Below are 56,622 nucleotides of genomic sequence, written 5' to 3'. Positions count from 1 at the left end.
GCCAGGCCGGGGGCAGTGCCGTCTCGCCGTGCAGGGCTCCCAGCAGGGAGCCGCAGATCGCGGCCGTCGCCGGGGAGGGGCCGCCGTGGTTCGCCGCCAGGCGCAGGCCGTGGCGTACGTCCTCGCCCACCAGCGCGCAGTACACCCCGATGGCGAGGGCCTCCTCGGCCACCTCGCCGCCGCCCAGGGACTCGACGCGCTCCGGGTTCGGCATGCCCTGTCGTACGGCACCCAGCGCGTGCTGGAGCGCCTCGGTGACCGGTTGGTGGCCCGGGCGGGGCGCGAGTTGCGCCAGGGCGCGCTGGACGGCGGCGTCCAGGGTCTCGGCGCGGGCCAGGGCGTGCACGATGACCGCGTACGCGCCCGCGCTGAGGTAGCCGGTGGGGTGGCCGTGCGTCTGCGTGGCGCATTCCACGGCCAGTTGGAAGACGAGGCTCGGGTCCCAGCCGACGAGCAGGCCGAAGGGGGCCGAGCGGGCGAGGGCCGACGCGTCGCGTGCGGTGGGGTTCTTGGGGGTTTCGAGGGTGCCCATCGTGTCGTCGCCCAGGCCCGTCAGGCAGTGGCGCGAGGGGTCGCGGCGTACGTACAGCCACTCCTCCTGCGCCAGCCAGCCGTTGTCCTTGCGGCGCTCGTCGGGGCCCCAGTCGCTCTGCGTCGCCGCCCAGCGGAGGTGGGCGCGGTGGACGTCGGTGGGCGGGTGCCAGGCGCCGGTGTCGCGGCGGACCTGGGCGCGTATGAGGCCGTCAACGGTGAAGAGGGTCTGCTGGGTGACGGAGGTGACCGCCCCGCGTCTCCCGTACGCGGGCGCCAGGTCGCTGACACCCTCGGGGCCGTGAGCCTCGCGTATCGCGTCCAGGGGGAGCCCGGCGACGGGAGCGCCGAGCGCATCGCCGAGCGCACCACCGATCAGGCACCCCCGGACGCGGCTGCGGAAGTCCTGCTGCTCGGCCCTGCCCCAGAGGGGCGTGGCGGTGGCGACGGCTGATGCGCTCATGGCGAAGCACTTTAATCGACCGGCTGCGATCGCTTAAGAGCGCGATCGTCATGTGAACCTTCGCACTTCAGGCCGGTTTTGACCGCAGTTCACCGGTGGTTCGTGCAGGGCGCGAAACATCCGCCCCATGAAGCGAATCAAGACCCCCGCGTATCTGCTGGCCGCCGCACTCGCCGTCGCGGCCGGCGCCCCCGCCGCCTCGGCCCACTCCCCGCACCGTTCCATCCCCTTCACCGCCGCCCAGGTCACGGCGGGCAAGGACGGTGCGTACACCGTCGAGTGGAAGGCCCCCGGCGTGCGCGGCGTCGCGATCCGCGCCAACGGGCACGTGGTGGCGCGAGGCGGCGCCTCGGGGTCGGTCACCGTACGGGGGCTGCCCGCCGCCGACCGCCAGTGGTTCGACCTGGTGCCGGAGCGGGGCGGGTCCCTGCACCTCGCCGACCGGCTCGTCAGGCTCGACGGCGCGGTCAACTTCCGTGACGCGGGCGGCTATCGGACCGCCGACGGCCACTGGGTCAAGATGGGCGAGATCTACCGCTCGGACGCGCTCGACAAGCTGACCGCGGGCGATCTGGCGAAGCTGCGCCGCCTCCACATCCGTACGGTCTTCGACCTCCGCATGGTGAGCGAGCGCACCGCCGCCCCCGACAGGCTGCCGGCCGGCGCGAAGGGCGTGGTCGCGGACGTGCTGGCCGGGTCGCCGACGTACACGACGATGCCGTCGACCGAGGCGGACGCGGTGAAGATGATGACGGACGGCGAGAAGTTCATGGTGAGCGGGGGTTCGGCGCAGGCCGCGTACAGCGAGGTCTTCGACGGGATCGCGAAGGCCTCGTCCTCGCGCGCGGTGGTCTTCCACTGCACGGCAGGCAAGGACCGTACGGGGTGGAACAACGCCGCGCTGCTCACCGCGCTCGGGGTGCCGCGCGCGACGGTCATGTCCGACTACCTGGCGTCGAACGACTACCGGGCGGCGGCCAACGCGGCCGCCCTCGCGTCGATGCCGCCCGCGCAGGCCGCGGTGTACAAGCCGCTGCTCGATGTGCGGGCCGGGTACCTCAACTCGGGCTTCGACGAGGTCGCCCAGAAGTACGGGACCTTCGGTACGTACCTGAAGAGCGGGATCGGGGTCGACGGGCGCGAACTGGCCCGGCTGAAGCGCGAGTTGCTCGTTGGCTGAACACGTCACGCTCGGAGGATCGCGTCCCTGGCCTCCGTGACCCGGCGCAGCGGTTCGTCGAACTGAGCCGGGTCCATGCCCGAGTACGTACGCAGCTCGGTCAGCGCGTCGGCGAAGTCCGACAGGTCCTCCCAATCGGGGGCGTCGTCGCCCGTGGCCGCCATCGCCTCCGCGAGCGCGGCGTTCCCCTCCTCGAACCGGCCCAGCCCGAAGTGCGCCATCGCAAGGCCCGGTTCGACCGGGTCGGCCGCGGATTCGGGCGGCGGATTCCTCAGGCAGTCCTCCAGCGCATGCCAGTGCTCGGCCGCCTGCTCGGGCTCCTCGCTGCGCATGGACGTCATCGCCTGCTGGAACCGGCCCCACACCGGGTCGACTTCGGTCATCTGTCGGGCGAACTCGGCCGCCAGGTCGAACCTGCCCGTCATCCGGTGCGCCGTGGCCGCCACCTGCAGCCACCCCGACGCGAGTTCCCCCGTCGGGGCCGCCTCGGAGTACACCGTCAGCGCCTCCTCCGGCCGGTCGAGAATGAGCAGGAGCTCCGCGCGGCGGCGCTGGGCGAAATCTGGGCTGTGCCCCAGTTCGACGCAGCGTGTCAGATCGGCGAAAGCAACGTCGGTCCGGCCCCTGGCGACCGCAAGGCGTGCACGCTTCAGGAGGGCCCAGTGGTACAGCGGGTCAATCTCCATCGCCCGGTCCAGGTCCGCGAACGCCTCCGCGTACCGGCCTCGGCGAGCCTGCTCGTTCCCGCGGTGCGCCCAGGCCATTTTGTCGGACGGGTCGTGTGCGATCGCCAGGTCGAAGTCGGCCATCGCCTCCGCGTGGCGGTCGTGATCCACATGGTCGATGCCCCTCTGCGCCAGCGACCGCCCCGACTCGTCGACGGCGACCGCGCGGTCCAGGTCGGCCGTCGCGCCCGCCTCATCGCCGGTCGCACGCCGCACCTGGGCACGATTGACCAGCGCCCACGTGTAGTCGGGCTTCAGCCCGATCGCCCGGTCCAGGTCCTCCAGCGCCTCCGGCAGCCTGTCCAGGTTCTTACGCACCACCCCGCGGCTCGCCAGCACGGAGGTGTAGTCGGGCTGGAGTGCGAGCGCACGGCCCAGCTCCGCATCGGCCTCCTCGTACCGCTCCATCAGGCGGAGGGCGTCGCCGCGCTCCGAGGCGATCCATGCCGAGTCCGGCGCGAGTTCGAAGGCGCGGTCCAGATCTACTGCGGCCCCGTCGTAGTCGTGGCATTCGATCCGCGTACTCGCGCGCTGCACCATGATCCAGAGATACTCCGGCCACTGCTCCACGGCACGGTCCAGGTCCGCGAGCCCCTCCTGGATCCGTCCCGCAGCAGCGGCCGCCATCCCCCGCATGGCGAGGACCCAGCCCTCCTCCGGGTCGGCGGCGAACGCCCGGTCCAGGTCCGCCACGGCCTCCTCGTTGCGGCCGCAGATCCAGTGAAGTTCGCCGCGCTGAGCCAGGAACCCTGAGTAGTCCTCCAGCTCCAGGGAGCGGTCGAGGTCGGCCAGCGCCCCCTCGAAGTCCTTCGTCATCTTGCGGCTGACGCCCCGTCCGCCGAAGGCCCGCGCGCTGTCGGGGGTCAGGGCGAGCGCCGCCTCGTAATCGCGCAGAGCTCGGGCGTACGCCCCGTCTTCGCGGAAGTCCCGGGCGCGGACGAGCAGGGCGGTGGTGCGCCCCTCGGTATCGAACTCCGCCCCGTTCAGGAGGGCCGTCACGATCGCCGTCGCCCCTGTCGCTTCCTCGGCCAGGGCCTGCGTGCAGAGCGCGCCCCACTCCGCCACCTCGGCCGCCCCGGAGTCCTCACCGGCATCGGCGATCATGCGGACCCAGTGCGGGACCTGGTCGCCGCCCGTGTCACAGACGTCCACCAGCTCCCGCAGCACGACGGGCAGTGCGGTGCGCGGGCTCGCGCAGAGCTGGTGGTACGCCTCCTCGAGGCGCAGTTCGCTCCAGGTGCGGCTGGTCCGCCGCGTCTCCTCGTCCAGCCCCGCCCCGGCCTCCTCGCACCACCTGCCGAACGCCCCGGCCAGCCGGGTGTGCGCCTCCCTCCAGCGGCGCGGCGACTGCGCGCGCTGCAGGCGCAGCATCGCCGTGCGGACCACGTCGTGGTACTGGGCGCGGCCCGACCGGTCGCGGACGAACGGCAACTCCCGGAGCCAGTCGAAGAGTTCGCCGCCTTCGGCCTCGACCGCCACCCGGAAGACGTCGTCGTTCAGCTCGCGCGGCAGCGCGCCCGCCAGGGCCGCCGCCCTGCGCACCGGGTCGCTCTCCCACTTCAGGAACCGCTCGACCGCCGTGCCGCTGGGGTCGCCGACCGCTTCGGGGTCCGTGGGCTGGTTCTCGGCCAGGGCGCTGACCAGGACCGGGAGGCGGCCGGAGAGGCGCAGGACGACCTCCACCACCCGTTCGTCCGTGATGCCCTTGCCGGTCAGGAGCCGGCGGGCCTCCTCCTCGGTGAACCGCTCAAGCGGCATGTCCTCGACCACATCGAGGTAGTCCGCCCAGACGCGCGCGTCGAGGGCACCCTGCCCGGCGAGCGTGACGACGACGTTGGCGGGGAGCGAGCCGTAGCGGTCGCTGGTCATCAGATCACGGAGCCACCGGTCGAGGAGCGGGCCCGTGCGTTCGTACGTGTCGAAGAAGAGCGCGATCCAGGGGACGGACGACGCCGCATCGGCCAGCTCGTGGACCAACACCGGGGTCAGCACCTGGAGCGGGTCCATGACCAGCTGCACGTCGTCCTGGTTGCGGAGGCGGGCGCTGAGCGCTGACCTCAACCTGTCGGCGCCCTGGGCCAGTTGGGTGGGCTGCACGGTCCCGGCGAAGCCCCCGACGAAGGGCACCGAGCCCAGGGCGAAGAGCCCCGCCTGCGCGGCGATCATCGACCCGGTCGAGGGTGCCTGCACTCCCGGATCGGGGACGACGGTCGCCGACTCGGCCTCGTGGCGGCGCTGCCGGTAGGTGGAGAGGTGCCGGTCCAGCGCCTTGAACTCATGTCCCTGCTGGGCGAATTGAGCACTGATCGCCGCCATCGCCTCGGGCACGCTGTTGACCGCCTCGTCCACGTACGCGACGAGCGCCCCGTGCTCGCGCGCCGACTCCTCGAGCCGGCGCACGAGCGACGTCTTGCCGACGCCCGCCGTACCGTGGACGTGGAAGAGGAAGCGGTGGCGTTCGTCCTCCGGGGGGAGGGTGAAGTTGTCGCGGTACGCGGCGAGTTCGTCGCGCCGTCCGACGAAGCCCGCATGCCTGCGGCGCCGGATCAGATCCTGCATGGACGGCCGTCCGGGACCCATCGCGCCCCACCTCTCCCCCGTCGAACACCTGCCTCCAGTCTGCCAGCCCCTACTCCCCCAGCAGGGGCAGAAGTTCGGGCAGGTGTCCGTCCGACGCGGTGGCCGCGCGGACCCGCTCCTCGGGGACCTCGCCGTAGAGCGTCGTGCGCGGGCGGGACGGGCGGCCAGCGAGCTCCGCGATGGCCTTCAGGTCCTGGATGGAGCGGTACGAGCCGTAACTGGAGCCCGCCATACGGGAGATGGTCTCCTCCATGAGCGTGCCGCCCAGGTCGTTGGCGCCCGAGCGCAGCATCTCGGCCGCGCCCTCCGTGCCGAGCTTCACCCAGCTGGTCTGGATGTTGGTGATGTGGGGGTGGAGGAGGAGGCGAGCCATGGCGACGACCGCGCGGTTGTCGCGGTCCGTGGGGCCGGGGCGGGCGATGCCGGCCAGGTAGACGGGCGCGTTGGTGTGGATGAAGGGCAGGGTCACGAACTCCGTGAAGCCTCCCGTCTCCTGCTGGATCCGGGAGAGGGTGCGGAAGTGGCCGAGCCAGTGGCGGGGCTGGTCCACGTGGCCGTACATCATCGTCGACGACGAGCGGATGCCCAGCTCGTGCGCCGCCTTCACGACATTGATCCAGTCGGCGGTGGGCAGCTTGCCCTTGGTGAGGATCCAGCGGACCTCGTCGTCGAGGATCTCCGCCGCCGTGCCGGGGATCGAGCCCAGTCCCGCCGCCTTGGCCTCGGTCAGCCACTCGCGGATCGACATGCCGGTGCGGGTCGCGCCGTTGACGACCTCCATCGGCGAGAACGCGTGGACGTGCATGCCGGGGACGCGCTCCCGGACGGCGCGCGCGATGTCGAAGTACGCGGTGCCGGGGAGGTCCGGGTGGATGCCGCCCTGCATGCAGACCTCGACCGCGCCGACGTCCCAGGCCTGTTCGGCGCGGTCGGCGACCTGGGAGAGGGAGAGGGTGTAGGCGTCGGCGTCCGTACGGCGCTGGGCGAAGGCGCAGAAGCGGCAGCCGGTGTAGCAGACGTTGGTGAAGTTGATGTTGCGGGTGACGATGTAGGTGACGTCGTCGCCGACCACGTCACGCCTCAACTGGTCGGCGATACGGCAGAGTTCGTCGAGGGCGGGGCCGTCCGCGTGGAGCAGCGCGAGGGCCTGGGCGTCCGTGAGTTTCGTCGGGTCGGACGCCGCCTGCGACAGCGCCTCCTTCACGTCCGCGTCGATACGGGACGGCACCATGCCCGGGGCCGCCTGCTCGCGCAGGGCCTCCCAGTCGCCGTACACCTCGTCGAAGTCCTCGCGGCGGTCGGAGGTGCGGCCCGTGGTGTCGATGGTCTGGTGCAGGTCGGTGCGGCCGCTGCTGGTGAAGCCCTCGTCCGGTTCCTGCCAGGGCAGGCCGCTCACCTCGGCCGACTCGTTCGCCAGTCCCGTCGCCGCGTCCGCCAGCGCGCGCACGTGCGGGAGCAGGCGCGGGTCCAGCCACGGCTCGCCCCGCTGCACGAACTCCGGGTAGATGCACAGGCGTTCACGGAGGGAGAAGCCCGCCGTGCCCGACTTCTCGGCGAGCTCGTCGATCTGCGGCCAGGGGCGTTCGGGGTTGACGTGGTCGATCGTCAGCGGCGAGACCCCGCCCCAGTCGTCGATGCCCGCGCCGATCAGGCGCCCGTACTCTCCCGCGACCAGGTTCGGCGGGGCCTGCAGACAGGCGGACGGGCCCATGATGTGGCGGGCGACGGCGACCGTGGCGAGGAGGTCGTCGAGTTCCGCGTCGGGCATGCCGCGCATCGCCGTGTCCGGCTTGGCGCGGAAGTTCTGGATGATCAGTTCCTGGATGCCGTGGTACGAGCGCGAGACGCGGCGCAGCGCGAAGAGGGAGTCCGCCCGCTCCTCGTACGTCTCGCCGATCCCGATCAGCAGCCCGCTCGTGAAGGGGACGGACGAGCGGCCCGCGTCCTCCAACACCCGCAGCCGCACCGCCGGTTCCTTGTCCGGGGAGCCGTAGTGCGGGCCGCCCGGCTCGGACCAGAGCCGGGTCGCGGTCGTCTCCAGCATCATCCCCATCGACGGGGCGACGGGCTTGAGCCGCTGGAAGTCCGTCCACGAGAGCACGCCCGGGTTGAGGTGCGGCAGCAGCCCCGTCTCCTCCAGGATGCGGATCGACATGGCCCGCACGTAGGCGATCGTGTCGTCGTACCCCTCCGCCTCCAGCCACTCGCGCGCCTCGGGCCACCGGTCCTCGGGCTTGTCGCCGAGGGTGATCAGGGCCTCCTTGCAGCCGAGTTCGGCCCCGCGCCGGGCGATGTCGAGGACCTCGTCCGGCGACATGAACATCCCATGGCCGGCCTTGCGCAGCTTGCCGGGGACGGTGACGAAGGTGCAGTAGTGGCACTTGTCGCGGCAGAGTCGGGTGAGCGGGATGAAGACGCTCTTGGAGTACGTGATGACTCCCGGGCGCCCCGCCGCCTCGAGCCCGGCGTCGCGCACCCGCGCGGCCGATGCGGTCAGGTCGTCCAGGTCCGCGCCCCGCGCCTGGAGCAGCACGGCGGCCTCGGTGACATCGAGGGCCACACCGTCCCGGGCACGCCTGAGCGCGCGCCGCATGGCGTTGGCCGTAGGGCCTGTCGGTCCGTCTACCTGCGTACTGGTCGTCATTTGTCGAGCATACGAGCGAAGCCGTCGAGGGTCTTCAGCACCTCGTCCTCGTCTGCGGGCGGCAGCTGCAGCACCACTTCCTCGATGCCGAGCGAGGCGTAGTGCTCGAGTTTGCCGGGGCTGGGCAGGACGCCGAAGGGGACGACCTGGAGGGCGGCGGGGTCGCGGCCCGCGTCCTCCCAGACCTGGCGCAGGACGGGGAGGTTCTCGGTGAGGCCGCGGCCGCCGATGGGCATCCAGCCGTCGGCGTACTCGGCGATGTGCGCGAAGAGCTTGGGTCCCGCCGCGCCGCCGATGAGGGTGCGGGGGCCGCCCGGCCGGAAGGGCTTCGGGAAGGCGAGGCTGGCGCGGACCGAGGCGAACTCCCCCTTGTACGCGGTCGGTTCGGGCGCCCAGAGCGCCCGCATCAGCCCCAGCCGGTCCCGGCCGAGCTCGCGCCTCGTACGCCATTCGACTCCGTGGTCCGCGGCCTCCTCGACGTTCCAGCCGAAGCCGAGGCCGAGGGTGAAGCGGCCGCCGGAGAGATGGTCGAGGGTGGCGATCTGCTTGGCGAGGGCGATCGGGTCGTGCTGGGTGAGCAGGGTGATGCCGGTGCCGAGGGTCAGGTGCTCGGTGACCGCGGCGGCCTGGGCGAGGGCGACGAAGGGGTCGAGGGTGCGGGCGAGCTCCGGGTGGATCGTTCCGTCCGGGGTGCCGGGGTAGGGCGTGGTGCGTTCGACGGGTATGTGGGTGTGTTCGGGGAGGTAGAGCCCGTCGAAGCCGCGCTCTTCGAGGGCGCGGGCGAGACGTACGGGCGTGACGATCTGGTCGGTGAGGAAAATCGTGGTCCCGATGCGCATGTCCCGTGCCCCTCTGGTGGGTGTCTGGTGGCGGGCAGAGGGTACGCCGTAGGTTGCCAAATGCCGAGAGACATCAAGCGCACCATCAACGGGAGACCCCTGCATGCACACCCTGCTGAACGCGGCCGTCGTGACCAGAACGCGCCACCACTACCATTCGCACACCTCCGGCAGCGGATCGGGCGGGATGGCCGGCTGGGAGATCTTCCTGCTGATCGCGGTGATCGTGGCTGTCGTCATCTACTTCGTGGTCAAGAAGTCCAACTCGTAGTCCGCACCACACAACGGGAGGAAATCAGCATGTACACCCGCAAGGCCATAACGACGCTCGTCCTCACAGGGAGCCTCGTGCTCGGCGCGCCCGCCGCGTCGTACGCCGTGGCGCGCACCGGTGTGACGCAGTCGGCCCAGGTCAAGGCCCCTTCGCAGCAGCAGACGCTGCACCGGTCCGCCGTCACCACCGCGACCGCGTCCGAGGCGGTCTCCAAGCTGAAGCTCAAGAAGAAAAAGAAGAAGAAGAGCAGCTCGGGCATCGGCTGGATCGTGATCCTGCTGATCGTCGTGATCATCGCCGCGGTGATCGTCTACGCCATCAGCCGGTCCCGTAGGCGGGATTGATGCACACAGGCATCTCCTGACGACTCCCTTCCCTTTACGCCCGGTTCACGGCTCACTAGAACGATGCGACCCATGACTGGAGCGAGCGGATCGATCGGACGACGCGGACTGCTGGTGACGGGTGCGGCCTCTGCGCTTACGTTGGGAAGCGTGAGCTTCGCGAGCGCGGCCGGCACCACGGACGGCGAGGAGACCAGAACCGTGCGGGGAACGCTCCCGCCCGGTTCGCCCGATTTCGTCTATCTGCCGGTGGAGGTTCCCCACGGGGTGCGGGAGCTGGCGGTCTCGTACACGTACGAGAAGGCGGTGGTCCCGGCCGGGACCCAGAACAACGCGCTCGACATCGGGATCTTCGACGAGCGCGGTACGGAACTGGGCGGCCGGGGCTTCAGGGGGTGGTCGGGCGGCGCGCGCACGGAGTTCTTCCTCCGTGGCGACGAGGCGACCCCCGGTTATCTCGCGGGCCCGGTGCGCGCCGGGACGTGGCACATCGCGCTGGGCCCGTACACGACCGCCCCCGAGGGGCTGCCGTACGCGGTCACCATCACGCTGCGGTACGGACCGACTCCCGCGACGCCCGCCCCCGTGTATCCGCCGGAGCGGGCGAAGGGGCGCGGCCGGGCCTGGTACCGGGGCGACTGCCACATCCACTCCGTGCACTCCGACGGCAAGCGGACGCCCGCGCAGATCGCGGCGCTGGCCCGGGCGGCGGGGCTCGATTTCATCAACACCAGTGACCACAACACGAGTTCGGCGCACAGCGCGTGGTCCGGGCTGTGGGGCGATGACCTGCTGATCCTCACCGGCGAGGAGATCACCACGCGCAACGGCCACGTCGTCGCGCTCGGCACCGACGCGGGGACGTTCGTCGACTGGCGCTACCGGGCGCGCGACAACCGCTTCGGGCACTTCGCGCGCGAGGTCCGGCGGGCGGGCGGCCTGGTGGTGCCCGCGCACCCGCACGCCACCTGCATCGGCTGCAACTGGAAGTTCGGTTTCGGCGAGGCGGACGCGGTGGAGGTCTGGAACGGCCCGTACACCGTCGACGACGAGGTCTCGCTCGCCGACTGGGACAACACCCTTGTGTCCGGCCGGGGTTGGACCCCTGCGATGGGCAACAGCGACGCCCACAAGGACCCCGACCCGATCGGCACACCGCAGACGGTGGTGCTGGCGGACGACCTCTCCCGGGAGGCGATCCAGGAGGGGATCCGCGCCGGGCGCTCGTACATCGCGGAGTCGGCGAAGGTGTCGCTGACGTTCGGGGCGGCGGGCGGGCGCGGGCTGCACGCGGGGATCGGCGAGCGGCTCGCGGTGGACAAGGACGCGCCGGTGACCGTACGACTTGAGGTGACCGGGGCGCCGGGCTGCACGCTGCACTTCGTGACGGACCAGGGGACGCTGTTCACGTCGGCGCCGCTGGGTGCGGACGGGGCCGGGACGGCGGAGTGGTCGACGACGGCCGCGTACGCGGCGTACGTACGGGCGGAGGTCAGGCACGCACCGGTGGTGCCGGGGCTGCCGGGGCCCTTCGCCGCGCTGACGAACCCCGTGTTCCTGGGGCGCTGAGGGAGCCGAAGGGGGCCGGTGTCCCGCACCGGCCCCCGCGCTCACGTCACCCCGGCCAGACGATCGACTGCATCTCGCTGTACGCGTGCAGCGCGTACGACCCCACGTCGCGCCCCACCCCGCTCTGCTTGAACCCGCCGAACGGTGCCTCCATGTTCCGCCCGATCGTGTTCACGCCGACCCCGCCCGCGCGCAGCCGCCGCGCGACCCTGAACGCCTTCGCGACGTCCCCCGACCACACGTAGTCGAGGAGCCCGTAGTCGCTGTCGTTGGCGAGCGCGATGCCTTCCTCCTCGTCGTCGAAGGGGACGACCACGACGACGGGACCGAAGATCTCCTCCCGTACGACCCGCATGTCGTTGGTGCAGTCGGCGAGCAGTGTCGGCGCCACGTAGAACCCCCGCTCGAAGTCGGGCCGTTCACCCCCGGCGACGACGGTCGCGCCCTCCTTCTTGCCCAGCTCCACGTACGACTCGACGCGGTCGCGGTGGGCTGCGGAGATGACGGGCCCGACGATGGTGCCCTTCTCCCCCGGGTCCCCCACCTTCATGAACCCGATGTACCCCTTCAGCTTCTCGACGAGCTGGTCGTAGATCCCGCGCTGGGCGATCACCCGGGTGGGAGCGGTGCAGATCTGCCCGCTGTAGAAGGCGTACGTCGTCCCGATCCCGGCCACCGCCGAGTCCAGATCCGCGTCGTCGAAGACGACGGCCGCACCCTTCCCGCCGAGCTCCATCAGCTGCCGCTTCATGGAGCGCCCGCAGACCTCGCCGATGCGCTGCCCGACGCCCGTACTGCCGGTGAAGCTGACCATGTCGACGTCCGGCGAGTCGACGGCCGCCTCCCCCACGGCGGGCGCGGACCCGGTCACGACATTCACGACACCCCGCGGCACCCCCGCCTCCTCCAGCGCCTCCGCCATGCGGAAGACGGAGAGCGGGTCCTGCGGGGCGGGCTTCACGACGACGGTGTTGCCCATCGCGAGCGCGGGCGCGACCTTCCCCGCCGGGTTGGCCCACGGGTTGTTGTACGAGGTGATGCACGTGACGACGCCCACCGGCTGCCGTACGGTCAGCGCCCCGAAGACCCCGGCCTTCCCCATCGGCCCGGCCTCGTTGATCTGCGGCGGGAGCGCGGCCTCGACCGGCTCCAGGGCGCCGCGCGCGTACCGCTTGAAGCGCGCGACCCCGACCGCGACCTGCATGCCGCGCGCGGTCCCTGCGGTCGCGCCGCTCTCCGCCTGAGCGAGTTCCGCGTACGGGACGAAGTTGGCCTGCATGATGCCCGCGGCCCGGTCCAGGATCGCCGCCCGCTCCTCGGGCCGCGTACGGGACCAGGTGCCGAAGGCGTCCTGCGCCGCTGCGGCGGCCGCGTACACCTGGTCGCGGCTGGCCTCGGGGGCGTACCCAACGGTCTCCTCGGACGCCGGATTGATCACTTCGTAGTGACCGCCGTCGGGCTCGACCCACTCCCCGCCGATGAACAGCCGTTGTTCTGCGCTCACTTGGTGGACACCGTCCTTGTGTCTTGGCCCGATCGCAGGACCTTCCCCGGGATCGCCCCGGTGATCTCGTCGTCGCGGATGGTCTCCACGCCGTTGATCCGTACGGACACGATCCCGACCGCCCGCGAGTCCAGCCGGGGCGAGTCGCCGGGCAGGTCGTGGACCAGGGTGGCGGGGCCCGCGTCGATGCGCTCGGGGTCGAAGAGGACGAGGTCCGCGTGGAACCCCTCCTCCACCCGGCCGCGCTCGCGCAGCCCGAAGAGCTGCGCCGGGTCGTCGGTCAGCATCTTCACGGCCGCTTCCAGACCGACCAGCTTGCGGCCGCGCAGACAGTCGCCGATGAAGCGCGTCGTGTACGGCGCCCCGCACATCCGGTCCAGGTGCGCGCCCGCGTCGGAACCACCCAGCATGACGTCCTCGTGCTGCCAGGTCTGCTGGCGCAGGGCCCAGGAGTCGGGGTCGTTGTCGGTCGGCATCGGCCAGAGCACCGTGCGGAGTTCGTCGTTGGAGCAGATCTCGACGAGGGTCTGGAAGGAGTCCTGGCCGCGCTCGGCGGCGATGTCCTTCACTACGCGACCGCTCAGCCCGGCGTTCGCCTCGGAGTACGTGTCCCCGATGACGTACCGACCGAAGTTGGCGAGCCGCCGGAAGACTCCCGCTTCCTTGGAGTCGGCGCGCCGCAGCATCTCGGCGCGGACGTCGGGGTCGCTCAGCTTCACGATGCGCTCGGGGACGGGCAGCCCGAGGATGTCGCCCCAGCCGGGTATCAGATTCAGCGCGCAGAAGGTGCCGAGCGACATGTTCATCGGGGTCAGGATCGGCATGGTCAGCGCGACGATCCGGCCGCCCGACTTGCGGGCCCGCTCGCTCGCTTCGAGCTGGCGAGGTACGCGTTCGGGGACGGAGGCGTCGATGGTGAGGACGTTCCAGTTGAGGGGCCGCCCGGCGGCCGCGCTCATCTCCACGAAGAGATCGATCTCCTCGTCGGCGAACTGGTCGAGGCATCCGGCGACGATCGCCTCGATCTGCGTTCCCTCGTGCTCGCCGATGGCCTTCGAGAGCGCGAGCAGCTCGGCGGGCTTGGCGTGGCGCGAGGCGACGGGCTGCCCGTCGCCGTCGGAGTGGGTGGAGGACTGGGTGGTGGAGAGCCCCCAGGCGCCGGCCTCCATGGCGTCGTGGAAGAGCCGGAGCATGGCGTCGAGCTGCTCCTCGGTGGGCTGCCCGCCCACGGCGTCGGCTCCCATGACGTGCCGCCGCAGCGCACAATGCCCCACCATGAAACCGGCGTTGACGGCGATGCGCCCTTCGAGGGCGTCGAGATACTCGCCGAAGGTGGACCAGTTCCAGGGCGCCCCTTCCTCCAGGGCGACCAGCGACATCCCCTCGACCCTGGACAGCATCCGGCGCGTGTAGTCGGCGTCGTCGGGGTGGTCCGGGTTGAGCGGGGCGAGCGTGAAGCCGCAGTTGCCGCCGGCGACCGTGGTCACGCCGTGGTTCATGGAGGGGGTGGCGTACGGGTCCCAGAAGAGCTGGGCGTCGTAGTGCGTGTGCGGGTCGACGAATCCGGGGGTCAGGATCAGCCCCGTCGCGTCCTCGTCGGTCGTCGCCTCCTCGGTGACGGTGCCGGGCTCGGCGATGACGGCGATGCGGCCGTCGCGGATGCCGATGTCGGCTGCGTACGAGGGTGCGCCGGTCCCGTCCACGACGGTCGCGTTGCGGATGAGGTGGTCGAGCATGGGGTCAATCCCCTTTCGTGCGGGGCACATTCACTGACATTGGCGTCGCGATGGAGGTTCGGGTCGCGGCGGTGGACCGCTTGTCCGGCCGGGGGTCCGGGGGTTGTCCCCCGGGAAAACACAGCATGGGTCCGGCCGGGGTGCACGGGGCAGGCCGCTGCCACACGCACACCCCGGCCGGAACCGGACGACGGCATCCGGGAAGAACCGTCATCCGCTCTATTTGTGGTCGCCCGCTGCCTGCCGGAAGCGCGTCGTGCGGTGCACCGGGTCGGAGTCGATCTTCGGGATGACGTGTTCGCCGACGAGTTTGATGGTCTGCAGTACGTCGTCGGACTTCACCCCGATCGGTATGCCGAAGCTGAGCTGGTCGGCGCCGGCCTGCTCCCAGCGCTTGCACTGCTGCAGCACCTCGTCGGGGTCGCCGCAGATCAACAGCTCTTCCTGGATGAGGAGTTCGACGATCTCCTCGTTGAAGTCGGGGAGCATCTCGGGCCAGACCGGCATGCCCTCGGGCTTGGGGAAGGTGTCGTGGTAGTAGAAGAGCAGCGACTGGAGGCGGTTGAGCCCGGCGCCCATGGCGATCCGGACGGCCTCGTCGTGGGTCGGGGCACAGATGGCGGTGGACGTCACCATGACGTTGTCGTTGATGAAGTCGCCGACCGGCTCGGCCTCCTGGATGGCGGTCTTGTACTGCTCCAGGACCCACTCCATGTCGGAGACCTTCTGGACGCTGAAGCCCAGCACCCCGAGGCCCTTCCTGGCGGCCATCGCGTACGAGGCCGGGGAGCCGGCGGCGTACCACATGCCCGGGTGGGACTTCCCGTACGGCTTGGGGAAGACCTTGCGGGGAGGCAGCGACCAGTGCTTGCCCTGGAACCCCTGGTACTCCTCCTGGAGCCACATCTTGGGGAACTCGGCGATGGTCTCTTCCCAGATCTCCTTGGTGTGGTTCATGTCGGTGATGCCCGGCATGAACCCGAGGATCTCGTGGCTCCCGGCCCCGCGCCCGCTCCCGAACTCGAAGCGGCCTTCCGAGAGGTGGTCGAGCATGGCCACCTTCTCGGCGACCTTCACGGGGTGGTTGACGGGGGCGAGGGGGTTGAAGATGCCGGAGCCGAGGTGGATGCGGTCGGTGGCGTGGGCGAGGTATCCGAGGAAGACGTCGTTGGCGGAGAGGTGCGAGTACTGCTCCAGGAAGTGGTGCTCGGAGGCCCAGGCGTACTTGAACCCCACTTTGTCGGCCTGGATGACGTACCCGGCCTCCTCCATCAGCGCGTGGTGCTCCGCCTCGGGGTCGACGGCGCGCCGGTCGTCCGGCACGTATCCCTGCACAAAGATCCCGAATTCCAAGGAGGTTCACCGTCCTCATAGTTTCTGACAGTGCGTCAGATATCTGATGACTCCGACTCTGGCACCGGGGTCGGGGACCGTCAATACCTGACGGCCCATCAGATACGGTCTGCGGATTCAGAAGAGACTGACGCCCGCGAGCCATCCCCCGTCGATGACGAAGGGCTGTCCGGTGATGTAGGAGGAGTCATCGCTGGACAGGAAAAGGGCCAGCTTGGCGACCTCTTCGGGCTTGCCCACGCGCTCCAGCGGGACGAGCTTCCTGTAGAGATCGTTGAGGGCGGCGGACATCTCGGCGGGGTCGGCGTTGGGGTCGAGCTGGGCGGGGTTGCTCATGGGGGTGTCGATGGCGCCGGGGCACATGGCGTTGACCCGTATCTTCTTGCGCGCGAGCTCCATTGCGGCGACGCGGGTGAGGCCGAGGATGGCGGCCTTGGTGGCGGCGTACGCACCGACGACCGCCATGCCGGTGAGGGCGGTGTACGAGGAGGTGTTGACGATGGTGCCGCCGCCGGCTTCCGCGATGGCGGGAGAGGTGTGCTTGATGCCGAGGAAGGCGCCGACCTGATTGACCTGGACGACGGTCTGGAACTCCTCCAGGGGTGTGTCGACAAGCTCGTTGAACCGAAGAATCCCCGCATTGTTGACGAGGCCGTCGATCTTCCCGAAGGCGCCGAGCCCGGCCTCGACGGCGGCGGTCCAGTCGCTCTCCTGGCTCACGTCGAGGTGCACGTACTTGGCGACACCTTCCCCCAACTCCTTTGCAAGAGCCTCGCCTTGGTCATCAAGAACATCCCCGAGCAGCACCTTGGCGCCCTCGGCGACGAAGAGCCGCGCTTCCTGCTCGCCCTGCCCGCGTGCGGCGCCGGTGATGACGATGACGCGTCCGTCAAGCTTGCCCATGTCCGGATGGTCCCTTCGGTTCAGTTGAGGTGGGGTGCGACATCGGCGGCGAACGCCGCCATCTGGTCGGTGAGTTCACTGCGGCTCCGCGACCGGAACCGGACCTGGATCTGGTGGACGCCCATCTCTCCGTACGCACGGAGGGAGGCGGCGAGGGCGTCGGGCTTGCCGGTGAGGGTGCGGCGCCCGGTGGCCCAGTCGGGCTCGCCGACGTAGAGGGGTTCGGTGATGGCGCCGACGACGATGGGCTCCGACACGCCGGCGGCCTCGCGCAGCTCCTTCAACTTGGCGATCTTGGCGGGCAGTTCATCGCGAGGATCCCCCTGCGGCAACCACCCGTCCCCGCGCTCGGCGGCGCGCCGGACGGCGGCGGGCGAGGACCCGCCGACCCAGATGGGAACGCGCTCCTGGGCGGGCCGGGGCATCTGCCCGAGCCCGCTGAACTGGAAGAGCTCCCCGTGGTGCTCGGGGTACTCCTCGGGCCCGAGGGCGGCCTTGAGCGCGTCGATGGTCTCGTTGAGAACGGCCCCGCGCCGAACGAAGTCGGCCCCGACGGCGTCGAACTCCTCCTGCACGTGCCCAGCCCCGACGCCGAGGATGAGCCGCCCCCCGGAGAGGTGGTCGAGGGTCGCGTACTGCTTGGCGGTGATGAGCGGATGCCGGAGCCCGACGACGGCGACATGGCTCATGAGCTTGACGCGGGTGGTGACCCCTGCGAGGAAGGAGAGGGTGGCGACGGGGTCGTACCAGATGGTCGACATGCCGTCGGCGAGCCGCCGGGGTATGGCGACGTGGTCGCACCCGGCGATGTAGTCGAACCCGGACCGGTCGGCGGTACGGGCGATCTCGGCGAGGTCGTCGGGGGTGGCCGAGGCCTCCCAGGACTCGGCGTAGATGGCGCTCTGGGACTGGATGGGGAGCTGCATCCCGTACGCGAGTCGCCCTTCGGGCAGAACGTGGACCATGCGGACCCCCAGCGGTCGGTCGCGATCTGACGGATCGTCATTTGGCTGCCGCCCATCGTGGTTGCTGACGGTCCATCAGACAAGAGGCGGGTGGGGGCGGATCGCAGACCTGGCCGCTCAGCGCAGTACGGCCGACAGCAGGTCCGTGCCCAGGGTCGTCATCGCGGGCTGGTCCAGCGTGTACTGGACGTAGCGGCCTCGTCGGCAGGACGTCAGCAGGCCCGCTCGGCGCAGGACCGCCAGGTGGCGGGAGACCTCCGGCGGCGTCAGGCCCCACGCCTGGGCCAGTTCGCCCGTGGTGTGCGGGCCTCGGGCCAGGGTGCGGAGCAGGCGTAGACGCACAGGGTGCGAGAGTGCCTCCAGGCGCAGCGTGACCGTCTCCAGCGGCACCGGGCCTGCCGGGGCCGCCTCCGCCACGGGGTACTGCACCACCGGTTGCCAGCCGCGTGCGTGGACCACCACCAGGTGCGGGCGGCCGAAGACGCTGGGGATGAACGTGACCCCGGTGCCCTGGGCCGTGGTCGCGTTGTCCTGCAGCTTGTCCACCGCGATGCTGTCGCCGTCCGGCGTCAGGGTGACCGCACCGGAGACCGAGGCGAGTGCCGCCGCCGTGCCCTGGTGCTTGCGCAGGTCGTTCTTCAGGCGCAGGTCCGTGGCGAGTTGCACGGCGGCGTCCGTCCAGGCGGCGTCGAAGAACGCCTCGGCGCACTGGGCGAGGGTGTCGCGCACCCGTGCCCGTACGGCGGCCGGATCCGCCAACAGCCTTTCCGCGAAGGCCTCCTGCAGGGGGCCGCGGGCCTGCGCCAGGTCCAGGGCGCGCTCGCGCGCCGTCGCGTCGGCGAGCGGCGAGGGTGCGCCGAAGTGGACCCTGTTGCTGCCGCACGTCGTGACCAGCGCCGACGTCACATACGTTTCGTCGTCGATCCGGTCCACGTCGTCCAGCTCCTCGACGAGCGTGGGCCGCGGACGGGCGGGCACCAGGAAATCGGCCCGTGAGGAGCGCCAGAGGAACTCCGCCTCACGCAGCCGCTCGGCCAGTTCCGGGCGCAGCCCGGCCCACACGTCCCCGGCCCAGCCCGCGAGCCGCGGATGATGCCCGGGCTCCGCCAACACGTGCAGCATCGCAGTCAGTTCGGCCAGCGGGGAGGCAGCGAACCGCAGGCGCTCGGACGGCAGGCCGCTGATGTCGATCCTCAAGGTCATCTCCTCATCATCGCCGTCCCTACGACCGGCGACGGCGTGGGTTGACGATGTCCGTCAACCCACGGGGCCCTACCGGCAGTCGACCGCAGCGTGGACGCCATGGCAACCACCGCAACCACCACCACGATCCGCCCCCGCACCCTCGTCCGAGCCTCCGGCGGCCCCCGCTATGCCGCCGCCCTGGTCGTCGACGCGATCGGCACCGGAATGCTGCGACCCTTCCTGCTCCTCTACGGGGTGACCGTGCTGAAGCTGTCCGCGCCGGCCACCGGCGCCGCCATGACGGCCGGCATCGTCGTGGGCCTCGTGTGCATGCCCGCCGTCGGCCGATGGCTGGACCGGGGCGCCCGCAGCAACGTCGTGGCGGCGGCGATGCTGATACGGGTGCTGGGCGTCGCCCTGCTGCTGGCCACCCCGGCCGGACACATCCGGCTGTTCGCGACGGCGGCGCTCCTCCTCGGTATCGGCGGCCAGGCCTGGCCGGCCGCCCACGCGGCCGTCGTGGCCACGGTCGCCCACGGCCGGGAGCGCGACATCGCGCTCTCGGCGGGCCGCGCCCTGCGCAACGCCGGCATGGGCACGGGCGCGCTCATCGCGACCGCGTGCCTGACGGGCGGCACCACCGCACTGCAGGTGCTGGCGGCCGTCACCGGACTCGCCTACCTGACCGCCGCGACCCTGGCCTGGTCGGTCCACCTGCGCGCGCATCCGGCCGACGCCCCCGCCAAGGAAACGACCAAAGGCCCCGCACCCCGCATGGGTGCCCTCCTGGCCGCCAACGTGATCTACGCCTTCTGCCTCAACGTCCCCGAAATCGCGCTCCCCCTGATCCTGGTGACCCACCTGCACGCCTCCCCGGTGTGGTCCGCCGCCATCTTCGTGGCCAACACGGTCCTGGTGGTCACCCTCCAAGTCCCGGTCACCGTCCTGATGTCCCGCTTCTCCCGTCGCGCCGTGCTCGCGCTGGCAGGCGTGGTCCTCACCGCGTCCTACCTCGGCTTCCTCGCGGCCACCTCACTGGGACACGGCTGGGGCGCCCCCGCCGTCGCCACGGTGTCCGTGATCTGCACCATCGGCGAGATCCTCTACGCGGGCAGCGCCACCGCGCTCGTCACCGCCCTCGCCCCGGACCGTCTCCTGGGCCGCGCCCTCGCCCGCTTCCAGCTCTCGACGGGCTTCGGCCTCGCCGTCTCCCCCGCCGCCATCACCTCGCTCGCGCCCCACGGTGCGGCCGCCCTCTGGGGCAGTCTCGCCGCCGCGACGCTCGTCTCCTCCGCCGCCGTCGGACTCAGGCCGACCGCAGCTGCGGCACCTCCCGTACGATGGCCGCTCCCGGAAGCAGATTGTCCGGTTCCGTACCGGGATCATCGGTCATGACCACCCCCGAAGCCCCGACGTCGAACCCCACGGGCCAGACCGTGCGATCGCTCCCCACCGCCCCCTCCAGCCGCGCCCCCGCCAGCTCCGCGCCGGTGAGGTCCGTCCCCCGGAGATCGGCCAGCCGCAGGTCCGCGCCCCCGAACCGGGTCCCGTGCGCCCGCGCCTTGCGCAGGTTCGCCTCCCGCAGGTCGGCGCCGGTGAAGTCGGCCTCGCCGAGGTCCGTCTTCACCAGACGCGCACCCCGCAGATCGGCCTCGGTGCAGCGGGCCCCGCGCAGGACGGAGTTGCCGAGTTCCGCGTGGCGCAGGTCGGCCGCGATCAGCGAGGCCCCGGTCAGATTGACCTTGTAGATGCTGGCCGCCTCCAGGCAGGCGCCGTCGAAGTTCATGTGGTGCAGCCACAGCCCGTCGCAGTCCGCCCGCCGCAGATCCGTGTAGCTGGCGTTGAGCCACTCCTGGCCGCGCCCCCGCGCCAGTACGCCGAGACCGGTCAGCGCCACCTGCGCATCGGCGGCACGGGTCTCCAGCGGGGGTACGGCGTTGATGGACGTCTCCGCCGGCGGCGAGTCCGGGCCGCCCCGCGGGGGCCACGGCAGATGGGTCCGCAGATACGCCGCCATGATCGAGACCACGGACTCATGGTCGTGGGGCGAGTGCGACGCGATCCGCCACAGCGCGTAGAGCCCGCCGATCCGGACATCCAGCTTGTCGCTGCCGAGCTGGTCGACCGCCCGGCTGAACCGGTCGGTGACCTGCCCCTCCCGCGTGGCCGCCAACCCGTCCTGGCTGACCCGGAGTTGGCGCCAGGTCGCGTACGCGCCGAAGAGCACGACCGCGCCGCCGACCGCCTGCAGCAGCGTCGTCCGTACGTTGTTCACGGCGGAGAGCCGCTCGGCGGCCGTGACCCGGGAACCCGCGAGGTCGTGGTCGACCACCATCCCCGGCAGCACCACGACGACCACGGTCAGCGCAACGACCACGCCCAGCGCGGCCAGCCCCACCCAGAGTCTCCGCACACGTCGGCCGCCCACCAACTCCCCCGGATTCATGGGCACATGATCGCAGCCCGGATCACTGCCGCACGCCTCCCCCCTCGGCGCCGATGCGCGCATTCGGGTTCCATGGCCCGTCCGCCCGGCGAGCCGACCCGCCCGGGAACCGGTCACAAATCAGGATGATGGGACTATTCCGCCACGGGATCCGGACCTCCTCATGCGCCTCCCCGCACTCCTCGCCGCCGGACTCGTCGTCGGCACGGCCGCACTGCTCCCCGCCTCAGCAGCGGTACCGGCCTCCGCGCCGCCCACCGCCACCCCCCGCGCCCTCGCCGCCTGCGCGTCCCCCACGCGCACCCTCACCGGCGGCTCCTCGGACGTGATCACCCTCGCCGCGGACGAGACCCTGCTGCTGACGGGCGGTGCCTACACCGGCGGCGTCACCGACTTCCCGCAGGGCTCCACCCTCTGCGTCTCCGCGAGCGCCTCCTTCTCGCCCCCGTACGCGAACAACGCCGCCGGGACCCTGGCCGTCGAGGGCACCGCGACGCTGCCCTGGCTCACCGTCAGCAGCGGTTTCCAGCTGGTCAACGAGGGCACCACCGCCGCCCAAGGGGTGATCACGGGTGGTACCGCCCGCCTGACCAACACCGCCGACGGGACCCTGGACCTCCCCAACGGGCTCGCCCTCGGCAACCAGAGCGTGCTGGACAACGCGGGCACGGCCACCGTCGGCTCCCTCAACGTCTCCGCCGGCAGCGCCGTCACCAACACCGGAACCCTGGCCGCCGGAGGCAGCGGCACCGCCCTGGACGGTGAGATCGACAACTCCGGGAAGATGACCGTCCAGCAGTACCTCACCGCCTCGGCAGGATCCGTCCTGCACAACACCTGCACCCTCGCGGTCTCGGCGGGCTGGGCGACGGGCGGCACCGCGACCAACGAAGGGCTGATCACCCTCGGCTCCGACTACCTCAACAACACCGGCACGATCACCCAGAGCACGGCCGGACAGATCAGCGGCGTCGACTTCACCAACGCGAGCGCGGCCTCGATCACCGGATTCGGCGACTACCGCTTCACCGACAACACCACCAACTTCGGTACGTTCAACGGCGATTCGGCCAATGACCCGATCGTCTTCCACGACACCACCCAGACCGGCAGCGGCATCTTCGACACCTCGTCCGGCACCGTCACCAACACGGTCAGAGCCCCGGTGGTCATCGACCCCGCCACCACCCCCGCCGGCTGCGGCAATCGGCCCACCGACAAGTCGGCCGACCTGCACGCCTACAAGACGGGGCCCGCCAATGCCGCCACCGGCGACCGGGTGACGTACGTCGTCGTGGTCGCCAACAGGGGCCCCGACGCCGCCGCCGACGTGACGGTCACCGACCAGCTCCCGTCGTCCGGGCTCACCGACCTCAGCGCCTCCGACGGCGGCACCGTCACCGGGACGACCGCCACCTGGCCCCACGCCGAGATCCCCGCCAACTCGGCCGTGACCTACACCGTCACGGGTACGACGACCACCGCGGGGACCCTCCTCGACGTCGTGTCGGCCACGAGCACCACCACCGACCCGGACGCCACCAACAACGACGGCTCCGCGCCGTCCGCGCGGGTCACCACCACGGTCACCGACTCCGTGCCGATGAACAATCCGCCCGTCATCGACGACCAGGCCTTCACGACCGACGTCAACCGCACGGCGTACGGACGGCTCGTCGCCACGGACCCGGACACGGGCCAGACCCTCACCTACTCGCTGCCCGCCGCCCTCACCAAGGGCGCGATGTTCCTGGCGACAGCGAACGGATCCGTGACCCTCACGCCGGACGGCCACTTCGCCTTCACCCCCACCACCGACTTCACCGGCCGGGACACCTTCGCGGTACGGGTCTGCGACAACGGCACCCCGGTCCTGTGCGACCGGGCGCTCGTGACCGTCACCGTGCTGCCCGTCGCCGTGGACGACACGGTCCGGGCGGAGAGCGGCATCCCGGCGACGGGCAATGTGAAGCTCAACGACCGGGGCGACACGGGCCCGCCCGTCGCCACGTCCCAGCCCTCCCACGGCACGCTGACCCAGCTGCCGTCGGGCGACTTCCGCTACGTCTCGGATCCCGGCTTCACGGGGACGGACTCCTTCACGTACCGCATCTGCTCGCCGACCGCGCCCGACGTCTGCTCGGAGGCCACGGTGACGATCACGGTCGTCGAGCGCCGCTGGCCGCCGGTGGTCGGGGACGTGCACCAGGAGACGTACGTGAACGAGCCCGTCTCCGGCCGGGTCCCGGTCAGTGACCGCCAGGGCCTGCCGGTCACCACCCGGCTGGGCAGCCCCCCGGCGCACGGGACGGCGACCGTCACCGCGCAGGGGACGTTCGTCTACCGGCCCGCCCCGGGGTTCACCGGTACGGACACCTTCACCGTGATCGGCAGCGACAACGGCACCCCGCCGCTGTGCGACACCGGCACGGTGACCGTCGTGGTCCGCCCGCGCCCGTCACCGAGCCCCACGCCGACCCCCACCCCCACACCGCATCCGACGCCGCCGTCCCCGTCACCGACCACGCCGACCGTGCCCACGCCGCCCGCGGGCGGCGGCACGGGAACGGGTGCGGGCGGGGGCACGCCGCAACTGCCCGCGACCGGCGCCGGATTCACCGAGCTGCTCGCGGGCACCGCCCTCCTGGCCGCACTCTGCGGGGCCGTGACCCTGACCCTCGCCCGCCGCAGCCGCTGACGAAAGGCCGGTCAGACGGCGGATCCGGGCCCTGCCCAGAGCCCGTCCGCCGTCAGCCCGAGCAGCTCGATCGCGTTGCCCCGTACGATCCGGTCGACCACGTCCGCCGACAGGTGCCCCATCTGCGCCTCGCCGACCTCCTTCGACTTGGGCCAGGTCGAGTCGGAGTGCGGATAGTCCGTCTCGTACAGCACGTTCCCCACCCCGATCGCGTCGAGGTTCTTCAGCCCGAAGGCGTCGTCGAAGAAGCAGCCGTAGACGTGCTCGGTGAAGAGCTCCGACGGCGGCCGGTGCACCTTGTCGGCCACCCCGCCCCAGCCGCGGTTCTCCTCCCAGACCACGTCCGCGCGCTCCAGGATGTACGGGATCCAGCCGATCTGACCCTCCGCGTACATGATCTTGAGGTTCGGGAAGCGCTCGAACTTGCCGCTCATCAGCCAGTCGACCATCGAGAAGCAGCAGTTGGCGAAGGTGATCGTCGACCCCACTGCGGGCGGTGCATCGGCCGACGTCGACGGCATCTTCGACGACGACCCGATGTGCATCGCGATCACCGTCCCCGTCTCGTCGCACGCCTGCAGGAACGGGTCCCACTCGTCGGTGTGGATCGACGGCAGTCCGAGATGCGGCGGTATCTCCGAGAATGCGACCGCGCGCACACCCCGCGCCGCGTTCCTCCTCACCTCGGCGGCCGCCAACTGGGCGTCCCACAGCGGGACGAGGGGCAGCGGGATCAGCCGGCCCTGGGCGAGCGGACCGCACCACTCGTCCACCATCCAGTCGTTGTACGCCCGTACGCCCAGCAGCCCCAGCTCCCGGTCCTTGGCCTCCGTGAAGGTCTGCCCGCAGAAGCGCGGGAAGGTCGGGAAGCAGAGCGCCGATTGGACGTGGTTGACGTCCATGTCGGCGAGGCGCTCGGGCACCGAGAACGACCCCGGCCGCATCTGCTCGTACGTGATGACTTCGAGGCGTATCTCGTCCCGGTCGTAGCCCACCGCCGTGTCCAGGCGCGTGAGCGGCCGGTGCAGGTCCTCGTAGACCCACCAGTCGCCGACCGGTCCGTCGTCGCCCTTCGCGCCCATGACCGGCGCGAACTTGCCGCCCAGGAAGGTCATTTCCTTCAGGGGGGCCCGGACGATGCGCGGACCGATGTCCTTGTACTTGGACGGGAGCCGGTCCCGCCAGACGTTGGGGGGCTCAACCGTGTGGTCGTCCACCGAGATGATCTTCGGGAAGGTCTCCATGGCGTTCATGCGCTCCACGGTAGACCCAATCTGACGAACCGTCAGCTCCCTGGGCGCGGTCAAGTAGGAGGGAGACCTTGTGCAGAGCGTCACCCAGTGCTGACGGACCCGGCATGAACAAGGCAAACTGGCGGGTGCACATGAGCAGTGCCAAGCAGTACGGGGCGCAGGGGGCAGCCATGGACCGTGACAGCGGGCCGCACGTACCTAAGCAGCGGAGTCCTAAGCAGCGGAGTCCGGAGCAGCGGGCTCCGGAGCAGGAGCGGAGCGCCGGTGTGCGCTTCAGCGTGCTCGGACCCGTCCGGGCCTGGCGCGACGGCGAAGCGCTGCCCTCGGGATCACCGCAGCAACGCGCCCTGCTCACCGCCCTCCTCCTGCGCAACGGCCGCACCGCGACCGCGTCCGAGCTGATCGACGCGATCTGGGGCGACGAGTCGCCCTCGCAGGCCCTGGCGGCGGTACGGACGTACGCCTCGCGCCTGCGCAAGATCCTCGGCGCCGGCGTCCTGGTCAGCGAGGCCGGCGGCTATGCGATCCGGGTCGCGTCGGCCACCCTGGACCTCGCGACCGCGCAGGAGCTCTCCGCGCAGGCCGAGAAGGCCGCCGCCTCCGGCGACCGCTGCACGGCCCGCGACCGGATCAACGAGGCGCTCGCCCTCTGGGACGGCGAACCGCTCGCTTCCATCCCGGGCCCGTACGCGGAGACGCAGCGCGCCCGCCTGGAGGAGTGGCGCCTCCAACTCACCGAGACGCGCCTCGACATGGACCTGGAGGTCGGCTGCCACGCGGAGGCCGTCTCCGAGCTGACCGCGCTGACCGCCGCCCACCCCCTGCGCGAACGCCTCCGCGAGCTCCTGATGCTCGCCCTCTACCGCAGCGGCCGCCAGGCCGAGGCGCTCGCCGTGTACGCGGACACCCGCCGCCTCCTCGCCGACGAGCTCGGCGTCGACCCCCGGCCCGAACTCGCCCGCCTCCAGCAGCGCATCCTGCAGGCCGACGACGAGCTGGCCCACCCGGCGGAGGCCCCGCCGGCACCGGCGCCAACGGTCGTACGACCGGCCCAACTCCCGGCAACCGTGCCGGACTTCACGGGCCGCGCAAGCTTCGTCACCGAACTCGGCGACCGTCTCGCCACCGCCGAGGGCCGCGTCATGGCGGTCAGCGCGGTCGCGGGCATCGGCGGCGTCGGCAAGACCACGCTCGCCGTCCATGTGGCCCACGCGGCCCGCCCCCACTTCCCCGACGGCCAGCTCTACGTCGACCTGCAGGGCGCCGGGAACACGGCCGCCGACCCGGAGGCCGTCCTTGGCTCCTTCCTCCGGGCGCTCGGCACCGCGGACACCGCGATCCCCGACTCCCTCGACGACCGCGCGGCCCTCTACCGCTCCACCCTCGACGGCCGCCGCATCCTCGTCCTGCTCGACAACGCCCGTGACGCGGCGCAGATCCGGCCGCTGCTGCCGGGGACGACGGGCTCGGCGGCGCTGGTCACGAGTCGTGCCCGTATGGTCGACCTGGCCGGCGCGCACCTCGTCGACCTGGACGTGATGTCCCCCGAGGAGGCGCTCCAGCTCTTCACGAAGATCGTCGGCACCGAGCGGGTCAACTCCGAACGCCAGGCGGCCCTGGACGTCGTCGCGGCCTGTGGCTTCCTCCCCCTCGCGATCCGTATCGCGGCATCGCGCCTCGCCGCCCGCCGCACCTGGACGGTCTCGGTCCTCGCGGAGAAGCTCGCGGACGAGCGGCGCAGGCTGGACGAGCTGCAGGCGGGCGACCTGGCGGTGAAGGCGACGTTCGAGCTGGGCTACGGCCAGCTGGAGCCGCAGCAGGCCCGCGCCTTCCGGCTGCTGGGCCTGGCCGACGGCCCGGACATCTCGCTCGCGGCGGCGGCCGCTGCCCTCGCCCTGCCCGTGCAGGACGCCGAGGACGTCCTGGAGTCCCTGGTGGACACCTCCCTGCTGGAGTCTGCGGCGCCAGGCCGCTACCGCTACCACGACCTGGTGCGCCTCTACGCGCGTGCATGCGCGGAGCGGGACGAACAACCGCCGGTGGAGCGCCAGTTGGCGCTGGAGCGGCTCCTCGACTTCTACCTCTCGACGGCTTCGCGCGTGTACGCGATCGAGCGCCCCGGCGACCGCCTGGTGGACCACCTGGAGCCGACCGCGTACGACGGCCTGACCTTCACGGACCGGCACGACGGCCAGGACTGGCTGTACTCGGAGGCGGTCAACCTGCTGGCATGCGTGCGGCAGGCGGCGGGAACACACGGCGTGCGCAAGGCTGTTGACCTGCTCTGGGCCGCCGTCGACCTGGCGGAGTCCGGGGCCAACTCCAAGGAGTACGAGTCGACCGCCACCACGGTCCAGGGCCTGGCGCAGGCCGCCGGGGACAGCCGGGCCGAAGGCCGCGCCCTGATGGTGCTCTCCTACTCCCACCAGTTCACCGGCCGCTTCGACCTCGCGGACCGCGAGGCCGCGCAGTCGCTGGAGTGCGCCGTGAACGCGCAGGACCCGCTGACCAGTTGCTGGTCCTCGAACGTCCGCGGAGTCATCGCCCTCTTCCAGAACCGGCTCCCGGACGGCGAGGAGCACCTCACCCGCACCCTCAACAGCTTCCGCGACTGCGAGGACCGCCCCGGCGAGGCGAGCGCCCTGTGCAACCTCTCGCGCATCCACCTCTCCCTCGGCCGTACGGACAGCGCGGTCACCCTCGCCCAGCAGGGCGCCGACATGTACGCCGCCATGGGGCACACCCTGCGGGGCGCCAACGGCCGCTACGCGCTGGGCCTGGCGCTCACCCAGGCCGGGCAGTTCGACGAGGCCGCGGAGCAGCTCCAGGAGGCCCTGGACGTCTTCCGGGACAGCCGCCAGCGCCTCTGGGAAGGCATGGCCCTGTTCCGTATCGCCGAGGTCGACATCGCTGCGGGGAAGCCGACACAGGCCGCCGCCAACGCCGAGTCGGCGCTGTCGATCCTGCGCAACATCGGCGGCGACTGGCGGCGCGCGAACGTGCTGTCGCTCCTGGGACGCGCCCTTGACGGGATCGGCCAGAGCCTGCGCGCACAGGTCTGCTGGCGCGAAGCGCTGGACGTGTACGAGGAGCTGGGCTCGGACGAGGCGGCCGACGTACGCGCCCTGCTGAAGCCGCCCACGATGGCGTGACGCCCGTCACAACTGGGCGTTCATCGTTCGTTTATCCGGAACCGGCAGTCTCTGTCCTGTCGAACCGTCGCGTCGGGGGGCAGACGGAACGACGACAGGCCGTGACCTTAGGGTGAGCGGCCAGGAGACGGCCCGCTCGGCAGTCCTCGGGGGAGTTGCCGGGCGGGTCTCCCCTTTCATCACCCAGCCAGTCACCAGGAGTTAGCGATGAGTGAGACCCCAGGAACCGACCCGGTAGTCGACCCGGACAATCTCCACGCCACCGTCAAGCCGGCGGACGGCACGGTCAAGCCGGACAACCTGCACGCCACGGCCGCACCCGCGGACGGCACGGTCAAGCCCGACAACCTCCACGCCACGGCCGCACCTGCGGACGGCACGGCGACGACGGACAACCTCCACGCGACGGACGAGCCCGTCTGACGAAGACTTCCACGACGGGGTACGGGGGATGCGGCCGCGGTGGCCCGGAGGGGGAGCCACCGCGGCCGCTGCACGTCCGGACACAAGAGGAGCACGCATGACCCGCACGAAGAGAATCGTCATCACGGCCGCGCTGGTGATCGCGACCGCAGCCGCATCGGCAGCCCCCGCGCTGGCCAATGTGCACGCGACAGGCACCACCGGTGCGACGGACCTCGTCCGGGTGAGCACGGCGCGCTGACCGCCGCCCGATGCCCGCCGGAGGGGCCGACCACTGCCCGGCCCCTCCGGCGCACCGCCCCGCTCAGCCGCCCACGCGATCCCGCAGCACCGCCTTCGTGACCTTGCCGCTCGCGTTGCGCGGCAGCTCGGTCACGAACTCGACGTCCCTGGGGACCTTGTAGTTCGCCATCTCGCGCCGCGACCAGGCGATCAGGTCGTCGGAGGTGAGCGTCGAGCCGGGACGCCGTACGGCATACGCCCGCCCGACCTCGCCGAGCCGCGGATCCGGTACGCCGATCACCGCCACGTCCGCCACATCCGGGTGCAGGCCGAGCAGTTGCTCTATCTCCGCCGGGTAGGCGTTGAAGCCGCCGACGATGAACATGTCCTTGATCCGGTCGGTGATCCGGAGATTGCCGGCCTCGTCGAGCACCCCCACGTCGCCCGTCCGCAGCCAGCCGTCCCCGGTGATGGCCTTCGCGGTCTCGACGGGATCCTCGAAGTACTCCTGCATGACGTTGAATCCGCGGACGAGCACCTCCCCCGGCTTCCCCGTCTCCGCCTCCACCCGCACCTCCGTGTCCGGGATCGCGCGCCCCGACGTCGAGGCGATGACGTCCGCCGGGTCGCCGCGGCGGCACATCGAGACGATGCCGGAGGCTTCCGAGAGGCCGTACGCGGTGAGGACCGTGTCGATGTGCAGCTCCGTGCGGAGGCGCTCGACGAGCTGGAGGGGGACAACCGCCGCACCCGTCACGACCAGGCGCAGGGCGGTGAGGTCGTGGGCGGAACGGTTCGGATGGTCCAGGAGCGACTGGTGGAGGGTGGGCGGGCCCGGGAGGACCGAGATGCGTTCGGCGGCGATGTTGGCGAGGGCCGTGTCCACGTTGAAGACGGGCTGCGGGACCATCGTCGCGCCGCGCATCAGGCAGGCGATGATGCCCGCCTTGTAGCCGAAGGTGTGGAAGAAGGGGTTGATGATCAGGTAGCGGTCGCCCTCGCGCAGGCCGGCGAGGTCGCTCCAGATCTCGTAGCCGCGCAGGGTCTGGGCGTGGGTGATCACCGCGCCCTTGGGGTGGCCCGTGGTGCCCGAGGTGAAGATGATGTCGGAGGGGTGCGAGGTGTCGACGGCCTCGGTGCGGTCCCTGACGTCGTCCGCGGTGACCTTGTCGCCGGTGGCCAGGAAGTCCTTCCACGTACGGAAGTTCTCGGGGGCGTCGTCGGCGAGGACGACCACGTCCTCCAGGTGCGGAAGCCCGGGGAGCGGTCCTGTGCCGGGTCCTTCGGCGGTCGCGCGGCGCAGGGAGGCCACGTACGACGTCCCGAGGAAAGTGCCCGTGACGAAGAGCAGCCTGGCCCGGCTCTGCTGCAGTACGAACGCCGCCTCCGCGCCCTTGAAGCGTGTGTTGAGGGGGACCAGGACCGCGCCCGCCGTCACGGCGCCGAGGGCGGAGACGATCCAGTCGAGGGTGTTGGGGGCCCAGATCGCGACCCGGTCGCCCGGTTCGACGCCGGAGGCCATGCAGGCCGCGGCCGCGCGTTCGACGCGGTCGCCGAGTTCCGCGTAGGTGATGCGGGTACGTCCTTCGACGACCGCCTCCCGCTCTCCGTAGCGTTCGACGGCGTACCGGACCAGCCCGGGGATGGTTCCCCATTGCAAGTCACCGCGCATCGCAAGCCTCCCGTAGCTGATCGGTTCCGCCGCGTACCAGTAGCTGACTATCCGTCAGATTAGCTGTAACCTCCCGCCCATGGCGACCCTCAAGGATGCGACAGCAATAGTCGGGATAGGCCAGACCCCCTTCGCGAAACACCTCCCCGAGTCGGAGAAGGCCCTTGCCTGCAGGGCGATCCTCGCCGCTCTGGAGGACGCGGGGATCGCGCCTTCGGAGGTGGATGCGTTCGCCTCGTACACCATGGAGGAGACCGACGAGGTCGAGGTCGCGAAGGCGATCGGGGCCGGTGACGTGACCTTCTTCTCCAAGATCGGGTACGGGGGCGGCGGTTCGTGCGCGACCGTCGGACATCTGGCGTCGGCGATCGCGACGGGGCAGGCGAGCGTGGGGATCGCATGGCGCTCGCGGAAACGGGGCAGTGGCCCAAGGCCCTGGAAGAACACGGCAGTTCAGCTGCCGACACCCGGCCAGTGGACGCGCCCCTTCGGGCTGCTGCGCCCGGCCGACGAGATCGGGATGCTGGCGCGCCGCTACATGCACGAGTACGGGGCGACCCGCGACCACCTCTTCAACGTCGCGCTCGCCTGCCGCAACCGGGCCAACCAGAATCCGGCCGCGATGATGTACGAGCGCCCCATGACGCGCGACAGCTATATGACCTCGCGCTGGATCAGCGACCCGCTCTGCCTCTTCGACAACTGCCTTGAGACCGACGGGGCGTTGGCGTGCGTGATCGTGTCGGCGGAACGGGCGCGCGACTGCCGCCAGAAGCCGGTGTACGTCCACTCGGCGGCGCAGGGCCTGCCATCGCAGCACCACGGGATGGTCAACTACTGGAACGACGACCCGCTGACCGGCCCCGCCTGGACGGCGGCCCGACACCTGTGGAAACAGGCGGACTTCGGCCCGCAGGACGTCGACGTGGCGCAGATCTACGACGCGTTCACCCCGCTGATCCCCTTGTCGTTGGAGGGCTACGGCTTCTGCGACAGGGGCGAGGGCGCCTCCTTCACGGAAGGCGGCGCGCTGGAGATCGGCGGCCGGCTACCGATCAACACGAGCGGCGGCGGCCTGAGCGAGGCGTACGTCCACGGCTTCAACCTCATCACCGAGGGCGTGAAGCAGCTGCGCGGAGTCTCCACGGCGCAGGTCCCCGACGCCTCGACCTGCCTGGTCACGGCCGGTGAAGGCGTCCCCACATCCGCAATCCTCCTGAGGAGCTGAGGGAGAACCATGCTGAAGCCGGTAACCGACGACGACGGCGCCCCCTTCTGGGAGTACGCGGCCCAGGGCGAACTCCGTGTGCAGGAGTGCGGCGAGTGCGAGGAGCTCCGCTTCCCGCCGCGCCCCTGCTGCCCCAAGTGCCAGTCCTTCGAGAGCGGTTGGCGCCTGATGAGCGGCCGGGCCCGCATCTGGTCGTACGTCTTCCCGCACCCGCCGCTGCTCCCCGAGTACGCGGAACAGGCCCCGTACAACGCGGTGGTGGTGGAACTGGCGGACGCTCCGCAGATCCGCCTGGTGGGCAATGTGGTCGCGGAGGCGGGTGCGCGGCTCGACTCGGTGGACCCGTCGAAGCTGAAGATCGGGGCGCGGGTGCAGGTGGCGTTCGCGGAGGTGGAGGGAATGACCGTTCCGCAGTGGCTGCTGGAGCGGTCATGAGCATCCTGGTCCAGCAGTTCAAGGAGACGGGCGTGGCGGTGGTCACGATCGACCGCCCGCACAAACTGAACGCGATCGACCTGACGACGGCGAGTGAACTGACCGCGATCTGGCGGCAGTTCAGATTCGACGACACGGTGCGGGCGATCGTGCTGACGGGCGCGGGCGAGAAGGCGTTCTGCACGGGGATCGACCGGGGCGCGGAGGTGCCGCAGCCGCCGTCGCCGTACACGATCGACGATCCGCTGCTGACGATCGGCCCGAAGTCACAGGACCTGTGGAAGCCGGTGATCGCGGCGGTGCGGGGGATGGCGTGCGGAGGAGCCTTCTACCTGCTGGGAGAGTCGGAGTTCATCGTGGCGGGTGAGGGGGCGACCTTCTTCGACCCGCATACGACGTACGGAATGGTCAGCGCATACGAGGCGATGTACATGGCCCAGCGGATGCCGTTCGGGGAGGCGGCGAGGATGTCGCTGATGGGGACGGCGGAGAGGGTGTCGGCGAAGCGGGCGTACGAGGTGGGCCTGGTGAGCGAGCTGACCCCGGACGGCGAGGAGGAGCAGGCGGCGGTGCGCTGCGCGGAGACGATCGCGTCGTACCCGACGGAGGCGGTCCAGGGGACGGTACGGGCGCTGTGGGCGGCCAAGTCGGCGACGAGGGCGGCGGCGGTGGCGCAGGCCCCGCTCCTGATAGGCCTGGGCAACGCCCCGGCTTCGGAACAGGCGGGGCTGTTCGGGGGGAGGGGACGGGAGTTCAGGGTGCGGTAGGGCCCACGACGCGATCGCGGTAGGCGCGCCAGGAGTCGAGGGCGGACCGGGCGGACTCGGCGGTGAGGAAGTCCCCCGACCCGGTGTCGACGGCCCGCGCTTCCAGCGCGTCGGCGACGGCGAGAGCGGCCTGGGCTGCTGCTTCGCCGTTTCCGTGGACGATGAGGGATACGCACGACACGGGAGCATCGTCCGCCTCGTCGACCGGGGTCCCGATGGAAAACCCGGGACCTTCGTAGTCGCCCCAGCCGCTCTCCGAGAACGCGATGCCCGGCACAACCTCGGCAAGGACGGCGCGGACGTGCCGACCAGTGCCCAGACTGGGCGGGTCCCAGTCTGAACCGATCTCACCCAGGTCCCTGGCCTCGGCCGGAAACCTCATGATGAAGACATCCCAACTCACACGCACACCTTACGTATCCGGCCACAAGGCCTATCGTCACGACCATGAAGGTCCGCCGCAAGGCCCGAGCCGTCCTGCTCGACGGCGACCACCTGGTGTTCCTGCGCCGGGGCTGGCCGGGAGGCTCCTCGTACTGCACGACGGTCGGCGGCAGCGTCGAGCCCGACGACCCCGACACGGGCGACTTCACCCCGGTCCGGGTCCCGATGAGCGCTTCAGCGCTGGACGCGCTCAACCTCCAGCATCCGAACTAGCCCGCTACCTCTGCGAAAACGCACGGGCCTGGTGGACCTAACCGACCCGCTCCACCGACTCCACCTCGCACCTGACCACCCGGCTCACCTTCGCCGGCGAGTCCATCGGGAGCTTCAGCGTCCCCGAGTCCTCCGAGTAGCCCACGTGCAGCGTCCCCGTCCCGCTGTCAACCACCGTGCCCGTCCCGCTGCGGAACACCAACCGCACCCGGTACTCGTACCCACCCTCGGCGACCACCTTCACCGTCGCCGTCGTGACCGCCCTGCGCTTGCCCTTCGCCTTCTGCACGCACGTCACCACCGTCGCGACCGGCTCCTCCGAAGCGGTAGCCGTCGGTGTCGGCGTCGGGGTGTCCGTGTACGAGCCGCCCCCGGTCGAGGACGACGAGCTGTAGTCGTCGTCATCGTCGTAGTCGTGGTGCGTCGTCCGGCTCTTCGAGCTGGAGCAGCCTCCCCCGCCCGAGCTGTGCCCGTGCTTCTTGCTCGAGAAGCCGGTCAGTGCGAGCACCACCGCCACCAGAACAGCCCCGAACCTCACGCGTCGCAGCATCATGCCGTGTCCTCCCCCGTCCCCGTTGTCGGCGACACCTTAGCGGGGTGAACTAGCCGGGCCCAGCCCGCAGTTCGGCGACCCTCGGCGCGCGGCTCTTGGGCGAGTCCAGGCTGAAGCTCCTGGCATCGCCCAGTTCGTCCCGTACGAAAGCCTCCGTCGCCGCCACCGCCTTGCGCAGGGCCGCGTCCGGCGTGACGTACGACTGCCACACGATCTCCGCCGCCTCCACGTCGTACTCCCACAGCCCCACGAGCCGGCCCCGGTCCACGATCATGTGCGCGGGGGCGTCCGCCAGACCGCCCAACGACCGTTTCAGGAAGGTCCGTTCGGCGTCCGACGCATCGAGCAGCCGGCCCAGTTCCCGGTGCAGCAGGTGGATCCCGTCGATCCCCGCCAGCAGCGCGTACTGCGGCTTCTTCGGGCGCGCGTACGCCTCGAACTCCTCCCGTAGAGCCCCCGGCATCAGCAGCCCGCCCTCCAGTTCCACCAGGTCAAGACCCGCCACCGCCGCCTTCGCCACCGCCGCCGTGAATCCGCTGAACCAGCGGAAGTGGGCGAGCGACGCAGGCGCCGCCCAGTCGAAGTAGCGTCGCGCCAGCTCCGCCCGCGCCTCCGCCTCCCCCAGTCCGCCCAGGTCAAGGCCCCACCGGACGTATCCGTACCGCTGCTGGTCCAGTCGCCCGTTCACCGGTACGCGGCGGATCTCGCCCCGCGCCTGGAGCCGGCCCAGCGCCAGGGGCAGCGTCGTCGTGAGGCCGCGCTTCTTGCCCGCGTCACCCAGATTCCGTACGGCGTCACCGGCCGCGTCCCGGATCGCGGCGGGGAGCAGGGGCTCGTCGCCCAGCGCCGCCGTCACCGCCTCGCACAGCTCCTCGACCTCGGCCGGCCGCACCCCCAGATGCTTCTCCGCCGCCCTGATCTCCCCCTCCGGCGCCCCCGCCCCCACCGTCAGCCCCAGCGCGAAGTCCCCGGCCGGCAGCACATACGTACATCCGCGCGCGGACGGCAGCTCGTGCACCTCCAGCGCCGCCACCGCCGCGTCCACCGCCTCCCGGCCCGCGCCGCACCGCGCGTACAGCCCGAGATAAGGGCCCGAACCCCCGACCGACCTCGCCCATCCGGTCCGCGCCAGGACCTCGTCCGGGGCGGCACCCCGCAGAGATCCGTCCAGCCCCTGCCGATGGGACCACCAGGCACGCAGATGTTCCGTCATGGAGCCATGTTCTCCGCCGCGCGGGGTACCCGCACCCGGCGTAACGTCGTGATCAAGAGCTGCCGCCTGGAGGCTGATGATGATCCGCAACGTCCTCGGCTCGGCCGTGGCTCTGATTGGCGCGGCGGCCGCCGTATACAGCCCCTTCCAAGCTTGGTACGACGGCCGCCACGGCAGCGCCTACCGGATCCAGGACCTCTTCAACGGCATCACCGCCACCAAGTCGTCCATCGCCGGATCGATCCTGCTGCCCTTCGCCTTCGCGGCGCTCCTGGCCCTGGTCGGCGTCGTCCTCCGCTCCCGGCTCCTGGTCGGCGTCGCAGGCCTGGTCACGCTCGGGTTCGCGGTCCTCTGGATGGTCCGCCAGTACCAGGTCGAGAGCAGCCTCTCCCTCAGCTCCAACGGCACCGGCCTCGGCCAGGGCGTCGCGAACGCCCTCGGCGGCGGTGTCCTGCTCCTCGTGGGCGCGGCGGTGATGAGCGGCCGCGGCAGCCGTGCGCCGCAGCACGCACCGGTGTACGCACCCGAGCCGTACGCCGCTCAGCCCGAGCCGCAGCCCGATTACCAGTACCAGCCCGAGGCCGACACCGGCTCCTTCAGCTCCAGCGACCTGCCCCCGGAGCTGACCGAACCCGAGCCGCCGCAGCAGCACGACACCCAGACCCAGCCGGTCCAGCAGTGGCCCGCCCGCAAGGACGACTGACCCCCACTAGCTCCGGCCGCCGCCCGTCCCCGTCCCCTTCACCGCGTCCAGCGCGTACACGCACCGGTCCTTGCTGCACGCGTACACGACACCCGCCTTCGCCACCGGCGACCCCGTGATCTCCCCGCCCGTCGCCAGCTTCCACCGCAGCTGGCCGCCCGCCGCATCCAGCGTGTACAGACAGTGGTCGGCGGACCCGAAGTGCAGTCGGCCCTCGGCCACCACCGGAGCGCCGACGACCTCGCCGCCCGCAGCGAACCGCCACTTCGGCGTGCCCGTCACCGCGTCCAGCGTGTAGAGCGCGCTCCCGCTGCCCACATGCACGTTGCCGTCGGCGACCAGGACCGGCTCCACCGACTGGCGGGATTCGGTCGCGATGCGCCAGCGGTCCTTGCCGGTCGACGCGTCCAGCGCGTAGACCGTGCCGAGGTAGTCCGCGAGGTACACCCCGCCCCCGGCCACCGCCGGGCCCGGGGCGAAGGCGGGCGGCGACAGGAAGACCGCCGGGGCCTCGAAGTGCCAGCGCACATGGCCCGTCGCCCGGTCGACCGCCAGGACCCTGGTCCCGGCGGAGACGTACACATAGCCATCAGCAGCCGGGGCCAGCCGCACCGGGACCCCGCCGCAGGAGGCCGCGTCGCCGACCGGGTAGGACCAGCGCTCGGATCCCGTACGGGCGTCGAGCGCGTACAGCCGGGCGTCCTTCCACACGTACACCGTGTCCGCGTCGAGGACAGGGCCCGCCTCCGGGGTCTCGAAGTCCGTCTGGGCGCCGGTCAGTTCCCACAGCTTCTCGCCGTTGGACGCCTCCCAGGCCTGGACGCCGCCGCCGCGCGTCGCCGTGAGCACCGTGCCCCGGTCGGCCCGCAGCGCGTACACCCAGGCGTCGGTCTGCAGCCGCCAGCGGTCCGTGCCGTCCTTGGCATCCAAGGCATAGAGCGTGGGGCCGTCGGAGGCGTGGATGCGGCCGCCGGAGACCGCCATCGACCAGGCGACGTCCTTGGTCTTGAACTGCCGTCTGCCGCTGCCCACATCGAGCGCGTGCACCTCGAAGGACGTGACGTAGAGCAGCCCTTCGTCGACGACCGGGGTGCCCCACACGTCGTTGGACATACGGAACCGCCACGGCCGCCAGCGCGCCGAGCCCTCCGGGGTCTGCGCCGGTACGGGGACGGGCGGGGCGGCCACCGCGGCCTCCGCCCCGTTGAGCGCGCCGCCGCCGGGCGGCCGGATCCAGCCCGTCGCGGGGCCCGCCTCCGCCACCGCGTGCGAGCGCACCTCGGCGGCGCGGGGCCCGGGACCGATCGGCACCTGGGCGCCGGGCAGCCGGACGGGGCCCTCGGCGGGCGCGATGCGCCAGTCGCCCTGCTCCTGGGGCTGGGACTGCGCCTGGTGCTGATGCTGCTGGGCCTGAGCCTGGTGCTGCGGCTGGTACGCCGGTCGCGGCGGCGGCGAGGGCTGGGCGGTGGGGCGCTGCTGGGGCGGGCGGCCGCCCCGGCGCTGCTCGATCATCGCGGTGGCCCGCGAGGGCAGCCACGCGGACGCCGTACCGCTGTCGTCGCTCCCGGACGAGAAGAGGTGCGGGGCGAGCTGGGCCTGGAGGTCCTCGGGGCTGGGCCGGTTCACGGCCTCCATCTGCATGCACGCCTCGATGAGCGGACGCAGCTCGGTGGGCAGCCCGTTGATGTCGGGGCCCTCCCGCAGCAGCATGAAGACGGTCTCCACCGGATTGGCCCCGTGGAAGGGCGCGTGCCCGGTCGCCGCGAAGACGAGCGTCGAGCCGAGCGAGAAGACGTCGCTCGCGCCCTTCACGTTGCGCGAGTCCTTGGCCTGCTCGGGCGACATGTACGCGGGTGTGCCGACGGCCACGTTCGTCATGGTCAGCCGGGTGTTGGAGACCCCGGACGCGATCCCGAAGTCGATGACGCGCGGCCCGTCCTCGACGACCAGGACGTTGGACGGCTTCAGGTCGCGGTGGACCAGACCCGCGCCGTGGATCGACTGCAGGGCCTCGGCGATGCCCGCCGCCAGCCAGCGCACGGCCTGGGCCGGCATCGGCCCGCACTCATTCACTATCTCTTCGAGGGAGGGGGCGGGTACGTACGCGGTGGCCAGCCAGGGCACGGCCGCCCGCGGGTCCGCGTCGACGACCGCCGCCGTGTAGAAGCCGGAGACGGCCCGTGCGGCCTCGACCTCGCGCGTGAAGCGCACCCGGAACAGCTGGTCCTCGGCGAGCTCGGTCCGTACCGTCTTGATCGCCACGCGCCGGCCCGAGGCCGAGCGCGCGAGGTACACGAGCCCCATGCCGCCGGCGCCGAGCCGTCCGAGCACCTCGAACGGGCCGATGCGCCTCGGATCGTGCTGCGTCAGCTGCTCCACCACTTGCCTGCCCTCTCCCCGTACGGCCCTGCGTCAATGCAGCCCCGTGCAGCGTCTCACCACTGGGCACCACCCGGCGGTGCGCACCCTGATTCTTCCTGCCTGGGGCGGTGGTGGCGAACCCGGGTGCGGATCGGGGTGTCCCGGTGCAATCGGGGCAGGGCGCCCCGCTCCCCCTCAGCCCTGGAGGACGGCGAACGTGGCCCCCTGGTCGTCGTTGAGGATCGCCATCCGCCCGTACGGAATGTCGAAGGGCGGCTGCAGCACCCGCCCGCCCAGCCGGGTGGCCGCGGCCACGGTCGCGTCGCAGTCTGCGACCTGGAAGTAGAGAAGGAAATAGGAGGGCAGCTCGTCGGGCCGGTCCGGGCCGATGACGCTGCGCCCGCCGACGGCCGTCTCGGGGCCTGGCTCGGTGCCCTTCGGCGAGTACGTACGGAAGCCGCCGGGGATGTCCTGCATGTCCTGGCCCTCGTACCCGAAGACCTCCTCGTAGAAGGCGTCCACGGCCTCCGGGACCCGGGTGTAGACCTCGACCCAGCAGAAGGCGCCGGGCTCGCGCTGCTTCTCGAAGCCCTGGTGCTCCGCGCCCTGCCAGAGCCCGAAGACCGCGCCGCCGGGGTCCATGGTGACGGCCATCGTGCCGTACGGGGCGACCTCCATCGGCTGGAGCACCACCTGCCCACCGGCCTCCGTGATGGCCGATGCGGTGGCCGCGGCGTCGGCGGTGGCCAGATAGACGGTCCAGACCGTGGGCATGCGGCCGTCCTGCTTGGGCGCCAGGGCGGCGACGCGCTTTCCGTCGCTGAAGGCGTTCGTGTAGCCGCCGTACTTCTCGTCCGGGTTGTCGTCGAAGGTCCAGCCGAAGAGCTCCCCGTAGAAGCGCTTGCCCGCCGCCACGTCGTCGAGCTGCGCGTCCGCCCAGCAGGGCAGTCCGTCTGCGAATGCGGCCATGGGAGGGCCGTCCTTTCTCCACACTCTGTGACGCCCGTCACGCCCGTTGTCCCCAAGCTAGCGGCGCCCCACCCTTCCCGCAGCCAAGCAAATCGAACATATGGCCCATTATCCCCCGCACTCGCCCCCCACTCGAAGACTTGTCCACAGAAACAATCCACAGGCTGTTGATAAGACTATTCGTGGCGGGGCCCCGTCAGATTCCGGCCGAGCCCCATTTGCAGTCGGCCGAATCGCGCTCCGATCACCCCTCGGTAAGCTGACGGCATGACAGGACAAGTACGCACCGTCGACGGCCGCGTGGCCGGTCGACGCGGTCAGGCGACGCGGCAGAAGCTGCTCGACTGCCTCAGCGAGATGCTCAGCTCCTCGCCGTACCGGGACGTCAAGGTCATCGACGTGGCCCGGAAGGCAGGGACTTCACCCGCGACCTTCTACCAGTACTTCCCGGACGTCGAGGGTGCCGTCCTGGAGATCGCCGAGGAAATGGCAAAGGAGGGCGCGGGGTTGACCTCCCTCGTCTCCGGCCGTTCCTGGGTCGGCAAGGCGGGCTGGCAGGCCGCGGAGGAACTGGTCGAGGGATTCCTCGACTTCTGGCGCCGCAACGACGCCATCCTCCGGGTCGTCGACCTCGGCGCCGCCGAAGGCGACAAGCGGTTCTACAAGATCCGTATGAAGATCCTCAACTCCGTGACCAACTCCCTTACGGACGCGGTCAAGGAGCTCCAGTCGAAGGGCAAGGTCGACGCCGACGTCAGCCCGGCCGCGATGGCGGGCTCCCTGGTCGCGATGCTCGCCGCAGTGGCCTCGCACCAGAAGGGCTTCCAGACCTGGGGCGTCAAGCAGGCCGAACTGAAGCCGAACCTGGCCCTGTTGGTGCACCTGGGCATCACGGGCAAGAAGCCGGTCAAGTAGCGGGCGCACGCTCGCTTCGTCCTGTCGCGCCGACGGCGGATCACTCAGGGTGATCCGCCGTCGTCGTCTCCGCGGCCGGGACCTCAGCGCTTCTCCACCCGGAACAGCCGGATCTCGCGGTCGATCCTCGCCTGGTACGTGGCGTACGGCGGCCAGAACTTCAGCGCCTCCTCCCACACCAGCGCCCGCTCCTCCCCCTCCAGGAGCCGCGCCCGCACCGGAATGTCCGCCCCCTTCCAGCTCACGTCCGCCTCGGGGTGGGCGAGCAGGTTCGCGGTCCAGTTGGGGTGCCCCGGGCGCCCGAAGTTGGAGCCGACCAGCACCCACACCCCGTCCGCGACCGGCATGCACGCCAGCGGAGTGGTGCGCGGCTGACCGGACTTGGCGCCCTTCACCGTAAGGATCAGCCCCGGCAGCATCTGCGCGCTCAGCATCACCTTGCCGCGCGTCAGTTTGTGTACCGTGCGGTCCATCGCAGGGATGAAATGCGGGGCGTACTTCGCGAAGGCCCGCGTGGAGGACATCTTCTGCATGAGCTTGATTCCGGGCGGCATCAGACCGCGACCTTCCCCTCGAACAGACCGGCCCGGTCGGCGGCATGCGCCCGCAGCCGGTGCACGGGCCCGAAGAGAAGATCGTCCCCGGCCGCGCGCTTGAAGTACAGATGCGCCTCGTGCTCCCAGGTGAAGCCGATCCCGCCGTGCAACTGAATCGCCTCGGACGCGGTCACGCGCAGCGCCTCCAGGCCCTGCGCGAGGGCGAGGCCGCCCGCCGAGGGGTCCCAGGCCGCGTAGTACGCCGCCGACCTGGCCGCCTGCACGCTCACATACAGGTCGGCGAGCCGGTGCTTCACCGCCTGGAAGGAGCCGATCGCGCGCCCGAACTGCTCGCGCTCCTTGACGTATTCGACCGTACGGGCAAGAGCCTGGTCCGCGGCCCCGACCGCCTCGGCGGCGAGCACGGCGCCCGCGACGGAGCCGGCGGCGGCCAGCGCGGCGGGGACGTCCGCGTCGTCGCTCTCCCCGAGCAACTCGGCCTCGGTGTCCCGGAGTTCGATGCGGGCCTGCGGCCGGGTCTCGTCCAGGGCGGTCTGCCGGGTGCGGGCCAGGCCGGCGGCGTCGTCCCGTACGAGGAAGAGCAGCGTCCTGCTTCGGGCGAAGCCGCCCGCGTGGGCGGCGACCAGGAGGAGGCCGGCGCTGTGCCCGTACAGGACCTGCTCGACCTGCCCGTACAGCCGCCACGCCCCGTCCACGATGCGCGCCTGCACCCCGCCCGCACGCCCGCCGCCCGCCCAGTCGCCGTCGACCGGTCCTGTGAGGCCGAGGGCCGGGCCGAGGGGGGCGGCGAGGGTGGCGGTCAGCGCGCCGGTGGCGACCTGGGGGAGCAGGTCGGCGCGCTGGGCCTCCGAGCCCAGCGATGTGATCAGCGGGGCCGCGAGGGCGGACGTCGCGATCAGCGGGGACGGGAGCAGGGCGCGGCCGGTCTCCTCGCAGGTCAGGGCGAGTTCGGTGGGTCCGCAGCCGACGCCTCCGTACTCGGTGGGGAGCGCGAGGCCCGGCAGGCCGAGCTGCTGGGTGAGGGTGCTCCAGAGCTCGCTGTCGTATCCGGCGGCGGTACGCACCGCGCTCTTGACGTCGTCCGGACCGCAGCGTTTGGCGAGCAACTCGCGTACGGTACGGCGGATCTCGTCCTGTTCCGCGGTGAAGGCGGCATCCATGGGCGGGCCCCTCTCCTGATCTGACGGCGCGTCATATTAAAGCGGCGGGGGCGAGATGCACAGGGTGCGGACGCTCCATGTCCGGGCCGTCCGAATCTGATGTACCGTCAGATTCATGTCTCCTGCCATAGCCAACGCAGCCAGGCGCAAGGTCGCCGTAGCCGGTGTCGCCCTCTCGGACTGCGGCAAGGTCGACGACGCCACCCCCTACGCCCTGCACGCCCAGGCCGCCCGCCGCGCCCTCGCCGACTCGGGCCTGAGCCGCGACGTCATCGACGGCTTCGCCTCGGCGGGGCTCGGGACACTGGCGCCGGTGGAGGTCGCGGAGTATCTCGGATTGAAGCCAACGTGGGTCGACAGCACGGCAGTTGGCGGCTCCACCTGGGAGGTGATGGCGGCGCACGCGGCGGACGCGATCGCGGCGGGCCACGCCAATGCGGTCCTCCTGGTCTACGGATCGACGGCCCGCGCCGACATCAAGGCCAAGCGCCGCACCTCGAACCTCTCCTTCGGCGCCCGGGGCCCGCTCCAGTTCGAAGTCCCCTACGGCCACTCCCTCATCGCCAAGTACGCGATGGCCGCGCGCCGCCACATGCACGAGTACGGCACGACGCTGGAGCAGCTCGCGGAGATCGCCGTCCAGGCCCGTACGAACGCGGCGACCAACCCGGACGCGATGTACCGCACCCCCATCACCGTCGACGAGGTCCTGTCGGGCCCGATGATCGCCGACCCCTTCACCAAACTGCACTGCTGCATCCGCAGCGACGGCGGCTGCGCGGTGCTGCTGGTCGCCGAGGAGTACGTACAGGACTGCGCGAAGGCGCCGGTCTGGGTGCTCGGCGCGGGCGAGCACGTCTCGCACACCACGATGTCGGAGTGGGACGACTTCACGGTCTCCCCGGCGGCGGTCAGCGGAAAGCTCGCCTTCGAGCGGGCGGGCGTCACCCCGGCGGAGATCGACGTGGCGGAGATCTACGACGCCTTCACGTACATGACGCTGGTGACCCTGGAGGACCTGGGTTTCTGCGCGAAGGGCGAGGGCGGCGCCTTCGTCGAGAAGGGCCGCCTGCTGCGGGACGGAGGCCTCCCGACGAACACGGACGGCGGCGGCCTCTCGGCCCAACACCCCGGTATGCGCGGCCTGTTCCTGATGGTGGAGGCGGTACGGCAACTGCGCGGCGAGGCGGGCGAGGGCCAGATCCGCAAGGCGGGCGGCCGGCTCCCGGAGCTGGCGGTCGCGTCGGGGACGGGCGGCTGGTTCTGCTCGTCGGGGACGGTGGTGCTGGGGCGGGATTAAGGGGGCTTCGCCCCATGCACCCCCGCAAGCGACCTTCGGCCGCTTGTCCTCAAGCGCCGGACGGGCTGGAATTGCCCCGGTGTCGCATCCGCACGCACCGCAAGCGGCCATTGAGCAACCCCCACCTGCGCCAGCCACCTCCGCGAGAGCGGCGCTGGTTTAGGCGCAAAGGGGGGTCGTGAACCCTTTTCCGCCCGGTCGGCAAGTACAGGGTGAAACGCACACGCCCCCTGTCCCACCGACCCCACGGACCGTCCATGACTGAACCGCTCGCCGAGGACGCCGCCCTGATCGCGGCGTCACTCGACGAACCGGAGCGCTTCGCCGCGCTCTTCGACCGGCATGCGCCCGCCATCCACCAGTACGTCGCCCGGCGCCTCGGCAGGGACGCGGCCGACGACGTCACCGCCGAGACCTTCCTGACCGCCTTCCGGATACGGGCCAGGTACGACAGCGGGCGGGCCGGCGTACGGCCGTGGCTGTTCGGCATCACCGCCATGCTCATCGGCCGGCACCGCCGCGAAGAGGTCAAGGCGCTGAAGATCCTGGCCCGCACGGGCCGCGACCCGGTGGCCGAGAGCTGGACCGACTCCGCCGACGACCGCGTCGCCGCGCAGGCCGCCGTCCGCCCCCTGGCCGGAGCCCTGGCCAAGCTGTCGCAGGACGACCGGCACACGCTGCTGCTCCTGGCCTGGGCCGACCTCACCTACCAGGAGATCGCCGACGCACTGGACATCCCGGTGGGCACCGTACGGTCGCGCCTCAACCGCGCCCGCAAGAAGCTGCGTGCCGCGGCAGGCCCGCAGGCGCACTTCACCGAATCGTTCGAACCGCACGCACCGGAAGGCGACCTCGCATGAACGAGCTGGACGAAACACGCGCCCTGCGCTCCGACGCGCCGCTGCCCGACAGTGCGTGGCTGGCACCCCAACGGGACCGGCTGACAGAGGAGTTGCGCCAGAAGCCCGCGCGCACGACGCCCCTCCGGCGCAGGGCGTTCCTGGTGCCCGCCGCAGCGGTCGCTGCCTTCGCCGTGGCCGGAGCGGTCGTCGTGACGCTCCCCGACGACGGCAAGAGCCCCAGCCCCCAGCAGGCCTCCAGACCACAGCTGCTCTCCGCCCAGGCGTCGGCCGACACCCTCGAACTCGCGGCGGCGACCGTCGAGAAGACTCAGACGACGGAGCCAGGACCGAAGCAGTGGGTGTACGAGAAGAGCACGAACTTCGTACAGGGCAAGCCCCAGACCTCCGAGGAGTGGACCCGCTGGGACGGCACCGGAGCAGCGAGCCTCCCCGGCGTACCCCCGTCCGGCAGCATCAAGAACTTCGACCCCAACAAACTCCAGATCACCTACTTCCCCAACCAGGAGAAGAAGCTGAAGGAGGAGGGGTACGACGACCGCTCCCAGCGCCAGTTCTACCGCTTCCTCGCGACGGTCCCGAGCGACCCCGACCGCATGATGCGAAGCATCCGCAAGGAGCACGCCATCGGCGACATCCCGGGCGAGACCACGGCCCAGCGCGACTGGCGGGAGATCGACGTCCTCTACCGGTCGATCCTGATCCCGCCCAACGCCCAGGCGGGCCTGTTCCGCGCACTCGCCAAGATCGACGGCGCCCGGGTGGAGAAGGGCGTCAAGGACCCGCTGGGACGCCCGGCTATCGGCGTGGCGGTCACCTACGCCAAGCCGAGCGCCTCGGGCTTCCAGGGCAAGCAGGAGCTGTTCTTCGCCCCGGAGACGTACGCGTATCTCGGCCAGGTCAGGCACACGCCACCGCCCAGGGACATTGACGGAAAGCTCCTCGAGAATGTCGACCAGGACAGCTTGAGCATGAGGTCCGCACGCGACGCCTGGGGAGTCGTGGACGAGCCGGGCGCCCGCCCCTGAGACGCCCGGCCCCGACCCCGGCGGCGCTCAGATCGTCATGAGCTTGCCGCGCTTGAGGCGTACGACCTCGTCCGAGGCGTCCGCGACCTCCCGCGAGTGCGTCACCAGGATCACGCACTTGCCCTCGTCGTGCGCCAGCTTGCGGAACACCTCGATGATGCCGTCCGCCGTGTCCTGGTCGAGGCTGCCCGTCGGTTCGTCGGCGAAGAGGATGTCGACCTCGCAGGCCAGGGCGCGGGCGATGGCGACGCGCTGCTGCTGTCCGCCCGAGAGCTCCAGGGTCTTGCGGTGCTGGTCGGCCTCCTCCACGCCGAGCAGGCCCAGGAGTTCGACGGCGCGGCGCTTCTTGTGGGCGCCCTTCACCCCGGTGATCTCCATCGCGGAGGTGATGTTCTGGACGGCCGTCATGTACGTGAGCAGGTTCAACGACTGGAAGACCGTGGCCACATGACGGTTGCGGTACCGGCCGAGGCCCAGCTCGGCCACGTCCTCGCCCCGGAAGCGGACACTCCCCCGGGTGGGCGAGTCCAGGCCGCTCGCGAGCGAGAGGAGGGTGGTCTTGCCGCTGCCCGAGGGACCGATGACGGAGTACATCCGCCCCTCCTCGAACGCGTAGTTGACGTCCTTGAGGACCGTGCGGCGGCTGCTGCCCGACTGGTAGACCCGGCTCAGGTCCGAGAGCTGGAGGATGGGGCTGGTCACGTCAGTCGCCCTTCGTGAGGATGTCGCGCGGATTGAGGCGGAGGATCCCGATGCCCGGGACGATCGTGGCGAGGGCGGCGATGCCGAGGCCGGTGGCGCCGACCTTGGCGATGTCGCCCGCGCCGAGCCGTACGTCCATCGAGTCGATGGGCTTGATCTCCGGGACGTCCTCCTTGTTGGCGCCGCCGGTCGGGTCGGAGAGGTCGGGCTGGTTGCTTTCGTTCTCTGCCGCGTCGTTGGCCGAGGAGACCTGGCCGGAGAGCAGCTGGTCGCCGATGGCCTGGGACAGGAACTGGCTGCCCGCGGCGGCGAAGCCGATCGCGAGGACCGCGCAGGCGACGATCTCCACCAGGTGCTGGCCGAGCAGCTTGGGCTTCTTCTCGCCGAGGGAGAGCAGGATGCCCAGCTCCTTGCGGCGTTCGCGCATGTTCGAGGCGATGATCAGGGCGAGGATGACGGTGCCCGCGACCGCGACCAGCCAGACCGTGAGGGAGGCGAAGTCGGCGGTCTTGTTGATCGGGCCGACCAGCGTCTTGTACTGCTTGTCATTGACGCTCAGCGGGAAGATCGTGAGGTCTGCGCCGGCCGCCTTCGCGTCCTTCTTCAGCCGGTCCATGTCCTCGGGATTGCGCAGGGTGAAGGTGGCCTCCTTCAGCACTCCGCCGTCGGCACCCACTTCCTTGCCGTCCAGCCGGGTCGCCCCGTCCGGGGTGACGTATATCTGGTTCGAGGGCGCCGACATCGGCGGTACGTAAGAACTGGGATCGGCGGTGCCGCTCTTGTAGATGCCGCCGACCACGAAGTCGGTTTCCTTGGTGCTCAGCCTGCCGTCGGGATTCTGAATGTTGGCGTTGAGCTTGATCTTGTCGCCGACCTTCAGGTGGTTGTCCCTGGCCACCCGCTCCTCGATGACGACCATGTCGCTCTTGCTGTCCGGCTTGATCCCGGAGCCCGCGATGATCTTCGAGTCGCCGTTACGGAAGTCCTTGACCGCGTTCAGATCACGGATCCCGTCCGCCTTGAAGAAGTCCACACCACCGGTGTCCTGGCCGGCGGGCGCCGGAACCGGCTGGTGGAGCTTGACCTGGTCGGTCGGGGCCGCGACCCCGTCCTTCGTGTAGTTGCACTGCGCCACGACCGGGGACTTGCAGATCTTGTCCACCAGGCTGCGGTGCAGATCGCCCTCGGCACCGATCATTCCGGCCTGCTGCCCGTCCGACCCCTTCATCTTCCCCGAGTTGATCAGGGCGTTCAGGTCCAGCTGCATGGTGGCCACGACACCCACGCTGTTCTTCGCCGATTCCGCCGCCCGCGCCGCCGCCGACTGGATCAGGAACCCGGACAGGACCAGGGTGCAGATGACAAAGAACAGTCCGACCAGCATTACCGTTTTGCCCAGATGGCCCCGAAGCCGCCACCAGGCTCGCTTGAACAAATTCATGCCTCCCACCGTAGGAAGGCATGCGTTTGAAGAATATTTGCGAACGGCGAACTCCGCGGCCTTCTCATACACGGTTCAAAGACGCCGTTTGATAAGACGGGTATGTCCCGGTGAATGAATTGCAATGCAAAGGTTGGCGCGCGTGCGGGTGCTGGTGGTCGAGGACGAGCCGTACATGGCCCGGGTCCTTCAGATCGGACTGCGCCGGGAGGCCATCACGGCCGACGTGGTGCACGACGGGGCGACGGCCCTGGAGCAGGTGACCGTCTACGACTACGACGCGGTGATCCTCGACCGTGACCTGCCCGGGGTGCACGGCGACGAGGTCTGCCGCCGGATCGTCGCCATGGACCTGGGCTGCCGCATCCTCATGCTGACCGCCGCAGGTCGCCTCGGCGACAAGGTCGAAGGGCTCGGCCTGGGCGCCGACGACTATCTGCCCAAGCCGTTCGACTTCCCCGAACTGATCGCCCGGCTGCGGGCGCTGTACCGCCGCAGCCCCATGGCCCACTCCCCCGTCCTCACCTTCGGCGACCTCACCTTCGACACCCACCGCCGCCGGGTCACCCGGGCGGACACCGAGATCCGTCTCACCCCGAAGGAACTCGCCGTCCTGGAGCTCCTGTTGCGCGCCGACGGCGGGGTGCTCAGCGCCGAGTACCTCCTCGACAAGGCCTGGGACGTCCACACCGATCCGCTCACCAACGCGGTACGCCTCGTCGTGCACACCCTGCGCAAGAAGCTCGGGGAGCCCCAGCTCGTCCACACCGCCATCAGCGCGGGCTACTACCTGGGGTCCGAGTGAGACAGCAGAGACAGCAGAGGCAGCAGAGGCAGCGGACGCTGAGCATCCACGGCCGGCTCTTCCTCGGCTTCGGGGCGGCCCTCGCGGTCTGTGCCGCGCTGATGGTGACGATCATCTACGTGGGGATGCGCTTCCTGCCGACGTACGACTTCAGCACGACCGTGATGGTCCCCGACGGCACCATCGCCACGCAGCAGCCCGCCTCCCCCGTCCCGGCCTCCACACCCGCCCCCACGCTCCTGCCCGGCGTCAAGGCCACGCCCGTGGACGGGATCTCCACCAAGGAGGACGTCTGGAACACGGTCCTGATGGTGTCCGTCGGCGGGGTGCTCCTCGTGATGACGGTCGGCCTCGGCGCCGGCTGGCTCCTCTCCCGGCGCCTGCTCGCGCCCCTGCACAGCATCAGCGAGGCCGCGGTACGGGCGGCCGACGGCAATCTGACGGAACGCATCAACGCCACAGGACCCGAGGACGAACTCAAGCAACTGGCCGACACCATCGACACGATGCTGTCCCGCCTGGAGGAGTCCTTCGCCGCCCACCAGCGGTTCGCCGCCAACGCCTCGCACGAGCTCCTCACCCCGCTCGCCACCACCCGCGCCCTGCTCCAGGTCGCCGCGGCCGACCCCACGGGCGAGGAGTTCGCCGAACTCGCCCCGATGCTGCGGGAGACCAACGAGCGCAACATCAGCGTCGTACAGGCCCTGCTCGACCTGGCGGGCGCCGACCACGTCCCGCTCGACTCCGCACCGGTCGACCTCGCCGAACTCGCGGAACAGGCCGCCGCGGAACGCACCGCGCGGGCGGCCGAGCACGGCATCCGTATCGACGTGGACACCGAACTCGACTGCGAAGTGGCCGGAAATGCCACGCTGCTACGGCAGTTGGTCGCCAATCTCCTCGACAACGCCCTCACCCACAACGTCCCCGAGGGCGGCCTCGTCCAACTGACCGTGTACCGGGCGAAGACCGTGATCGTGGAGGTCGAGAACACCGGCCCCCACCTCGACAAGGCCTCCGTGGACCGGCTCTTCGAGCCCTTCTACCGCGCCCGCCCCCGTATCGGCAGCGACCGCTCGGGCCACGGGCTCGGCCTCGCGATCGTCCGCTCCATCGCCACGGCCCACCACGGCACGGTCACCGCGAGCGCGAACCCCGGAGGCGGACTCACGGTCCAGGTCGAACTCCCGGCCCCGTCCCAGGTCATCGCCGGTACACAAGCTCTGGAGAGGTGATCGGAAAGGGGTGTGCGGCGAGCAGCGGAACGGTTTACTCACCCTCATGACTGACACGAATACGACTGGAATGCTGGCGGGGAAGTCCGTCATGATCACGGGTGCGTCGAGCGGCATCGGTGCGGCGGCCGCCCGCCTCTTCGCCGAAGAAGGCGCGTCGGTCCTGCTCATGGCCAGGCGCGAGGACCGGCTGAAGGCGCTGGCCGACGAGATCGCCGGGACCGGGGGGCGGGTGGCGACCAGCGCCGGGGACGTCGCAGTGGTCGCGGACGTGGAGCGCGCGGTGTCCACGGCGGTGGACCAATTCGGGGCGCTGGACGCGGCGTTCAACAACGCCGGTTACGCGGGTGAGGTGCTGGCCCCGCTGCACGAGCTCGACGAGGACACCTTCGACCGGGTGATGGACGTCAATGTGCGCGGCACCTGGAACTGCCTGCGCCAACAGATCCCCGTCATGCTGGAGGCGGGCGGCGGGTCGATCGTGAACACGGCGAGCACGGCGAGCCTGGTCGCCACAGGTGCCCCGGCCCCGTACATCGCGGCCAAGCACGCGGTCCTGGGCCTGACGCGGTCGGCGGCGCACGAGTACGGGGAGCGCGGGATCCGGGTCAATGCCCTGGTCGTGGGCACGACTCGTACGGAGATGATCCAGAAGGCGGTCGACACGGTGCCGGAACTGGCGGACCTGTTCGTGGCCCGCCAGATCCAGAAGCGGATGGCCACCCCCCTGGAGGTCGCCCAGGCCGCACTGTGGCTGTGCAGCGACCGGGCTTCCTTCGCGACGGGTTCGAGCCTGGCGATCGACGGGGGTTACACCGCCAACTGACGGTTTGCCCGGCCCTTGATCATCAGCCCTCCGACGAGGGCTGCGATCGCCAGGGCTGCGGCAGCCACGTACAGGGGTCCGCGGGCGTTGGACTGCAGGCCCTCCCCACCGGCCATCCCGCCGATCAGGGCGACGGCAGCCGAACCGCCCAGGCCCTGGCCCGCGAAGGCCAGGGCAGCCCAGCCTCCGGAGCCGCCCGGGGCGACGCCTTCGGTGATCGCCGAGTAGAGCACGGTGCCGGCCATGCCCAGCCCGACGCTGAGGCAGATCAGGATGGGGAAGGCCTCGGCAGGGGACGTCATGTCCCGGAGGGTGAGCAGGACACCCACCGCCGCGAGCAGCAGCCCCGGCACCAGCAGGACATGGGGAGCGACGCGGGGGAGCAGACGGCCGGAGGCCACGAGGGAGCCGACGAGGAACGAGCCCACCATCACGGGGAGCGCCACGAGCCCGGAATCGGTGGACCACAGGAACTCGCTGAACAGCGGCATCACGAGGGCCAAGGCGAGCCCGGTCAGGAACAGGGTGATCAGTGCGCCGATCCGCTCGCGGGCCCCGGTGTCGTACGACGGAAGGATCGCGGCGCCCGAGGTCCTCGACTGCCGCCGGAAGAAGGCCCCCAGCAGGATGATGCCGACGGTGAAGCAGAGGATGAGGACCGAGGTGATGTTTCCCCCGCCGCTCTGGGAAGAGGCCTCGAATCCGTAGAAGAGGGCCGCGAGACCGAGTGCGCCGAGCAGCGCGCCCGGCCCGTCGAAGCCCGCCGGGGCACGGTCCGGCAGATCGCGGACGAGGGTGGCGGTGCCGACGAGCGCGACGACGGCCAGCAGGACGGCGACGTACAGACACACGCGCCACGTGATGTTCTGGGCGAGCAGCACCGCGAGAATCAGGCTGAGCGCGGAACCGCCCAGGCCGACCAGGGAGTAGACCCCGAAAGCCTTCGCGCGCGACCTCTGCTCGGTGAAGTGGGCGGCGACCAGCGCGAACGAGGCCGGAGTGGTCAGGGCGGCGAAGGCACCCTGCCCGATGTATCCCCAGAGCATCGCGCCGGGGGCGGAGGCGGTGGCCTGGATCGCGGTGGTCACCACGCAGCCCGCCAGGCCGATCAGCATCGTCGTCTTGCGGCCGATGACATCCGCGAGATGCCCTCCGACGAACAGCAGCGCACCGAAGACCACGAAGTGCGCGGTGACCATCCACTCCTGCTCGGAGGCGTCCGCACCCAGGTCGCTCAGGATCTCGGGCATGAGCGCGAGGAGGGCCGTCCCGCCGAGCAGCGCGGCCAGTTGCGCGACGGTGGCCATCGCCAGGCTCCACCCGCGCCGGAGAAGCGCTCCCCCGCCGTTGCCCGGCGACCCGAAGGGCTGGGCGGGCGCGCCGTACGGCACCGGGGGCGCCTGTGGTCCTCCGTATGCCGGCGCGGGGCCGAAGTGCGCGGGGGCCGTGGGCGCGTACGCGGCCGGCGCGTACTGCGGCGGTGCCAGGGGGTAGGCGGTCGGCGCGGGGAGGGCCTGCAGCCGGGGGTCCGGCTGGGGGCCCCGCTGCTCGGGCGCGAAGTCCAGCAACTCGGCGGCCTTGCGCCCGAGTTGGGCGAGCACCGTCCCCGGCAGCCACTCCTCGGCCCGGTCCGTCTCCGTGCGCTCGACGACCTGGGCGGGGGTGGGCCGCACCATCGGGTCCTTGGACAGGCACTCGCGTACGAGATCGACGAGCGAGTCCGGTACGCCGGTCAGGTCCGCCTCCTCCTCCGCGATCCGGAAGAGGTGGGCGTTGAGCCCGGTGTCCGTGGCGCCGAAGAGGAGGCGGCCCGTGGCGGCGTAGACGAGGAGCGCGCCCAGACAGAACATGTCGTTGGCGGGGGTGAGTTGAAGCCCGCGGACCTGCTCCGGGGACATGAATCCGGGCGAGCCGATGAGCATGCCGGTACGGGTGAGGAGGCTGTCCGCGCCGATGCTGTCGAGGGCCCGCGCGATGCCGAAGTCGATGACGCGGGGCCCGTCCACGGTGACGAGGACGTTGGACGGCTTGAGGTCGCGGTGGATCAACCCGGCGTCGTGAACGGCCTGGAGGGCGAGGGCGAGGCGGTTGGCGAGGGTGTGGACCGAGTGCTCGGGGAGCGGCCCGAAGTCCTTGCCGACCACGGTGGTCAGGTCGGGTCCCGGGATGTACTGGGTGGCGACCCAGGGCACGGCGGCCTCGGTGTCGGCGTCCAGGACGGCAGCCGTCCAGTCGCCGCCGACGCGCCGGGCGGCGGCGACCTCGCGGGTGAACCGGCGCCGGAATTCGGGGTGTTGGGCGTGCTCGGCCTGGACGACCTTCACGGCGACCGTACGGCCGAGATCGGACCGCCCCAGATAGACCAGGCCCATACCGCCCTCGCCCAGGCGGGCGATCAGACGGTACGGGCCGATGTGGGTGGGGTCCTGCCCCGTCAGATGTTCCATGTAGTGATCCCCCTGGATGAAGCCACAGGGGGCCTAAGATAATGCAACTATCCAAGGGCGTGTAGGGAATTGGCGCGAGGCGTTCAGTCGCAGGTTCCGCTGCCGCTGTAGCAGGGCTGGTAGTTGGGGCCGGGGGTGGGTGCGGGGCGGGGGTGGGACTGGTCGTAGGCGTGCTGCGAGTACGCGAGCAGGACGGCCAGCGTCACGGCGGCGAGGAGCTGCAGCGCGATGGTCCACGGGGCGCGGGCCAGGACAGCGAGGACCACGAAGGCGAGGGTGGTGAGGAGGAAGTACTCCGCCGCTCTGATGCTGGCGCGCTGTACGGAGGCGGTGTCGGCGTCCGCCCACTCGGCGACCCAGACGCTCATGCCGCTGCCGAGCCTTACACCTATGAAGGCGGCGGCTTCGAGGAGGAGCAGGCTTATGCCGACGACGAGGTCGGGGGTGAGGGCGGTGCGTCTGGACCAGGGCCAGTTGAACGGCACGCGCTCGCTCTCGCTCACACTCTCGCTCACTGAGCCGACGCCCTGACGAAGGCGGACCAGGCGGCGGGGGTGACGGTGAAGGTAGGGCCGTCGGGGATCTTGGAGTCGCGGATGTGGATGGCGTGGGGGTGGGTGGCTACCTCGATGCAGTTGCCGCCCTCGTTGTCGCTGTAGCTGGACTTGCGCCAGGCGTAGGCGATCTCGACGCAGTTGCCACCTTCGTTGCCGCTGTAACTCGACTTGAACCAGGTCAGTCGCTCGGTGGTCACAGTCGCTCCGCCGTCCTCTCGATCAGTTCTGCGGACTCCCAGGGCGTGAGCGCCTGTGCCCGCAACATGCCGAAGCGGTCCGTGAGTTGGTTGACCTCCTGCGGCTTGGAGATCAACGTACCGCCGCCCGGCCGGTCGGCGTACCCCCAATTTCGCCCTTCTGGCGTGCTGGCCAACGCAAATGAGCCCTGCAGTCCCGCGTGCGCAAGCCTCTCCGTGGGCATCACCTGCACCATCAGGTTGTGCATCGTCTGCATGCATTCCAGCACGTGGAGCAGTTGGTTCCGCAAAACCGTACGGCTCCCCAGCGGCCGCTGGATGACCGACTCCTCGATCACGTACGCAACGATCGGCAGCGGATCCCGCTTCAGGACCCCTTGCCGCTCGATCCGCGCCTCGACGTTCTTCTCGATCTCCACGTCAGGCAGCTGTGGGATGCGCACCTCGTACAGCGCCTGGATGTACTCCTCGGTCTGCAGGAGCCCCGGGACCAGCATGTTCTCGTACGCCGAGATGCTTGCCGCCTTCTTCTCCAGCCGCACCCACCCCACGAACGTAGGCGGGTACTTCTCCTCCTCCATCATCGGAATGCACGACTTCAACGCCCCCCGCGCATCCAGAAACGCATCCGCGTCCACCAGATAGCTGGTCGTAGGGATCCGCTCCCCCCGCTCGTACGCCCCCGCCGTCGACTCCGACACCAGCAGCCGCTCGCTCACCTCCTGCCGCGTCAGTCCCGCCCGCGACCGGAAGTTCCTCAGCAGCTCCCCCACGTGCAGGCGCGCCGGGGACGGCTGGGCCGCGTTCGTCTCGCTCGTCTTGTTGTTGGCCGTCACGGGGCCACCACCCTCTCCACATCACGCCGATGTGCACCACGTACGTCTAGTAACGCTACGCAATCACCCCGAAGCTCGTAGCCATGACAAGAAAAGAGACCCCCGACTGGATCCCCGCCTCCGGCCACCAACTACGGCTCACCGGCGTGCACTTCGACGCGATCCGCGTACGCGGCGTGCGCGGCGAGGCCGTCCTCCATCACCTCGCCATGCTCACGAGCGGCAGCCCGGGACCCGTCGTCCGGGAGGTGGCAGGAGGCCGGTGGACGTACTTCCTCATCCCGCCCGGTACGAGCAGCCGGCACGACTGGCCACCGGGCGCGACCTGCTTCGGGCCCTCCGTACGCGACCAGTACATCGGGATCCCGGCGGCGTACGGCAATACGTATCCCCTGCACTGGAGATGCGATCCGCCGGGCGTGGGCGAGTTCGTGGACCCGGCGCTGCTCCATGCCGTGGTCACGGCGCAGCTCTGTCATGACCCGGGGTGAGAATCGGGGGCATGGACTTCACGGCACTGCTGCACACCCAGCGCGTATGGGACCTCCCCGAGCTGCCCGCCTTCGACCCGGCCGGCGCACCCTCCGCACCTCTCCCCCTCTTCCACGAGTGGTTCGCGGAGGCGGTCGCGGCAGGGCAGACCGAGCCGCACGTGATGTCCCTCGCCACGGTGGGTGACGACGGGCTCCCGGACGTACGGGTCCTGATGCTGCACGGCGCGGACGAGCGCGGCTGGCACTTCGCGTCGCACTCCACCAGCCGCAAGGGCGAGCAACTGGCGGCCCACCCGCACGCCGCGCTCGGCTTCTACTGGCCCGCGCAGGCGCGGCAGATCCGGATCCGGGGCCCGGTGACCGCGGCCCCCTCCCCCGAGAGCCAGGCCGATCTGCACGCCCGCTCGACGGGGGCGCTGGCGGCGGCGATGACCGGCCGGATGAGCGAGGTGCTCGGCTCGCAGGAGGAGCTGCGGACGGTGTCGGCGGCGGCCTGGGAGCGGGCGCGGGCGGAGCCAGACGCCCCGGTGGAGACGTGGCGGCTGTACGTACTGGAGCCGACGGAGGTCGAGTTCTTCCAGGGGGACGCGCGCAGGCAGCACGTACGGCTGCGGTACCGGCGTGGGGAGGCGGGCGGGGACTGGGCGCGCGAGTTGCTCTGGCCCTAGTCGAGGACGTGCATGCGGCTGAAGGTCCAGCCGGAGCCGACCTGCCAGGAGGACCGGGGTGCGTTGAACGTGCCGTCGGACTTGGCGGTCCACGTCAGGGCCGCCACGCGGCCGTCGGCATACCCGTAGACAGCCGCGATGTCGCCGATGCCGTCCCCGTCGAAGTCACCGGCGGCGAACTTCATCCGCGACCGCGCGAAATGCCCTGCCGGAGCCTCCCAAGCGGCAGTCGGGGCACTGAAGCCGCCGTCCGGCTTCGCGAGGAAGGTCTGGAGCGCGTCGTTGCCGGCGGCGTAGTCGTACCAGACGGCGAGGTCGTCGCGACCGTCCCCGTTGAAGTCACCAGCCTGGAGCGTCATGCGGCTGAAGGTCCAGCCGGAGCCGACCTGCCAGGAGGACCGGGGTGCGTTGAACGTGCCGTCGGACTTGGCGGTCCACGTCAGGGCCGCCACGCGGCCGTCGGCATACCCGTAGACAGCCGCGATGTCGCCGATGCCGTCCCCGTCGAAGTCACCGGCGGCGAACTTCATCCGCGACCGCGCGAAATGCCCTGCCGGAGCCTCCCAAGCGGCAGTTGGGGCACTGAAGCCGCCGTCCGGCTTCGCGAGGAAGGTCTGGAGCGCGTCGTTGCCGGCGGCGTAGTCGTACCAGACGGCGAGGTCGTCGCGACCGTCCCCGTTGAAGTCACCAGCCTGGAGCGTCATGCGACTGAACGCCCAGCCTGACGCCACGCCCCATGAGTGCAGGGGTGCGCGGAACGTGCCGTCGCCCTTGCCGAGCCAGGTGATCAGACGGACCTCGCCGGTGGCGTAGCCGTAGACGGTGGCGATGTCGCCGATGCCGTCCCCGTTGAAGTCGCCGGCGACGCGCTTCATGCGGGAGTCGGCGTAGTGGCCGGTGGGTGCCTGCCAGGCGGCGGCGGGGGCGTTGAAGCCGCCGTCGGGCTTCGCGAGGAGGGTGTGGAGCGCGTCGCTGCCGTCGGCGTAGTCGTACCAGACGGCCATGTCGCTGCGGCCGTCGGCGTTGTAGTCGTGCCTGGGGGCGGCG

General features: G+C 70.9%; 50 protein-coding genes (2 of these 50 running past the window's edge). 23 read left to right on the top strand and 27 right to left on the bottom strand.

Annotated elements, in window-relative coordinates; translation table 11 throughout:
• Positions 1 to 994, bottom strand: the 5' portion of a protein-coding gene (locus OG707_RS23025) for an ADP-ribosylglycohydrolase family protein (RefSeq protein WP_329121251.1). It extends 134 nt beyond the left edge of the window; 994 of the gene's 1,128 nt are visible here — the first part of the coding sequence; the start codon lies at positions 992 to 994; its stop codon lies off the left edge, out of view.
• 127 nt (positions 995 to 1,121) lie between these two features.
• On the opposite strand from OG707_RS23025, the gene OG707_RS23020 reads away from it, so the two are divergent.
• A complete protein-coding gene (locus OG707_RS23020) occupies positions 1,122 to 2,174 on the top strand; it encodes a tyrosine-protein phosphatase (RefSeq protein WP_329121249.1) in 1,053 nt (350 codons plus the stop codon).
• Between the two features lie 5 nt (positions 2,175 to 2,179).
• Here the strand turns inward: OG707_RS23020 and OG707_RS23015 are convergent, their stop codons facing one another.
• The 3 genes from OG707_RS23015 to OG707_RS23005 all read right to left on the bottom strand — a co-directional run bounded on the left by OG707_RS23015 (position 2,180) and on the right by OG707_RS23005 (position 8,962).
• Positions 2,180 to 5,458: a tetratricopeptide repeat protein gene (locus OG707_RS23015; protein WP_329121247.1), complete on the bottom strand. Its 3,279-nt coding sequence runs from the start codon at positions 5,456 to 5,458 to the stop codon at positions 2,180 to 2,182.
• A gap of 70 nt (positions 5,459 to 5,528) precedes the next feature.
• Complete coding sequence (locus tag OG707_RS23010; protein ID WP_329121245.1) at positions 5,529 to 8,123, bottom strand: bifunctional FO biosynthesis protein CofGH; 2,595 nt, start codon at positions 8,121 to 8,123, stop codon at positions 5,529 to 5,531.
• Positions 8,120 to 8,962: an LLM class F420-dependent oxidoreductase gene (locus OG707_RS23005; RefSeq protein ID WP_329121243.1), complete on the bottom strand. Its 843-nt coding sequence runs from the start codon at positions 8,960 to 8,962 to the stop codon at positions 8,120 to 8,122. Before OG707_RS23005 ends, OG707_RS23010 begins: the two co-directional genes overlap by 4 nt.
• A 103-nt stretch (positions 8,963 to 9,065) precedes the next feature.
• Between OG707_RS23005 and OG707_RS23000 the strand changes: the two genes are divergently transcribed.
• From OG707_RS23000 to OG707_RS22990, 3 genes are all read left to right on the top strand, one after another.
• The gene (locus OG707_RS23000) at positions 9,066 to 9,233 is read left to right on the top strand and encodes a hypothetical protein (RefSeq protein ID WP_329121241.1); all 168 of its coding nucleotides are present in this window, start codon (positions 9,066 to 9,068) and stop codon (positions 9,231 to 9,233) included.
• Positions 9,234 to 9,262: 29 nt separating this feature from the next.
• Positions 9,263 to 9,580 carry a hypothetical protein gene (locus tag OG707_RS22995; protein ID WP_329121239.1) on the top strand — a complete coding sequence of 106 codons (318 nt, stop codon included), beginning with the start codon at positions 9,263 to 9,265 and terminating at the stop codon, positions 9,578 to 9,580.
• A 72-nt stretch (positions 9,581 to 9,652) separates the two neighbouring features.
• Positions 9,653 to 11,149 carry a CehA/McbA family metallohydrolase gene (locus tag OG707_RS22990; RefSeq protein WP_329121236.1) on the top strand — a complete coding sequence of 499 codons (1,497 nt, stop codon included), beginning with the start codon at positions 9,653 to 9,655 and terminating at the stop codon, positions 11,147 to 11,149.
• 46 nt (positions 11,150 to 11,195) lie between these two features.
• On the opposite strand, the gene OG707_RS22985 is transcribed toward OG707_RS22990, so the two are convergent.
• The 6 genes from OG707_RS22985 to OG707_RS22960 form a co-directional block, all read right to left on the bottom strand.
• Positions 11,196 to 12,653, bottom strand: coding sequence for an aldehyde dehydrogenase family protein (locus OG707_RS22985; RefSeq protein WP_329121234.1), 1,458 nt, complete (start codon positions 12,651 to 12,653; stop codon positions 11,196 to 11,198).
• Positions 12,650 to 14,389, bottom strand: a complete 1,740-nt coding sequence (locus OG707_RS22980; protein ID WP_329121232.1) for an N-acyl-D-amino-acid deacylase family protein — start codon at positions 14,387 to 14,389, stop codon at positions 12,650 to 12,652. The genes OG707_RS22985 and OG707_RS22980 overlap by 4 nt, the downstream gene beginning before the upstream one ends.
• Positions 14,390 to 14,608: 219 nt before the next feature.
• Positions 14,609 to 15,742: an LLM class flavin-dependent oxidoreductase gene (locus OG707_RS22975; RefSeq protein WP_329121230.1), complete on the bottom strand. Its 1,134-nt coding sequence runs from the start codon at positions 15,740 to 15,742 to the stop codon at positions 14,609 to 14,611.
• A 117-nt stretch (positions 15,743 to 15,859) separates the two neighbouring features.
• A complete protein-coding gene (locus OG707_RS22970) occupies positions 15,860 to 16,645 on the bottom strand; it encodes an SDR family NAD(P)-dependent oxidoreductase (RefSeq protein WP_329121228.1) in 786 nt (261 codons plus the stop codon).
• A gap of 20 nt (positions 16,646 to 16,665) precedes the next feature.
• Positions 16,666 to 17,610, bottom strand: coding sequence for an LLM class F420-dependent oxidoreductase (locus OG707_RS22965; protein ID WP_329121225.1), 945 nt, complete (start codon positions 17,608 to 17,610; stop codon positions 16,666 to 16,668).
• A 117-nt stretch (positions 17,611 to 17,727) separates the two neighbouring features.
• Entirely contained in the window at positions 17,728 to 18,813 is a 1,086-nt protein-coding gene (locus tag OG707_RS22960; RefSeq protein WP_329121222.1) for a DUF5937 family protein, read from the bottom strand.
• Positions 18,814 to 18,912: 99 nt separating this feature from the next.
• Here OG707_RS22960 and OG707_RS22955 point away from each other — a divergent pair, with 99 nt between their 5' ends.
• Positions 18,913 to 20,190, top strand: coding sequence for an MFS transporter (locus OG707_RS22955; protein ID WP_329121220.1), 1,278 nt, complete (start codon positions 18,913 to 18,915; stop codon positions 20,188 to 20,190).
• On the opposite strand, the gene OG707_RS22950 is transcribed toward OG707_RS22955, so the two are convergent.
• Positions 20,102 to 21,241, bottom strand: coding sequence for a pentapeptide repeat-containing protein (locus OG707_RS22950; protein ID WP_329121218.1), 1,140 nt, complete (start codon positions 21,239 to 21,241; stop codon positions 20,102 to 20,104). The two genes, OG707_RS22955 and OG707_RS22950, sit on opposite strands and share 89 nt — an antisense overlap.
• Positions 21,242 to 21,404: 163 nt before the next feature.
• Between OG707_RS22950 and OG707_RS22945 the strand changes: the two genes are divergently transcribed.
• Entirely contained in the window at positions 21,405 to 23,939 is a 2,535-nt protein-coding gene (locus OG707_RS22945) for an Ig-like domain-containing protein (protein ID WP_329121217.1), read from the top strand.
• An 11-nt stretch (positions 23,940 to 23,950) separates the two neighbouring features.
• Here the strand turns inward: OG707_RS22945 and OG707_RS22940 are convergent, their stop codons facing one another.
• Positions 23,951 to 25,183, bottom strand: coding sequence for an amidohydrolase family protein (locus OG707_RS22940; RefSeq protein ID WP_329127929.1), 1,233 nt, complete (start codon positions 25,181 to 25,183; stop codon positions 23,951 to 23,953).
• Positions 25,184 to 25,362: 179 nt separating this feature from the next.
• Between OG707_RS22940 and OG707_RS22935 the strand changes: the two genes are divergently transcribed.
• From OG707_RS22935 to OG707_RS22925, 3 genes are all read left to right on the top strand, one after another.
• On the top strand, positions 25,363 to 28,344 hold the full coding sequence (locus OG707_RS22935) for an AfsR/SARP family transcriptional regulator (RefSeq protein WP_329127928.1): 2,982 nt from the start codon (positions 25,363 to 25,365) through the stop codon (positions 28,342 to 28,344).
• A gap of 207 nt (positions 28,345 to 28,551) precedes the next feature.
• The gene (locus OG707_RS22930; RefSeq protein ID WP_329121215.1) at positions 28,552 to 28,767 is read left to right on the top strand and encodes a hypothetical protein; all 216 of its coding nucleotides are present in this window, start codon (positions 28,552 to 28,554) and stop codon (positions 28,765 to 28,767) included.
• A gap of 97 nt (positions 28,768 to 28,864) precedes the next feature.
• A complete protein-coding gene (locus tag OG707_RS22925; RefSeq protein ID WP_329121214.1) occupies positions 28,865 to 29,008 on the top strand; it encodes a hypothetical protein in 144 nt (47 codons plus the stop codon).
• Positions 29,009 to 29,071: 63 nt separating this feature from the next.
• Here the strand turns inward: OG707_RS22925 and OG707_RS22920 are convergent, their stop codons facing one another.
• Entirely contained in the window at positions 29,072 to 30,661 is a 1,590-nt protein-coding gene (locus tag OG707_RS22920; RefSeq protein ID WP_329121212.1) for a FadD3 family acyl-CoA ligase, read from the bottom strand.
• A 79-nt stretch (positions 30,662 to 30,740) separates the two neighbouring features.
• On the opposite strand from OG707_RS22920, the gene OG707_RS22915 reads away from it, so the two are divergent.
• The 3 genes from OG707_RS22915 to OG707_RS22905 are packed head-to-tail and all read left to right on the top strand — an operon-like array spanning position 30,741 to position 33,091.
• Positions 30,741 to 31,889 (top strand): lipid-transfer protein, encoded by a 1,149-nt coding sequence (locus OG707_RS22915; RefSeq protein WP_329121210.1) that lies wholly within the window; start codon positions 30,741 to 30,743, stop codon positions 31,887 to 31,889.
• A 9-nt stretch (positions 31,890 to 31,898) separates the two neighbouring features.
• Entirely contained in the window at positions 31,899 to 32,324 is a 426-nt protein-coding gene (locus OG707_RS22910) for a Zn-ribbon domain-containing OB-fold protein (RefSeq protein WP_329121208.1), read from the top strand.
• Positions 32,321 to 33,091 carry an enoyl-CoA hydratase/isomerase family protein gene (locus tag OG707_RS22905; protein WP_329121206.1) on the top strand — a complete coding sequence of 257 codons (771 nt, stop codon included), beginning with the start codon at positions 32,321 to 32,323 and terminating at the stop codon, positions 33,089 to 33,091. Before OG707_RS22910 ends, OG707_RS22905 begins: the two co-directional genes overlap by 4 nt.
• Here the strand turns inward: OG707_RS22905 and OG707_RS22900 are convergent.
• Complete coding sequence (locus OG707_RS22900) at positions 33,078 to 33,494, bottom strand: hypothetical protein (protein WP_329121205.1); 417 nt, start codon at positions 33,492 to 33,494, stop codon at positions 33,078 to 33,080. The two genes, OG707_RS22905 and OG707_RS22900, sit on opposite strands and share 14 nt — an antisense overlap.
• 44 nt (positions 33,495 to 33,538) lie before the next feature.
• Between OG707_RS22900 and OG707_RS42455 the strand changes: the two genes are divergently transcribed.
• Complete coding sequence (locus tag OG707_RS42455) at positions 33,539 to 33,748, top strand: hypothetical protein (protein WP_443071370.1); 210 nt, start codon at positions 33,539 to 33,541, stop codon at positions 33,746 to 33,748.
• Positions 33,749 to 33,785: 37 nt separating this feature from the next.
• Here the strand turns inward: OG707_RS42455 and OG707_RS22890 are convergent, their stop codons facing one another.
• Together OG707_RS22890 and OG707_RS22885 are read right to left on the bottom strand one after the other, a co-directional pair.
• Positions 33,786 to 34,301 (bottom strand): hypothetical protein, encoded by a 516-nt coding sequence (locus OG707_RS22890; protein ID WP_329121204.1) that lies wholly within the window; start codon positions 34,299 to 34,301, stop codon positions 33,786 to 33,788.
• Between the two features lie 49 nt (positions 34,302 to 34,350).
• Positions 34,351 to 35,514, bottom strand: coding sequence for a DNA glycosylase AlkZ-like family protein (locus OG707_RS22885; RefSeq protein ID WP_329121202.1), 1,164 nt, complete (start codon positions 35,512 to 35,514; stop codon positions 34,351 to 34,353).
• 76 nt (positions 35,515 to 35,590) lie between these two features.
• Here OG707_RS22885 and OG707_RS22880 point away from each other — a divergent pair, with 76 nt between their 5' ends.
• A complete protein-coding gene (locus tag OG707_RS22880) occupies positions 35,591 to 36,217 on the top strand; it encodes a hypothetical protein (protein ID WP_443071369.1) in 627 nt (208 codons plus the stop codon).
• A 6-nt stretch (positions 36,218 to 36,223) separates the two neighbouring features.
• Here the strand turns inward: OG707_RS22880 and OG707_RS22875 are convergent, their stop codons facing one another.
• Both OG707_RS22875 and OG707_RS22870 read right to left on the bottom strand, forming a co-directional pair.
• A complete protein-coding gene (locus OG707_RS22875; protein WP_329127925.1) occupies positions 36,224 to 38,596 on the bottom strand; it encodes an outer membrane protein assembly factor BamB family protein in 2,373 nt (790 codons plus the stop codon).
• A gap of 177 nt (positions 38,597 to 38,773) precedes the next feature.
• Positions 38,774 to 39,547, bottom strand: coding sequence for a VOC family protein (locus OG707_RS22870; protein WP_329121200.1), 774 nt, complete (start codon positions 39,545 to 39,547; stop codon positions 38,774 to 38,776).
• A 267-nt stretch (positions 39,548 to 39,814) separates the two neighbouring features.
• Between OG707_RS22870 and OG707_RS22865 the strand changes: the two genes are divergently transcribed.
• Positions 39,815 to 40,462, top strand: coding sequence for a TetR family transcriptional regulator (locus OG707_RS22865; protein WP_329121198.1), 648 nt, complete (start codon positions 39,815 to 39,817; stop codon positions 40,460 to 40,462).
• A gap of 83 nt (positions 40,463 to 40,545) precedes the next feature.
• Here OG707_RS22865 and OG707_RS22860 read toward each other — a convergent pair whose 3' ends face one another.
• Entirely contained in the window at positions 40,546 to 41,016 is a 471-nt protein-coding gene (locus tag OG707_RS22860; protein WP_329121196.1) for a nitroreductase family deazaflavin-dependent oxidoreductase, read from the bottom strand.
• The gene (locus OG707_RS22855; RefSeq protein ID WP_329121194.1) at positions 41,016 to 42,179 is read right to left on the bottom strand and encodes an acyl-CoA dehydrogenase family protein; all 1,164 of its coding nucleotides are present in this window, start codon (positions 42,177 to 42,179) and stop codon (positions 41,016 to 41,018) included. Before OG707_RS22855 ends, OG707_RS22860 begins: the two co-directional genes overlap by 1 nt.
• A gap of 115 nt (positions 42,180 to 42,294) precedes the next feature.
• Between OG707_RS22855 and OG707_RS22850 the strand changes: the two genes are divergently transcribed.
• From OG707_RS22850 to OG707_RS22840, 3 genes are all read left to right on the top strand, one after another.
• On the top strand, positions 42,295 to 43,479 hold the full coding sequence (locus tag OG707_RS22850) for a thiolase C-terminal domain-containing protein (protein WP_329121192.1): 1,185 nt from the start codon (positions 42,295 to 42,297) through the stop codon (positions 43,477 to 43,479).
• A gap of 257 nt (positions 43,480 to 43,736) precedes the next feature.
• Entirely contained in the window at positions 43,737 to 44,339 is a 603-nt protein-coding gene (locus OG707_RS22845; RefSeq protein WP_329121190.1) for an RNA polymerase sigma factor, read from the top strand.
• A complete protein-coding gene (locus OG707_RS22840; RefSeq protein WP_329121188.1) occupies positions 44,336 to 45,367 on the top strand; it encodes a CU044_5270 family protein in 1,032 nt (343 codons plus the stop codon). Before OG707_RS22845 ends, OG707_RS22840 begins: the two co-directional genes overlap by 4 nt.
• A 27-nt stretch (positions 45,368 to 45,394) precedes the next feature.
• Here the strand turns inward: OG707_RS22840 and OG707_RS22835 are convergent, their stop codons facing one another.
• Together OG707_RS22835 and OG707_RS22830 are read right to left on the bottom strand one after the other, a co-directional pair.
• Positions 45,395 to 46,069 carry an ABC transporter ATP-binding protein gene (locus OG707_RS22835; protein WP_329121187.1) on the bottom strand — a complete coding sequence of 225 codons (675 nt, stop codon included), beginning with the start codon at positions 46,067 to 46,069 and terminating at the stop codon, positions 45,395 to 45,397.
• 1 nt (position 46,070) lies between these two features.
• On the bottom strand, positions 46,071 to 47,510 hold the full coding sequence (locus OG707_RS22830) for an ABC transporter permease (protein ID WP_329121185.1): 1,440 nt from the start codon (positions 47,508 to 47,510) through the stop codon (positions 46,071 to 46,073).
• 142 nt (positions 47,511 to 47,652) lie between these two features.
• On the opposite strand from OG707_RS22830, the gene OG707_RS22825 reads away from it, so the two are divergent.
• From OG707_RS22825 to OG707_RS22815, 3 genes are all read left to right on the top strand, one after another.
• Positions 47,653 to 48,315, top strand: coding sequence for a response regulator transcription factor (locus tag OG707_RS22825; protein WP_329121183.1), 663 nt, complete (start codon positions 47,653 to 47,655; stop codon positions 48,313 to 48,315).
• The gene (locus tag OG707_RS22820) at positions 48,312 to 49,550 is read left to right on the top strand and encodes a sensor histidine kinase (protein ID WP_329121181.1); all 1,239 of its coding nucleotides are present in this window, start codon (positions 48,312 to 48,314) and stop codon (positions 49,548 to 49,550) included. The genes OG707_RS22825 and OG707_RS22820 overlap by 4 nt, the downstream gene beginning before the upstream one ends.
• Before the next feature lie 91 nt (positions 49,551 to 49,641).
• The gene (locus OG707_RS22815) at positions 49,642 to 50,376 is read left to right on the top strand and encodes an SDR family NAD(P)-dependent oxidoreductase (RefSeq protein WP_329127924.1); all 735 of its coding nucleotides are present in this window, start codon (positions 49,642 to 49,644) and stop codon (positions 50,374 to 50,376) included.
• Here OG707_RS22815 and OG707_RS22810 read toward each other — a convergent pair.
• From OG707_RS22810 to OG707_RS22795, 4 genes are all read right to left on the bottom strand, one after another.
• Positions 50,361 to 52,823, bottom strand: a complete 2,463-nt coding sequence (locus tag OG707_RS22810) for a bifunctional serine/threonine protein kinase/MFS transporter (RefSeq protein ID WP_329121179.1) — start codon at positions 52,821 to 52,823, stop codon at positions 50,361 to 50,363. The genes OG707_RS22815 and OG707_RS22810 overlap by 16 nt on opposite strands.
• An 83-nt stretch (positions 52,824 to 52,906) precedes the next feature.
• Positions 52,907 to 53,338 (bottom strand): DUF6234 family protein, encoded by a 432-nt coding sequence (locus OG707_RS22805; protein WP_329121178.1) that lies wholly within the window; start codon positions 53,336 to 53,338, stop codon positions 52,907 to 52,909.
• Positions 53,335 to 53,577: a DUF397 domain-containing protein gene (locus OG707_RS22800; RefSeq protein WP_329121176.1), complete on the bottom strand. Its 243-nt coding sequence runs from the start codon at positions 53,575 to 53,577 to the stop codon at positions 53,335 to 53,337. The genes OG707_RS22805 and OG707_RS22800 overlap by 4 nt, the downstream gene beginning before the upstream one ends.
• The gene (locus OG707_RS22795; RefSeq protein WP_329121174.1) at positions 53,574 to 54,413 is read right to left on the bottom strand and encodes a helix-turn-helix domain-containing protein; all 840 of its coding nucleotides are present in this window, start codon (positions 54,411 to 54,413) and stop codon (positions 53,574 to 53,576) included. Before OG707_RS22795 ends, OG707_RS22800 begins: the two co-directional genes overlap by 4 nt.
• A gap of 83 nt (positions 54,414 to 54,496) precedes the next feature.
• Here OG707_RS22795 and OG707_RS22790 point away from each other — a divergent pair, with 83 nt between their 5' ends.
• Positions 54,497 to 54,904 carry a hypothetical protein gene (locus OG707_RS22790; RefSeq protein WP_329121172.1) on the top strand — a complete coding sequence of 136 codons (408 nt, stop codon included), beginning with the start codon at positions 54,497 to 54,499 and terminating at the stop codon, positions 54,902 to 54,904.
• An 11-nt stretch (positions 54,905 to 54,915) separates the two neighbouring features.
• Entirely contained in the window at positions 54,916 to 55,575 is a 660-nt protein-coding gene (locus OG707_RS22785; protein WP_329121170.1) for a pyridoxine/pyridoxamine 5'-phosphate oxidase, read from the top strand.
• Here OG707_RS22785 and OG707_RS22780 read toward each other — a convergent pair.
• On the bottom strand, positions 55,572 to 56,622 hold the 3' portion of the coding sequence (locus OG707_RS22780) for an FG-GAP repeat domain-containing protein (RefSeq protein WP_329121168.1). It continues 815 nt past the right edge of the window; only the last 1,051 of its 1,866 coding nucleotides appear in the window; its start codon lies beyond the right edge, outside the window; its stop codon occupies positions 55,572 to 55,574. The genes OG707_RS22785 and OG707_RS22780 overlap by 4 nt on opposite strands.

The organism is Streptomyces sp. NBC_01465 (assembly GCF_036227325.1).
Lineage (GTDB): Bacteria > Actinomycetota > Actinomycetes > Streptomycetales > Streptomycetaceae > Streptomyces.
Note: the sequence above shows the minus strand (reverse complement) of the source record. Positions and strands in the feature narration are given on the sequence as shown.

Bases quoted from the DNA above. Each gene is read 5' to 3' on its own strand.
- OG707_RS23020 (WP_329121249.1), top strand. From the start codon at position 1,122: ATGAAGCGAATCAAGACCCCCGCGTATCTGCTGGCCGCCGCACTCGCC.
- OG707_RS23015 (WP_329121247.1), bottom strand. From the start codon at position 5,458: ATGCAGGATCTGATCCGGCGCCGCAGGCATGCGGGCTTCGTCGGACGG.
- OG707_RS23010 (WP_329121245.1), bottom strand. From the start codon at position 8,123: ATGACGACCAGTACGCAGGTAGACGGACCGACAGGCCCTACGGCCAAC.
- OG707_RS23005 (WP_329121243.1), bottom strand. From the start codon at position 8,962: ATGCGCATCGGGACCACGATTTTCCTCACCGACCAGATCGTCACGCCC.
- OG707_RS23000 (WP_329121241.1), top strand. From the start codon at position 9,066: ATGCACACCCTGCTGAACGCGGCCGTCGTGACCAGAACGCGCCACCAC.
- OG707_RS22995 (WP_329121239.1), top strand. From the start codon at position 9,263: ATGTACACCCGCAAGGCCATAACGACGCTCGTCCTCACAGGGAGCCTC.
- OG707_RS22990 (WP_329121236.1), top strand. From the start codon at position 9,653: ATGACTGGAGCGAGCGGATCGATCGGACGACGCGGACTGCTGGTGACG.
- OG707_RS22980 (WP_329121232.1), bottom strand. From the start codon at position 14,389: ATGCTCGACCACCTCATCCGCAACGCGACCGTCGTGGACGGGACCGGC.
- OG707_RS22970 (WP_329121228.1), bottom strand. From the start codon at position 16,645: ATGGGCAAGCTTGACGGACGCGTCATCGTCATCACCGGCGCCGCACGC.
- OG707_RS22965 (WP_329121225.1), bottom strand. From the start codon at position 17,610: ATGGTCCACGTTCTGCCCGAAGGGCGACTCGCGTACGGGATGCAGCTC.
- OG707_RS22960 (WP_329121222.1), bottom strand. From the start codon at position 18,813: ATGACCTTGAGGATCGACATCAGCGGCCTGCCGTCCGAGCGCCTGCGG.
- OG707_RS22955 (WP_329121220.1), top strand. From the start codon at position 18,913: ATGGCAACCACCGCAACCACCACCACGATCCGCCCCCGCACCCTCGTC.
- OG707_RS22950 (WP_329121218.1), bottom strand. From the start codon at position 21,241: ATGAATCCGGGGGAGTTGGTGGGCGGCCGACGTGTGCGGAGACTCTGG.
- OG707_RS22945 (WP_329121217.1), top strand. From the start codon at position 21,405: ATGCGCCTCCCCGCACTCCTCGCCGCCGGACTCGTCGTCGGCACGGCC.
- OG707_RS22940 (WP_329127929.1), bottom strand. From the start codon at position 25,183: ATGGAGACCTTCCCGAAGATCATCTCGGTGGACGACCACACGGTTGAG.
- OG707_RS22935 (WP_329127928.1), top strand. From the start codon at position 25,363: ATGGACCGTGACAGCGGGCCGCACGTACCTAAGCAGCGGAGTCCTAAG.
- OG707_RS22930 (WP_329121215.1), top strand. From the start codon at position 28,552: ATGAGTGAGACCCCAGGAACCGACCCGGTAGTCGACCCGGACAATCTC.
- OG707_RS22925 (WP_329121214.1), top strand. From the start codon at position 28,865: ATGACCCGCACGAAGAGAATCGTCATCACGGCCGCGCTGGTGATCGCG.
- OG707_RS22920 (WP_329121212.1), bottom strand. From the start codon at position 30,661: ATGCGCGGTGACTTGCAATGGGGAACCATCCCCGGGCTGGTCCGGTAC.
- OG707_RS22915 (WP_329121210.1), top strand. From the start codon at position 30,741: ATGGCGACCCTCAAGGATGCGACAGCAATAGTCGGGATAGGCCAGACC.
- OG707_RS22910 (WP_329121208.1), top strand. From the start codon at position 31,899: ATGCTGAAGCCGGTAACCGACGACGACGGCGCCCCCTTCTGGGAGTAC.
- OG707_RS22905 (WP_329121206.1), top strand. From the start codon at position 32,321: ATGAGCATCCTGGTCCAGCAGTTCAAGGAGACGGGCGTGGCGGTGGTC.
- OG707_RS42455 (WP_443071370.1), top strand. From the start codon at position 33,539: ATGAAGGTCCGCCGCAAGGCCCGAGCCGTCCTGCTCGACGGCGACCAC.
- OG707_RS22890 (WP_329121204.1), bottom strand. From the start codon at position 34,301: ATGATGCTGCGACGCGTGAGGTTCGGGGCTGTTCTGGTGGCGGTGGTG.
- OG707_RS22885 (WP_329121202.1), bottom strand. From the start codon at position 35,514: ATGACGGAACATCTGCGTGCCTGGTGGTCCCATCGGCAGGGGCTGGAC.
- OG707_RS22880 (WP_443071369.1), top strand. From the start codon at position 35,591: ATGATGATCCGCAACGTCCTCGGCTCGGCCGTGGCTCTGATTGGCGCG.
- OG707_RS22870 (WP_329121200.1), bottom strand. From the start codon at position 39,547: ATGGCCGCATTCGCAGACGGACTGCCCTGCTGGGCGGACGCGCAGCTC.
- OG707_RS22865 (WP_329121198.1), top strand. From the start codon at position 39,815: ATGACAGGACAAGTACGCACCGTCGACGGCCGCGTGGCCGGTCGACGC.
- OG707_RS22860 (WP_329121196.1), bottom strand. From the start codon at position 41,016: ATGCCGCCCGGAATCAAGCTCATGCAGAAGATGTCCTCCACGCGGGCC.
- OG707_RS22855 (WP_329121194.1), bottom strand. From the start codon at position 42,179: ATGGATGCCGCCTTCACCGCGGAACAGGACGAGATCCGCCGTACCGTA.
- OG707_RS22850 (WP_329121192.1), top strand. From the start codon at position 42,295: ATGTCTCCTGCCATAGCCAACGCAGCCAGGCGCAAGGTCGCCGTAGCC.
- OG707_RS22845 (WP_329121190.1), top strand. From the start codon at position 43,737: ATGACTGAACCGCTCGCCGAGGACGCCGCCCTGATCGCGGCGTCACTC.
- OG707_RS22840 (WP_329121188.1), top strand. From the start codon at position 44,336: ATGAACGAGCTGGACGAAACACGCGCCCTGCGCTCCGACGCGCCGCTG.
- OG707_RS22830 (WP_329121185.1), bottom strand. From the start codon at position 47,510: ATGAATTTGTTCAAGCGAGCCTGGTGGCGGCTTCGGGGCCATCTGGGC.
- OG707_RS22815 (WP_329127924.1), top strand. From the start codon at position 49,642: ATGATCACGGGTGCGTCGAGCGGCATCGGTGCGGCGGCCGCCCGCCTC.
- OG707_RS22810 (WP_329121179.1), bottom strand. From the start codon at position 52,823: ATGGAACATCTGACGGGGCAGGACCCCACCCACATCGGCCCGTACCGT.
- OG707_RS22790 (WP_329121172.1), top strand. From the start codon at position 54,497: ATGACAAGAAAAGAGACCCCCGACTGGATCCCCGCCTCCGGCCACCAA.
- OG707_RS22785 (WP_329121170.1), top strand. From the start codon at position 54,916: ATGGACTTCACGGCACTGCTGCACACCCAGCGCGTATGGGACCTCCCC.